Annotated in this window: 52 protein-coding genes (1 of these 52 running past the window's edge); 27 read left to right on the top strand and 25 right to left on the bottom strand. The window is 72.6% G+C overall.

The window, feature by feature from the left end; all coding sequences use genetic code 11:
- The first annotated feature begins 59 nt into the window (after positions 1-59).
- A complete protein-coding gene (gene fabV, locus AB0G35_RS12265) occupies positions 60-1,277 on the top strand; it encodes an enoyl-[acyl-carrier-protein] reductase FabV (RefSeq protein ID WP_360947534.1) in 1,218 nt (405 codons plus the stop codon).
- 37 nt (positions 1,278-1,314) lie between these two features.
- Here the strand turns inward: fabV and AB0G35_RS12260 are convergent, their stop codons facing one another.
- Positions 1,315-2,502, bottom strand: a complete 1,188-nt coding sequence (locus AB0G35_RS12260; RefSeq protein ID WP_360947532.1) for a glutamate--cysteine ligase — start codon at positions 2,500-2,502, stop codon at positions 1,315-1,317.
- A gap of 98 nt (positions 2,503-2,600) precedes the next feature.
- Here AB0G35_RS12260 and AB0G35_RS12255 point away from each other — a divergent pair, with 98 nt between their 5' ends.
- Positions 2,601-3,407 carry a PIG-L family deacetylase gene (locus AB0G35_RS12255; RefSeq protein WP_360947530.1) on the top strand — a complete coding sequence of 269 codons (807 nt, stop codon included), beginning with the start codon at positions 2,601-2,603 and terminating at the stop codon, positions 3,405-3,407.
- Here AB0G35_RS12255 and AB0G35_RS12250 read toward each other — a convergent pair.
- The gene (locus tag AB0G35_RS12250; RefSeq protein ID WP_360947528.1) at positions 3,338-4,831 is read right to left on the bottom strand and encodes an alpha/beta hydrolase; all 1,494 of its coding nucleotides are present in this window, start codon (positions 4,829-4,831) and stop codon (positions 3,338-3,340) included. The two genes, AB0G35_RS12255 and AB0G35_RS12250, sit on opposite strands and share 70 nt — an antisense overlap.
- Positions 4,832-4,995: 164 nt before the next feature.
- Here AB0G35_RS12250 and AB0G35_RS12245 point away from each other — a divergent pair, with 164 nt between their 5' ends.
- From AB0G35_RS12245 to AB0G35_RS12195, 11 genes are all read left to right on the top strand, one after another.
- Positions 4,996-6,252 (top strand): ATP-grasp domain-containing protein, encoded by a 1,257-nt coding sequence (locus AB0G35_RS12245; protein ID WP_360947526.1) that lies wholly within the window; start codon positions 4,996-4,998, stop codon positions 6,250-6,252.
- Positions 6,249-7,085, top strand: a complete 837-nt coding sequence (locus AB0G35_RS12240; RefSeq protein ID WP_360947524.1) for a DUF364 domain-containing protein — start codon at positions 6,249-6,251, stop codon at positions 7,083-7,085. The genes AB0G35_RS12245 and AB0G35_RS12240 overlap by 4 nt, the downstream gene beginning before the upstream one ends.
- Positions 7,082-8,152 (top strand): cysteine synthase family protein, encoded by a 1,071-nt coding sequence (locus AB0G35_RS12235; RefSeq protein WP_360947522.1) that lies wholly within the window; start codon positions 7,082-7,084, stop codon positions 8,150-8,152. Before AB0G35_RS12240 ends, AB0G35_RS12235 begins: the two co-directional genes overlap by 4 nt.
- A gap of 55 nt (positions 8,153-8,207) precedes the next feature.
- Positions 8,208-9,260, top strand: coding sequence for a dipeptide epimerase (locus tag AB0G35_RS12230; RefSeq protein WP_360947520.1), 1,053 nt, complete (start codon positions 8,208-8,210; stop codon positions 9,258-9,260).
- Positions 9,257-10,516, top strand: a complete 1,260-nt coding sequence (locus AB0G35_RS12225; RefSeq protein WP_360947518.1) for an MFS transporter — start codon at positions 9,257-9,259, stop codon at positions 10,514-10,516. The genes AB0G35_RS12230 and AB0G35_RS12225 overlap by 4 nt, the downstream gene beginning before the upstream one ends.
- A 14-nt stretch (positions 10,517-10,530) precedes the next feature.
- On the top strand, positions 10,531-11,322 hold the full coding sequence (locus tag AB0G35_RS12220) for a class I SAM-dependent methyltransferase (protein ID WP_360947516.1): 792 nt from the start codon (positions 10,531-10,533) through the stop codon (positions 11,320-11,322).
- A 98-nt stretch (positions 11,323-11,420) separates the two neighbouring features.
- The gene (locus AB0G35_RS12215) at positions 11,421-13,046 is read left to right on the top strand and encodes an ABC transporter substrate-binding protein (protein ID WP_360947514.1); all 1,626 of its coding nucleotides are present in this window, start codon (positions 11,421-11,423) and stop codon (positions 13,044-13,046) included.
- Positions 13,043-13,996 (top strand): ABC transporter permease, encoded by a 954-nt coding sequence (locus AB0G35_RS12210; RefSeq protein ID WP_360947512.1) that lies wholly within the window; start codon positions 13,043-13,045, stop codon positions 13,994-13,996. The genes AB0G35_RS12215 and AB0G35_RS12210 overlap by 4 nt, the downstream gene beginning before the upstream one ends.
- Entirely contained in the window at positions 13,993-14,796 is an 804-nt protein-coding gene (locus AB0G35_RS12205; protein ID WP_360947510.1) for an ABC transporter permease subunit, read from the top strand. Before AB0G35_RS12210 ends, AB0G35_RS12205 begins: the two co-directional genes overlap by 4 nt.
- A gap of 58 nt (positions 14,797-14,854) precedes the next feature.
- Positions 14,855-16,462, top strand: coding sequence for an ATP-binding cassette domain-containing protein (locus tag AB0G35_RS12200; protein WP_360947508.1), 1,608 nt, complete (start codon positions 14,855-14,857; stop codon positions 16,460-16,462).
- 4 nt (positions 16,463-16,466) lie between these two features.
- On the top strand, positions 16,467-16,823 hold the full coding sequence (locus AB0G35_RS12195) for a hypothetical protein (RefSeq protein WP_360947506.1): 357 nt from the start codon (positions 16,467-16,469) through the stop codon (positions 16,821-16,823).
- Between the two features lie 41 nt (positions 16,824-16,864).
- Here the strand turns inward: AB0G35_RS12195 and AB0G35_RS12190 are convergent, their stop codons facing one another.
- Both AB0G35_RS12190 and AB0G35_RS12185 read right to left on the bottom strand, forming a co-directional pair.
- A complete protein-coding gene (locus AB0G35_RS12190; protein WP_360947504.1) occupies positions 16,865-17,299 on the bottom strand; it encodes a hypothetical protein in 435 nt (144 codons plus the stop codon).
- A gap of 467 nt (positions 17,300-17,766) precedes the next feature.
- Positions 17,767-18,294, bottom strand: coding sequence for a TetR/AcrR family transcriptional regulator (locus AB0G35_RS12185; RefSeq protein ID WP_360947570.1), 528 nt, complete (start codon positions 18,292-18,294; stop codon positions 17,767-17,769).
- A 178-nt stretch (positions 18,295-18,472) separates the two neighbouring features.
- Between AB0G35_RS12185 and AB0G35_RS12180 the strand changes: the two genes are divergently transcribed.
- The gene (locus AB0G35_RS12180) at positions 18,473-19,294 is read left to right on the top strand and encodes an NAD(P)H-binding protein (RefSeq protein WP_360947502.1); all 822 of its coding nucleotides are present in this window, start codon (positions 18,473-18,475) and stop codon (positions 19,292-19,294) included.
- Between the two features lie 171 nt (positions 19,295-19,465).
- Here AB0G35_RS12180 and AB0G35_RS12175 read toward each other — a convergent pair whose 3' ends face one another.
- Positions 19,466-19,903 carry a VOC family protein gene (locus tag AB0G35_RS12175; RefSeq protein ID WP_360947500.1) on the bottom strand — a complete coding sequence of 146 codons (438 nt, stop codon included), beginning with the start codon at positions 19,901-19,903 and terminating at the stop codon, positions 19,466-19,468.
- An 850-nt stretch (positions 19,904-20,753) separates the two neighbouring features.
- Here AB0G35_RS12175 and AB0G35_RS12170 point away from each other — a divergent pair.
- Positions 20,754-21,056 (top strand): hypothetical protein, encoded by a 303-nt coding sequence (locus AB0G35_RS12170; RefSeq protein ID WP_360947498.1) that lies wholly within the window; start codon positions 20,754-20,756, stop codon positions 21,054-21,056.
- A gap of 136 nt (positions 21,057-21,192) precedes the next feature.
- Here AB0G35_RS12170 and AB0G35_RS12165 read toward each other — a convergent pair whose 3' ends face one another.
- The 4 genes from AB0G35_RS12165 to AB0G35_RS12150 all read right to left on the bottom strand — a co-directional run bounded on the left by AB0G35_RS12165 (position 21,193) and on the right by AB0G35_RS12150 (position 24,829).
- Complete coding sequence (locus AB0G35_RS12165; RefSeq protein WP_360947496.1) at positions 21,193-22,014, bottom strand: barstar family protein; 822 nt, start codon at positions 22,012-22,014, stop codon at positions 21,193-21,195.
- 13 nt (positions 22,015-22,027) lie between these two features.
- Positions 22,028-23,089 carry a hypothetical protein gene (locus tag AB0G35_RS12160; protein WP_360947494.1) on the bottom strand — a complete coding sequence of 354 codons (1,062 nt, stop codon included), beginning with the start codon at positions 23,087-23,089 and terminating at the stop codon, positions 22,028-22,030.
- A 180-nt stretch (positions 23,090-23,269) separates the two neighbouring features.
- Positions 23,270-23,740: a DUF5959 family protein gene (locus tag AB0G35_RS12155; protein ID WP_360947492.1), complete on the bottom strand. Its 471-nt coding sequence runs from the start codon at positions 23,738-23,740 to the stop codon at positions 23,270-23,272.
- A 219-nt stretch (positions 23,741-23,959) separates the two neighbouring features.
- On the bottom strand, positions 23,960-24,829 hold the full coding sequence (locus AB0G35_RS12150) for an MBL fold metallo-hydrolase (RefSeq protein WP_360947490.1): 870 nt from the start codon (positions 24,827-24,829) through the stop codon (positions 23,960-23,962).
- A gap of 446 nt (positions 24,830-25,275) precedes the next feature.
- Between AB0G35_RS12150 and AB0G35_RS12145 the strand changes: the two genes are divergently transcribed.
- Together AB0G35_RS12145 and AB0G35_RS12140 are read left to right on the top strand one after the other, a co-directional pair.
- A complete protein-coding gene (locus AB0G35_RS12145) occupies positions 25,276-26,415 on the top strand; it encodes a hypothetical protein (protein WP_360947488.1) in 1,140 nt (379 codons plus the stop codon).
- Between the two features lie 250 nt (positions 26,416-26,665).
- Positions 26,666-27,352, top strand: coding sequence for a CBS domain-containing protein (locus tag AB0G35_RS12140; RefSeq protein ID WP_360947486.1), 687 nt, complete (start codon positions 26,666-26,668; stop codon positions 27,350-27,352).
- Positions 27,353-27,508: 156 nt separating this feature from the next.
- On the opposite strand, the gene ppk2 is transcribed toward AB0G35_RS12140, so the two are convergent.
- Entirely contained in the window at positions 27,509-28,327 is an 819-nt protein-coding gene (ppk2, locus tag AB0G35_RS12135; RefSeq protein WP_360947484.1) for a polyphosphate kinase 2, read from the bottom strand.
- A 228-nt stretch (positions 28,328-28,555) separates the two neighbouring features.
- On the opposite strand from ppk2, the gene AB0G35_RS12130 reads away from it, so the two are divergent.
- Together AB0G35_RS12130 and AB0G35_RS12125 are read left to right on the top strand one after the other, a co-directional pair.
- Positions 28,556-29,239: a CBS domain-containing protein gene (locus tag AB0G35_RS12130; protein ID WP_360947482.1), complete on the top strand. Its 684-nt coding sequence runs from the start codon at positions 28,556-28,558 to the stop codon at positions 29,237-29,239.
- On the top strand, positions 29,236-29,853 hold the full coding sequence (locus tag AB0G35_RS12125) for a CBS domain-containing protein (protein WP_360947480.1): 618 nt from the start codon (positions 29,236-29,238) through the stop codon (positions 29,851-29,853). The genes AB0G35_RS12130 and AB0G35_RS12125 overlap by 4 nt, the downstream gene beginning before the upstream one ends.
- Before the next feature lie 50 nt (positions 29,854-29,903).
- On the opposite strand, the gene AB0G35_RS12120 is transcribed toward AB0G35_RS12125, so the two are convergent.
- Positions 29,904-30,479 (bottom strand): hypothetical protein, encoded by a 576-nt coding sequence (locus tag AB0G35_RS12120; protein WP_360947478.1) that lies wholly within the window; start codon positions 30,477-30,479, stop codon positions 29,904-29,906.
- A 211-nt stretch (positions 30,480-30,690) separates the two neighbouring features.
- Here AB0G35_RS12120 and AB0G35_RS12115 point away from each other — a divergent pair, with 211 nt between their 5' ends.
- On the top strand, positions 30,691-31,398 hold the full coding sequence (locus tag AB0G35_RS12115) for a response regulator transcription factor (protein WP_360947476.1): 708 nt from the start codon (positions 30,691-30,693) through the stop codon (positions 31,396-31,398).
- A 50-nt stretch (positions 31,399-31,448) separates the two neighbouring features.
- Here the strand turns inward: AB0G35_RS12115 and AB0G35_RS12110 are convergent, their stop codons facing one another.
- The gene (locus tag AB0G35_RS12110; RefSeq protein ID WP_360947474.1) at positions 31,449-33,164 is read right to left on the bottom strand and encodes a GAF domain-containing protein; all 1,716 of its coding nucleotides are present in this window, start codon (positions 33,162-33,164) and stop codon (positions 31,449-31,451) included.
- A gap of 247 nt (positions 33,165-33,411) precedes the next feature.
- Here AB0G35_RS12110 and AB0G35_RS12105 point away from each other — a divergent pair, with 247 nt between their 5' ends.
- Positions 33,412-34,293 carry a universal stress protein gene (locus AB0G35_RS12105; protein WP_360947472.1) on the top strand — a complete coding sequence of 294 codons (882 nt, stop codon included), beginning with the start codon at positions 33,412-33,414 and terminating at the stop codon, positions 34,291-34,293.
- Between the two features lie 73 nt (positions 34,294-34,366).
- On the opposite strand, the gene AB0G35_RS12100 is transcribed toward AB0G35_RS12105, so the two are convergent.
- The 3 genes from AB0G35_RS12100 to AB0G35_RS12090 form a co-directional block, all read right to left on the bottom strand.
- Positions 34,367-35,221, bottom strand: a complete 855-nt coding sequence (locus AB0G35_RS12100; protein WP_360947470.1) for a universal stress protein — start codon at positions 35,219-35,221, stop codon at positions 34,367-34,369.
- Positions 35,222-35,414: 193 nt separating this feature from the next.
- Positions 35,415-36,122, bottom strand: a complete 708-nt coding sequence (locus AB0G35_RS12095; protein ID WP_360947468.1) for a pyridoxamine 5'-phosphate oxidase family protein — start codon at positions 36,120-36,122, stop codon at positions 35,415-35,417.
- Between the two features lie 28 nt (positions 36,123-36,150).
- Positions 36,151-36,849 carry a CBS domain-containing protein gene (locus AB0G35_RS12090; protein WP_360947466.1) on the bottom strand — a complete coding sequence of 233 codons (699 nt, stop codon included), beginning with the start codon at positions 36,847-36,849 and terminating at the stop codon, positions 36,151-36,153.
- 321 nt (positions 36,850-37,170) lie between these two features.
- On the opposite strand from AB0G35_RS12090, the gene AB0G35_RS12085 reads away from it, so the two are divergent.
- Positions 37,171-38,094 (top strand): nitroreductase, encoded by a 924-nt coding sequence (locus tag AB0G35_RS12085; protein WP_360947568.1) that lies wholly within the window; start codon positions 37,171-37,173, stop codon positions 38,092-38,094.
- Positions 38,095-38,180: 86 nt separating this feature from the next.
- On the opposite strand, the gene AB0G35_RS12080 is transcribed toward AB0G35_RS12085, so the two are convergent.
- From AB0G35_RS12080 to AB0G35_RS12060, 5 genes are read right to left on the bottom strand one after another with little or no spacing between them, the layout of a single operon-like run.
- Positions 38,181-40,121, bottom strand: coding sequence for an ABC transporter ATP-binding protein (locus AB0G35_RS12080; protein WP_360947464.1), 1,941 nt, complete (start codon positions 40,119-40,121; stop codon positions 38,181-38,183).
- The gene (locus tag AB0G35_RS12075; protein ID WP_360947462.1) at positions 40,118-40,552 is read right to left on the bottom strand and encodes a lasso peptide biosynthesis B2 protein; all 435 of its coding nucleotides are present in this window, start codon (positions 40,550-40,552) and stop codon (positions 40,118-40,120) included. Before AB0G35_RS12075 ends, AB0G35_RS12080 begins: the two co-directional genes overlap by 4 nt.
- A complete protein-coding gene (locus tag AB0G35_RS12070; RefSeq protein ID WP_360947460.1) occupies positions 40,549-40,803 on the bottom strand; it encodes a lasso peptide biosynthesis PqqD family chaperone in 255 nt (84 codons plus the stop codon). The genes AB0G35_RS12075 and AB0G35_RS12070 overlap by 4 nt, the downstream gene beginning before the upstream one ends.
- 38 nt (positions 40,804-40,841) lie before the next feature.
- Entirely contained in the window at positions 40,842-42,719 is a 1,878-nt protein-coding gene (locus AB0G35_RS12065; RefSeq protein WP_360947458.1) for a lasso peptide isopeptide bond-forming cyclase, read from the bottom strand.
- 34 nt (positions 42,720-42,753) lie between these two features.
- Complete coding sequence (locus AB0G35_RS12060) at positions 42,754-42,864, bottom strand: keywimysin-related RiPP (RefSeq protein WP_107420947.1); 111 nt, start codon at positions 42,862-42,864, stop codon at positions 42,754-42,756.
- 550 nt (positions 42,865-43,414) lie between these two features.
- On the opposite strand from AB0G35_RS12060, the gene AB0G35_RS12055 reads away from it, so the two are divergent.
- From AB0G35_RS12055 to AB0G35_RS12035, 5 genes are all read left to right on the top strand, one after another.
- On the top strand, positions 43,415-43,684 hold the full coding sequence (locus AB0G35_RS12055; protein ID WP_360947456.1) for a hypothetical protein: 270 nt from the start codon (positions 43,415-43,417) through the stop codon (positions 43,682-43,684).
- A gap of 107 nt (positions 43,685-43,791) precedes the next feature.
- Positions 43,792-44,022: a hypothetical protein gene (locus AB0G35_RS12050; RefSeq protein ID WP_360947454.1), complete on the top strand. Its 231-nt coding sequence runs from the start codon at positions 43,792-43,794 to the stop codon at positions 44,020-44,022.
- 287 nt (positions 44,023-44,309) lie between these two features.
- Entirely contained in the window at positions 44,310-45,842 is a 1,533-nt protein-coding gene (gene crtI, locus AB0G35_RS12045) for a phytoene desaturase family protein (RefSeq protein WP_360947452.1), read from the top strand.
- Positions 45,839-46,828, top strand: a complete 990-nt coding sequence (locus tag AB0G35_RS12040; protein ID WP_360947450.1) for a phytoene/squalene synthase family protein — start codon at positions 45,839-45,841, stop codon at positions 46,826-46,828. The genes crtI and AB0G35_RS12040 overlap by 4 nt, the downstream gene beginning before the upstream one ends.
- Positions 46,825-47,838 (top strand): DUF5914 domain-containing protein, encoded by a 1,014-nt coding sequence (locus AB0G35_RS12035; protein ID WP_360947448.1) that lies wholly within the window; start codon positions 46,825-46,827, stop codon positions 47,836-47,838. The genes AB0G35_RS12040 and AB0G35_RS12035 overlap by 4 nt, the downstream gene beginning before the upstream one ends.
- A gap of 20 nt (positions 47,839-47,858) precedes the next feature.
- Here AB0G35_RS12035 and AB0G35_RS12030 read toward each other — a convergent pair whose 3' ends face one another.
- The 5 genes from AB0G35_RS12030 to AB0G35_RS12010 all read right to left on the bottom strand — a co-directional run.
- The gene (locus AB0G35_RS12030) at positions 47,859-49,430 is read right to left on the bottom strand and encodes an FAD-dependent oxidoreductase (protein ID WP_360947446.1); all 1,572 of its coding nucleotides are present in this window, start codon (positions 49,428-49,430) and stop codon (positions 47,859-47,861) included.
- Complete coding sequence (locus AB0G35_RS12025; RefSeq protein ID WP_360947444.1) at positions 49,424-50,617, bottom strand: lycopene cyclase family protein; 1,194 nt, start codon at positions 50,615-50,617, stop codon at positions 49,424-49,426. Before AB0G35_RS12025 ends, AB0G35_RS12030 begins: the two co-directional genes overlap by 7 nt.
- Before the next feature lie 129 nt (positions 50,618-50,746).
- Complete coding sequence (locus tag AB0G35_RS12020; protein WP_360947442.1) at positions 50,747-51,745, bottom strand: NUDIX domain-containing protein; 999 nt, start codon at positions 51,743-51,745, stop codon at positions 50,747-50,749.
- Positions 51,742-53,817: an ABC transporter ATP-binding protein gene (locus AB0G35_RS12015; RefSeq protein WP_360947440.1), complete on the bottom strand. Its 2,076-nt coding sequence runs from the start codon at positions 53,815-53,817 to the stop codon at positions 51,742-51,744. Before AB0G35_RS12015 ends, AB0G35_RS12020 begins: the two co-directional genes overlap by 4 nt.
- 402 nt (positions 53,818-54,219) lie before the next feature.
- Positions 54,220-55,804, bottom strand: partial view of a hypothetical protein gene (locus tag AB0G35_RS12010; protein ID WP_360947438.1) — the end only. The gene runs 1,805 nt beyond the window's last position; the window shows 1,585 of its 3,390 coding nt (coding positions 1,806-3,390); its start codon lies beyond the right edge, outside the window; the stop codon is at positions 54,220-54,222.

Below are 55,804 nucleotides of genomic sequence, written 5' to 3'. Positions count from 1 at the left end.
GGAGCTCCCCCGCCCCGGTGCGCACCTTCATGTCCGAATGACCTAAGGACTGACTCATCGTGACCGAACGCGTCCTCACCCCCCGTCACCGTGGTTTCCTCTTCCTTGACTCCCACCCGGCCGGCTGCCGGCGCCTGGTCGAGGAGATGTGGCAGGCCGCCGCGCCCGGCCCCGCGGCGGCGCCGACGGAGGACGGCCCGGTGGCGCTGGTCATCGGTTCGTCCGCCGGATACGGGCTCGCCGCCACCATCGCCGGCCTCCGGCGGGCCGGGATCCGCGGTATCGGCGTCTGCTTCGAGAAGGGCCCCAGCGCCCGGCGTACCGCGACGGCCGGCTGGTACCGCACCGCCGCGACCGCCGAACTCGCCGCCCAGGCGGGGCGGGACATGGTCTTCCTCAACGGCGACGCCTTCGCCGACGAGATGAAGGACCAGGTCGCGGACCTCCTCAAGCAGCGGTTCGGCGGCCGCCTGGACTACCTCATCTACTCCGTCGCCGCGCCCCGCCGCACCGACCCCGACACCGGGGCGCTCTACGCCTCCGTGCTCAAGCCGATCGGCCAGGCCCACCGCACCAAGACGCTGGTCTTCGACGACCAGGGCGCGGGCGAGGTCACGGAGGTCGAGACCCAGCCGGCCACGGGCGACGACACCGAGCAGACCACCGCGGTGATGGGCGGCGCGGACTGGGAGCGGTGGATCGCCCACCTCGCCGACCGCGGCCTGCTCGCGGACGGGTTCACCACCGCGGCCCTGTCCTACATCGGCTCCCCACTGACGGCCGCGATCTACCGCCACGGCACCATCGGCGCAGCCAAGGCCCACCTGGAAGGCACCGCCCGCACCCTGAGCGAGCGCCTGGAAGGGCTCGTCGGCGGTCGCGCGGTGACCTCCGTCAACGGTGCCGCCGTCACCCAGTCCTCCACCGCCGTCCCCGGCATCGCCCTGTACGTCGGGCTGCTGCGCGGCGTCCTCGGCGAGGGCGTGGTGCCGCCGCTCGCCCAGCTGACCGACCTGTGGGACCAGCTCACCGGCGCCCGCCCGCTCGACCTGGACGACGAAGGCCGGGTACGCCTCGACACCTGGGAGCTGGCCCCCGACGTCCAGTCCGCCGTCGCCGAACGCTGGCAGGCCGCCACGACCGACACCATCGCCGAACTCGCCGACCTCGACTGGTTCCACGGTGAGGTCCAGCGCCTCTACGGCTTCGCCGTGCCCGGCGTCGACTACACCGCACCCGTCGCCACCGACGTTCCCTGGCCGCGCCACGGGGTCTGATCCCTCGCGGCCGGCAGGCCGGTGCCCCCGTCCACCTCTAGGCCGGTGCCGGTGCCGGTGGCGGTGTCGCAGCGGCGATCAGGTGGTCGACGACGTCGGGCAGGCTGTGGCGGCGCTCATAGGCGGCGCGTTGGAGGTCGGCGCCATTGCCCACGGCCTGCAGTCGTGACCATCCGAGGCGCACCAACTCCAGGTCGCCGTAGGCCCGCAGCGCGGGCCGGATCCACGCCAGGAGCTGGTCCACCCGGGCCACGGCCGGGACGAGGCGGCTGGTGGGCAGAGCGATGCTCTGCCCGGACAGCCCGTCGCGGGCGGCACGCCAGCAGGCCGCGCGCAGGAGTTCCGGTTCCGGGCGTGGCGCCGGTTCTCCCGCCTCGATGGCCTTCAGGGCGGTCGCGACCATGGCCCTGACGACGGCCGAGAACAGCACGGTCTCGTCAGCGGTGGCAGCGGCGTCGGCCACCCGGATCTCCAGGGTCGGCACATGGGCGGAGGGTCTGATGTCCCAGTACAGGCCGCCCCGGTCCATGACCGCCCCGGTCTCGATGACCCGGCCGACGAGGCCGTCGAAATGGGCCGGCGACTCGAAGTACGGCGGAGGACCGGCGATCGGCCAGCGCGCCAGGGTCAGCACCCGCCAACTGGCATAACCGGTGTCCCTGCCGTTCCAGTAGGGCGAGTTGGCCATCAGGGTGATCAGGGTGGGGATCCAGGGCCGCAGGTGGTTGCTGACCTGGAGGGCCCGGCCCAGGTCCGCGATCCCCACGTGAATGTGGCAGGCGCAGGCGGTCTGTTCGTCGTCCAGGGCGCGGAAGGTCGCCGCGCTCTGCGCGTAGCGAGGCCCTTCCGAGATGGGCGGCGGAACCAGCGGGCCGAGAACGGGCGAACCGCTGGACACCAGGCGCAAACCTTGTCGTTCCGCGGCATCGGCGACGAGGGCACGCATCGACCGGATTTCTTCCCCGAGTTCCCGTACGAGGGTGTGCGGTTCGGTGCGCGCCTCGACCTGATAACACGTCAGTTCGGTGCCGACCCGGGCCCCGAGTCCGGAAGCGGAAGCCTGGGCCACCACCTTCTGCCCCTGCGGGCTGACTTCCCGGGTCACCGGATCGACCAGCAGGTATTCCTCTTCCACCCCCAATGTCAGCGGTGCTTCGGCCGCCGCTGCGGCGGGGGTGGGAAGGTGGCGGTTCGCGTTCGCAGGGCGCTCAGCTTCGCTCTCCACGCGACCATAGTGCACGAGAGGTGACGCAACTCCAGTCACACGGACGGGAGTTCGCCATTTCTGGATGCGTTCTGCTCCCTACGGGAAGGTGGCCGTCGATGTCCGTACCGAGTCTGCTCGGGGTCTTTGCCCATCCTGACGACGAGTCGTTGGTGGCGGGCGGAGTGCTCGCCCGGCACGCGGCGGCGGGAGCGCGTACCGGCGTCGTCACGGCGACCTGGGCCGTGGGCACGCACCGGGCCGGGGAGTTGGCCGAGGCGCTGCGGATCCTCGGTGCCGGTGAGCCGCGGATGCTCGGTTATGCCGATGCCCGGGTACCGCAGTCGGCGCCGGGCAGTGCGCCCTTCGTCGAGGCGCCGCTCGACGACGCCGTGCGGCGGTTGGTGGCGCACCTCCGGGACTTCCGCCCGGAGGTGGTGGTCACCCATGACGCCTACGGAGGGCTGTCCGGCCACCCGGACCATGTGCACGCCCACCGGGTGACCGTGCTCGCGGTCCAGGCGGCCGGACTCGACCAGCTCTACCCGGATGCCGGCGACCCCTGGCAGCCGAGCGCGCTCTATCTGGCCACCCATCCGCGCTCGGTGGTGCCGGCGCTGAGGGGGGCGGTCGGCGTGCGCAGGGCGGCCTACAGCGTTCCGGACGACCAGGTCACCGCGGCCGTCGATGTCGGTCCCTGGCTGGAGCAGAAGGTCGCCGCCGTGCTGGCCCATCGCTCCGAGGTGGAGCGAGGAGCCCTGCCGGGTGTGATCGCCGGGCTTCCGTGGGACGACCGGAAGCGGCTGTTGTCCACCGAGTGGTACCTCCGCCAGAGCACAACGCCTGTGGTGGCGGCTCAGGGTGTGGGCAGCCCGGGTCCCGCGCAGTGGACGTTCTTGGCCGGTACGGTGCCGTCCACGAGGTAGGCGGCCGCCGTGCCGTCCACGCAGGGGTTGCCGCGGCTGGCGAAGACGCCGTGGGAGTAGTCGTGGTGGAGGGTGACGAGCCGGGAGCCGGGGAGGCGCCGGGCCAGTTGCCGGGCACCGGCGAGCGGGGTGACGGGGTCGTGTTCCGAGGCGATCAGCAGCACGGGCGGGGCCTGGGGGCTGCCGAGCAGGGTGCGATGAGCGGGCCGGTGGTGCCAGTAGGCGCAGACGGAGGCCTCCATGCCGGTCAGTAGCGGGGGCGGGTCAAGGCGTCGGGAGCGCCGTAGGTCGGCCCGGACCCGTGCGGGGGCGGGGCCGGGACCGTCCGCGCACTGCACGGTGCGGTTGGCGGCCTCATAGGTGCGGGAAGCGGCGCCGGCGAAGGGCTCGGCGGGGTGGAGCGGGGTGGTGTCGCCGGTCCGCAGAGAGCCGGCGATGCCGTCGGCGAGCGCGGTCCAGCGTTCGGTCCGGCCCAGGGAGCGGTACACGGTCCGGTCGAACTCGGCCGGGCCGAAGCTCTGTTGGGGGTGGACGGTGAGGTGGTGGCGGGCCCGGCTATAGGCCGCGCGTACGGCGGTGGCGTCGGTGCCGAGGCCGAAGCGGTGGTGGTATCGGGCGGCCCAGGCGAAGAACACCTCCCGCTGCCGCAGGAGCGCCCGGCTCTGCCGTAGGTCGAAGTCGTACCAGTCCCACGGGCCGACGACGCTGTCGAGCACCATCCGGTCGATGTGGTGCGGGAATGCGGCGGCATAGGCGGCGCCGAGGTAGCTGCCGTACGAGACGCCGAGGTAGCTGATCCGGTCCTCGCCGAGAGCGGACCGGACGGCGTCCATGTCGTGCGCGGTGGCGGTGGTCGAGAGGTGGGGCAGGGTGTCGGTTCCTGTGTGGGCCGCGCAGTCGTGCGCCATGTTCTTCAGGGACTGGTGGGAGGCCCGTTCGGCGGCCCGATCGGTCGGTGCGGGATCGGGGGCCGGGGCGTCGAAGAGGCCGCCCATCGGGCCGCAGTCGGCCGGTGCGCTCTGCCCGGTGCCGCGTGGGTCGAAGCCGATGACGTCGTACGCGCGGCGCACGCTCGCGGGGAGTTTGGCGCGCTTGGTGACGGCGTAGGGGAGCCCCGAGCCGCCCGGGCCACCGGGATTGACCAGCAGGATGCCGCGCCGCTCCTCGGGGGTGCCGGAGGCCGGCACGCGGGAGACGGCGATGCGTATGTGCCTGCCGTCGGGCTTCCGCCGGTCCAGTGGGACGTCGAGATGGCCGCATTCGACCCGGTCGGGGGCGGGCGGCGCCGGTACGGAGCTCGGGCAGGCGCCGAAGCGGAGTGCGGCGTCGTCGTGTGCCTGGGCGGGAGCGGTGGAGGCGGGGACGGCGGCCAGGGCGAGCAGGGCGCACAGGACAGCGCTTCGTTTGGGTGGGGCGGGAGGCACGGGGCTCACCTTCGGAGGGCGGGGGAGGAGGTGAGGTGTCGCCTCCTCAGATGACAATGAAAACGATTATCGATAAGGTTTCTTCTCGGTCAAGCCGGAGCGCCCTCCCACGGGCGCCGCCGGCGTGCCGGACAACCGCAACCGCGCTGTGAGAAGGGGAAGCCGTGGCACATCTGCTGATGGTCGAGAGCTGGGTCGGATCAATGAGCAGACTGCTGCCACGGGCGATCCGCGAGGGCGGGCACAGCTTCACGTTCCTCACCCGCGACCTGCACCACTACCTGCGCTCCGCCCCCGAGGGCACCGCCCACCCGCTGCTCGCCGCCCGTCACGTGCTCACGGCCGAGACCAACGACACCGCGGCGCTGCTGCCCTTCGCCGAGCGCGCCCACGAGGCACTGCGCTTCGACGGCGTGCTCACCTCCTGCGACTACTACTTGCCGACGGCGGCGCGGATCGCCGGGCGCCTGGGGCTGCCCGGTCCCGCGCCCGAGGCCGTCGAACGGGCCTGCCGCAAGGACGCCACCCGCCGGGCGCTGGCCGGGGCCGGTCTGCCGGGACCGCGCTACGCGGTGTGTGCGGACCGGGCCGAGGCCGCTGCCGCCGCCCGGGAGATCGGCTACCCGCTGGTGCTGAAGCCCGTGGACCTGTGCGCCGGGATGTTCGTGCGCCGCGTCGACGACGAGTCCGAGCTGACGCAGGCCCATCGGGCGCTCGCCGGCTTCCCCGTCAACGCCCGCGGACAGCGCCGCGATCCGGTCGTCCTGCTGGAGGAACTGCTCGACGGACCGGAGGTCAGCGTCGAGACCGTGTCGTACGGCGGAACGACACAGGTGGTCGGCATCACCGACAAGAGCGTCGGCGGAGCTCCCGCCTTCGTCGAGACCGGCCACATGTTCCCCGCCGCGCTCCCGCCGGCGGACCGCGAGGCCGCCGAACGGACCGCGCGGCAGGCGCTCGAAGCCCTCGGGCTGGACGACGTCGTGGCCCACACGGAGATCAAGCTGACCGCCGACGGCCCCCGCGTGGTCGAGGTCAACCCGAGGCCCGCCGGCAACCGGATCACCGAGCTCATACGCCATGTGACCGGGATCGACCTCGCGGCCGCCGGCGTGGACGTCGCCCTCGGCCGGGAGCCGGACCTCCGCCACCGGCACACCGGGCTGGGCAGTGCCGCCATCGGTTTCCTGGTGCCGGACGGGGAGGGCGTGCTGGCGGCCGTCGACGGCGGCGATGCGGTGCGAGCCGCGGACGGCCTGCTGGAACTCCAACTCGCCGACCCCGGCCGGGCGGTCGAGGCCGCGGGCAGCAACAACGCCTACCTCGGTCACGTCATGGCAGGTGACACCACGGACACCGGTGCCCGCGCCCGTGTCGAAACCCTGCTCGGTCAGCTCCGCCCGCGGGTGGTGACCCGGTGACCGCCACCACCACAGGCACCCCGCCCACGGCGGCCTCGTACGACGAACTGGTCGCCCGCGTCCTCGCCGGCGACTTCGGCCCGCAACCGCGTACCGAGCGGATCGCGGTGGCGTTCACCACCCGCCAGGCCGTACGCCACGAGGGGCGCAGCGGCGGCTACCGCAACGAAGTGCTGAGCCTGCGGCTGGCCGCAGCGGTGGGCTCCTGCGCGGTCGAGCCGGGCGAACTGCCCGACGGCGCCGTCGAGGACTGCGTCGGTGCCGACGTCGCCCGCCTCCTTCGGCACGAGCTGCTGCCGGTGCGGGTCGCCGCGCTCGACGCGTACCTGATGCACGCCCTGCCGCACCGGGCCCAGAACGGCGCACGACCCTGCCCGCTGCCCGCCGGTACCTCGCTCACCAAGTCCCGGGCGCGGGCCCGGGCCGTCGTCGGGCTGATCGACGCCGCTCCCGGCGCGACCGTGCTCGTGGTGGGGGTGGTCAACTCGCTGCTGGAGGCGCTGCGGGCGCGCGGGTTGCACTACGTACCCTGCGACCTCAAGGGCGGCACGACCGAATGGGGCGAGCCGGTGCGCACCGACGCCCTGGCGGAACTGCCGCGCTGTGACGCCGTCCTGGCATCCGGTATGACCCTCGGCAACGGCAGCTTCGAGCCGCTACGGCAGCAGGCGCTGCGCCACGGCATCCCGCTGGTGATGTTCGCGCAGACCGGCAGCGCGGTGCTGCCCCGGCTGCTCGGCGCCGGCGTCGACGCGGTGTGCGCCGAGCCGTACCCGTTCTTCTGGCTGGACGGCGGTCCGGGCACGATCCACCGCTACGGAGTCACCCGGTGACCACGGCCGTCCTCAGCCCGGCGGGCAACCGGGAACTGCTCGGCCTGCTCGGCCGTACCCCGCTCGCTCCCATCACCGTCGACCTGCCGTGCGCCCACCCCGGCTTCTGGGCCAAGCTCGAAGGGCACGGCGTCGGCGGGATGAAGGCCCGGGCCGCCGTCGCCATGCTGCTCGGTGCCAAGGAACGCGGTGAACTCCGGCCCGGCGCACCGGTGGTGGAATCCACCTCCGGCACCCTCGGCATCGGACTGGCCTTCGCCGGACAGGCACTGGGCCACCCCGTCGTGCTGGTCGGCGACATCGAACTGGAACCCTCGATGCGGCAGCTGCTGCGTGCGCACGGCGTCCGCCTGGAACTCGTCGACCGCCCGGCGCCCGAGGGGGGCTGGCAGGCCGCGCGGCTGAACAGACTGCGCGAACTGCGGTCGCTGCTCCCGGACGCGTACTGGCCCGACCAGTACAACAACCCCGACAACAAAGCCGGTTACGCCTCCCTGGCCGCCGAACTCGCCACCCAGCTCGACCACCTCGACGTGCTGGTGTGCAGCGTCGGAACCGGCGGCCACAGCGCGGGCGTCATCGGCCCGCTGCGGCGGCACTGGCCCGGCCTGCGGCTCATCGGCGTGGACGCCACCGGATCGACGATCTTCGGCCAGCCCGCCCGGCCCCGGCTCATGCGCGGCCTGGGCAGCAGCATCCACCCGCGCAATGTCGCCTACGACGCCTTCGACGAGGTGCACTGGGTCGGCCCCGCCGAGGCCGCCGACGCCTGCCGCCGGCTGGCGGCCGGCAACTTCGTCAGCGGGGGCTGGAGCACCGGCGCCGCGGCCCTGGTTGCCGCCTGGGCCGCCCGCGTCCATCCGGGCGCAGTGGTCGCCACGGTCTTCCCCGACGGGCCGCACCGCTACCTCGGCAGCGTCTACGACGACGACTTCGCCACCGCCCACGGGCTCACCCCGGCCACCCCGGCAGCCCGCCCCGTGGAGATCCCCCACCCCGGCGCCGTGGAGGCCACCGGATGGACCCGGTGCCGCACGGTCACCGACCCCCTCGACACCACCCCGTAAGAGCACCGGCACCCGCGAGAACCCGTCGGCTCGCCATGACTTCGAAAGAGCACCCGTGAGAACCAGTCAGCGCACCGTACGTCTCGTACTCACCGAGCCGCTGCGCATATCCCGCTCCACGATGACGGCCCGCGAGGCCGTCTGGCTGACCCTTGAGCACGACGGGCAGCACGGCCACGGGGAGGCCGTGACCAGCACGTACTACGGCCTCGACGCCGAGGCCCTCGGGCGGCTGCTGCACGCCGAGTCGCGGTGGCTGGCCCGTTTCGCCGAACCGGAGACCGCGCTGGAGGCCCTCCGCCACGACGGCCGGGAGGGCACCCCGGCCGGCGTGACCGCGGCCGTGGAATCCGCGCTGCTCGATCTCGTGGGCAAGCGCGCCGGCGTCCCCGTCCACCGGCTCCTGGGCACCTTCGCCGCGCCGTGCGCCGCGACCGCCCGCACCATCGGCATCACCCCGCCGGTCCGGGCCGAGGCCCGCGCCGCCCGTCTCGTCCGGGACGGGTTCTCGGTCCTCAAGATCAAGGCCGGCTCCCCGGACCCCGCCGAGGACCTGGACCGGGTACGCGCCGTACGCGCCGCGGCCCCCCACGCCCGGCTGCTGCTGGACCCCAACGGCGCCTGGGATCCCGGCACCGCGGAGCGACTGCTTCCGCAATTCGCCGCCCTCGGTGTCGAGGCCGTCGAGCAGCCCCTGGCCCCCGGCACCCCCGAGGCACTGGCCCGGCTCGCGGAACGCTCACCGCTGCCGGTCATCGCCGACGAGGACGCGGTCGGCCCCGAGGACGCCCGCCGCCTCGCAGGACGCGTCCACGGCATCAACGTCAAACTCGCCAAATGCGGCGGGGTGACCGCGGCCCTCCGGATCGCCCGACTGATCGCCGGCACCGGCACCGAGCTGATGCTCGGCTGCCTGACCGCCAGCACCCTCGGCCTCGCCCCCGCCGTCCATGTCGCCGACCGCGCCCGGTGGATCGACCTCGACGGGCATCTGCTCCTCGCCCACGACCCGTGGACCGGGATCGGCGGCACCGACGGCACCGTACGGGCGAGCCGGCACCCGGGCCTCGGCGTGCGTCCGCGCGGCAGCGAGGAGGCAGCGGCATGAAGACGTGGCACGCCATGCGCGGCTTCCCGCCCGCCGTCCGGCTCCTGCTGGTCAACCAACTCGGCGTCAACACCGGCTTCTACCTGTTCGTCCCCTACCTCGCACTGCACCTCGGTGCGGACCTCGGACTCTCCGCGGCCGTCGTCGGCATCGTGCTCGGCGTGCGCAACCTCAGCCAGCAGGGCCTCTTCCTCATCGGCGGCTCGGCCTCCGACCGGCTGGGCGCCCGCGGCGTCATCATCGCCGGCTGTGCGCTGCGCACCCTCGGCTTCGCCCTGTTCGCCCTCGGCGACGGCCTCCCCGTCCTCCTCGCCGCTTCCGTGCTCAGCGGACTGGCCGGAGCGCTGTTCAACCCGGCGGTACGGGCGTACCTCGCGCTGGCGGCGGGGGAGCGCAAGGCCGAGGCGTTCGCCCTGTTCAACGTGTTCGCCACGACCGGGGCGCTGATCGGGCCGCTGCTCGGCAGCGCCCTGCTGCTCGTCGACTTCCGCGTCTCGGCGCTCACCGCGGCCGGGATCTTCGCGGTGCTCACCGTCGCCCAGGCCGCGGTGCTGCCCGCCCGCGAGGTCGCACCGGCCCAAAACGGCCTGCTCACCGACTGGCGCGAGGCCATCGGCAACCGCGGATTCATGGCCTTCTCGCTGGCCATGGTCGGCATGTTCACCATGGAGAACCAGCTCTACCTGCTGCTGCCGGACGGCGCCCGGCACGCCACCGGCTGGGACGGCGCGGCCGGCCTGGTCTTCCTCGTCGGCACCCTCGCCCAGTTCGGACTCCAACTGCGCCTCACCCGCGCACTGAAGGAGCGGGGCAGCCGGGCACGCTGGATCAGCGTCGGCCTCGCACTGATGGGACTGGCCTTCGTCCCTCCCATGGTGGTGGCGGGGTACGGCGCGGCTCCCGAGAGCCCCGCCGGCGCGACGCTGCGCGCCCTGCCGGTACTGGCCGGTGCCCTGCTGCTCTACGTGGGCGTGATGGTCGCCCAGCCGTTCGTGATGGAGCTGATCCCCGGCTTCGGCCGCGCGGAACTCACCGGTACCTACTTCGGCCTGTTCTACGTCGTCTCGGGCCTGGCTGCCGCCGTGGGCAACACCGTCGTCGGCTGGGCCATGGACGCCGGCGGCCACTCCGGCGCGCCCTGGCTGCCCTGGCTGTGCTGCCTGGCCTTCGGCCTCGCCTCGGCCGCCGGCGTCGCCCGGCTGCACCGCCGCCGGGCCCTCCCCGCCCCGCCCGCTCCCGTACCGGCCACGAGCTGAGGAGGGCAGTACCGATGACGACCGGAAACCTCCTCACCGACCACCCCGCGCTGTACGAGGCCCGCTTCCCCGACCCCGAACGGCTCGCCGGCCGCTGGACCGAGGACCTGCTGCGGCGGTACGGGGCCGGCGAGCACGTCCTGGACCTCGGCTGCGGCACCGGCCGGGACGCCGCGTACCTGCACCGCGCCGGCCGCACGGTCACCGGCGCCGACCTCTCCGGCGCGATGCTGGAGCACGCCCGGGCCCACCACCCCGGCCCCGCCTACGTCCGGGCCGACCTGCGCGGCTTCGCCCTCCCGGGCCGGCCCTTCGACGCCGTGGTCTGCCTGGACAGTGCTTTGCTCTACTGCCACACCAACGACGAACTCGACGGCTTCCTGGCCTCCTGCCGCAACTGTCTGGCCCCCGGTGGCCTGCTCGTCGCGGAGATGCGCAACGGCGCCTTCTTCCTGGGCCGTACGGAACTGCTCGACGCCCCCACCCTCAGCGGCCTCACCCGTCAGGGGACCGCCTACCGCTCGACCACCACACTGACCGTCGACCGGACCGCGCAACTGCTGCGCCGCACGCGGGTGTGGACCGCCGACGACGGCTCCCCACCGGTCACCCAGCGCTCCGCCTGGCGACTGCTCTTCCCCCAAGAACTGCGCCACTTCCTGACCGCCCACGGCTTCGAGGTGCTCGCGCTCCACGACGGCCCGGGCCCACGCACCGATCCGCCGTGGTCCGAGGGCGCCCTTCCGGCGCGGACCGTTGACGGCGACCGGCTGCACGTCGTCGCCCGGCTGGTGCCTCCCGTCTGACGCGCTCTGTCCGAGGCGTTCCGTCCGACGGCCCCCGCGTGGCGCCACCTACCCCACATGCCCCACCTCTCCCACCGTTCGCTCCCAAGGACCCCGCCATGAACGACGCTTCCTCACACCCCGACTCCCGCCTCCCCGAACCCCGCTTCCCCGACTCCCGCCTCCCCGGCCTGCGCAGACGCGGTTTCCTCGCCGCGGCCGGCGGCGCCGCCGGTCTCGGGGCGCTCGCCCTCGCCGGCTGCTCAGGTGCCGAAGCCCCCGGCGACTCCGCAGCGGGCGGCGGCACGCCCCGACGCGGCGGCCGGCTGCGCGCCGCCTTCGCCGGGGGCGGCGCGAGCGAAACCCTCGACCCGCACCTGAGCAACCTGTTCGTCGACGTCGCCCGCGCCAAGGCGCTCTTCGACAAGCTCGCCGATTACGGCCCCGACCTCGCCGCCAAGCCCCGCCTGGCCGCCTCCTGGGAGCCGAACGCGCGCCTGGACCGCTGGAAGGTCACCCTGCGCAAAGCGACGTTCCACAACGGCAGGCCGGTCACCGCCCGGGACGTGCTCTACAGCTACCGCCGCATCACCGACCCGAAGAAGGCGTTCCGCGCCAAGGCGTCCCTGGAACCGATCGACCTGAAGGCCAGCCGGGCGCCGGACGACCGGACCGTCGAGTTCGTCCTCAAGCGGCCCACCGCGGAATTCCCCAACGTGCTCGCCGCGTTCGGCGCCTACATCGTCCCCGACGGCGCCGAGGACTTCGACCGCGCACCGGTCGGCAGCGGCCCGTTCCGCTTCGTCTCCTTCCGTCCCGGCACGTCGGCCGTCTTCGCCCGCAACCCGCACTACTGGGACGGCGCCCCCTACCTCGACGAACTGGAACTCACCGTCGCCAACGAGGAATCCGCACGGACCAACGCCCTGCTCGGCGGACAGATCGAGTACGCGCACGAACTCAACCCCACCACCGCGCGCGCCCACGAGGGGAACGGCCGGATCGAGATCGTCCGGCTGCGCAACAGCACCATGCAGTCGTTCGCGATGAAGACCGACCGCAAGCCCTTCGACGACAAGCGGGTGCGGGAGGCGTTCTTCCTGATCGCCGACCGCCAGGAACTGGTCGACGGCGCCCTGTCCGGCGCCGGCGAGATCGGCAACGACCTGTTCGGCAAGGGCTACCAGTACTACGCCCCCGGGCTGCCCCAGCGCGAACAGGACCTCGGCCGGGCCAAGGCGCTGCTGAAGCAGGCAGGCGCCGACGGCCTGCGGGTCACCCTCGACACCTCGCCCGTCGCCGCCGGATTCACCGAGGCCGCCGCGGTCTTCCGGGACCAGGCGGCCAAGGCCGGCGTCACCGTACGGATCAGGACCGGCAGCAAGGACAGCTATTGGGCCGACATCCTCGACTCCGGCACCCTCTGCTCCTACCGCTCCGGCGCCATGCCCATCGAAGCCCATATGTCCCAGCGCCTGCTCACCGCTTCCCCCACCAACGCCACCCACTGGCGGCACAAGGACTTCGACGCTCTCTACCGGCAGGCGCAGTCCACCAAGGACACCGAGGAGCGGGCGGCGGTCTACGCACGGATGCAGCGCCGTCTGCACGCCGAAGGCGGATTCCTGATCTGGGGCTTCGCCGACTGGATCATCGGCACCGCCCGCACCGTACGGGGCGTGGCCACGAAGGCGCCCGCCAACACCCTCGACTGGGCACGGTTCGACAAGGTCTGGCTCGCATGAGCGGACCGCGCTCGTGGCTCGTCCGGCGGCTGCTGCTCGGGGTGGCGCAGACGGCGGCCGTCGTCCTGCTCGTCTTCGCGCTGACCGAGGCACTGCCCGGCGACGCCGCGGTGGCGCTCGCCGGCGACCAGCCCGATCCGGACCGGGTCGCGGCCCTGCGCACGGCGATGCACCTCGACCGCCCGGCGCCCGAACGCCTGGCGGACTGGGCGACCGGGTTGCTGCACGGCGATTTCGGCGTGTCCCTGGTGTCCGGACGCCCGGTCAGCGGGTACCTGGCGGACGGCTTCGGACCGACCGTGCTGCTGGCCGCCCTCACGGTCGCCCTGCTCGTGCCCACCGGAGTCGGACTCGGGGTGCTGGCCGCCCGTCATGAGGGAAGGCTCGTGGACCGGCTGGTGAGTTCGGTGACGCTGGGTGTGTACGCGGTGCCGGAATTCGCCTTCGGGGTGCTGCTGATCACCGTGTTCGCCCTGCGCCTGGGCTGGCTGCCGCCGACCGCCGTCGGCTACGGCACCGAGCTGCTCGACCATCCCGCCGCCCTGGTACTGCCCGTCCTGGTCCTGCTGTCCCGCCCGGTGTGCTCCCTGGCCCGCCTCGTCCGCGCCGGCATGGTCGACGCACTGGCCGCGCCCTACGCCCGACAGGCCCGCCGCTACGGCATCCCGGCCGCCCGCATCCGGTACGGACACGCCCTGCCCAACGCCCTGGCACCCGCCGCCCAGCAACTCGCCCGCACCATCGACTGGTTGCTGTGCGGGGTCATCGTCGTGGAGGCCCTGTTCGTGATCCCCGGCCTCGGCACCGTCCTGATGAACGCCGTCGCCGAGCGCGATGTGCCCGTCGTACAGGGCCTCGCCGTCGTCTTCGGCCTGACCACCGTCGTCCTCAACCTCGGCGCCGACCTCGTCGCCCGCCGCCTCACACCACGGACGGAGGCGGCCGCATGAGGTCCCGTCCCGCCCTGGGCACGGTCCTCGTCGCCGTACCCCTCGCCCTCGCCCTCCTCGGCCCACTGTTCACGGGCGATCCCGGACCGCGTAGTACGTCCTTCACCCTGGGGGGCGGGCACTGGCTGGGCACCGACTTCGTCGGCCGGGACGTCTGGCGGCAGACCCTGCTCGGCGGCCGGTCCGTGGTGCTGCTGGCGCTCACGGCGACCGCCCTCGCCTATCTGGCCGCGCTGCCCCTCGGCCTGTTCAGCGCGCTGACCCACCGCACCTGGCTGGAAGAGCTGCTGATGCGGCCCCTCGACGTGTTGCTCGCGGTGCCGTCACTGCTGATGATCCTGCTGGTGGCGGCCGCCTTTTCGCCGGGCCCGGTGGGGCTCGCGCTGGTGGTGGCGTTCGTCAACGTCCCGGACGCCGCCCGTATGGTCCGGGCCGCCGCCGCGGAGGCCGCCTCCCGCCCGGCGGTCGAGGCGCTGCGCATGCAGGGGGAGACCTGGTGGCACACGGCCGTCGGATACGTCGGCAGAACGGCCGCCCGGACCCTCGCCGCCGACGCGGGCGTACGGCTCACCGGGGCGCTGTACCTCGTCGCCACCGCGGCGTTCCTCGGCGTCGGCGTCGCACCGGACGCCGCCGACTGGGCGGTGATGGTGGACCGCAACCGCACCGGCCTGTTCATCCAGCCGTGGGCCGTAGTGGTGCCGGCACTGCTCATCGTCGGCCTCACGATGGGCGCGAATCTGCTGGTCGACGGCGCACTGGAGAAGACAAGACCCGCCTGGAGAGCACAGCAGGGCTGACTGCGGGCGAAGAGGAAGCACACAGGAGGAGTGGAGTGCGCAGGAAGAGGGAGCACCCGTGAACGCCGTCGCGGACATCACCGACCTGCGGGTCGAGGTCGACGGCCGGGCGCTCGTCGACGGAGTGCGGCTGCGGGTCCGCCCCGGCACGGTCACCGCGCTGGTCGGCGCGTCCGGAAGCGGGAAGACGACCACGGGTCTCGCCCTGCTCGGCGAGTACCCGCCGGGCGCCCGCGTCACCGGCGCCGTACGCGCCCCCGACGGCCTGGTCGGCTACGTCCCCCAGCACCCGGCCGCCGTACTGAACCCGGCGCGCCGGGTCGGTGCCCTGGTGGCGGACCTCGCCCGGACGCAGGTACGCCATCTGCCCCGGGCCGAGCGCCGGACCGCCGCCCGCGCACGCGTCCTGCGGGCTCTCTCCCAGGCCCAACTCACCGACCCCGAAGCCGTGTTGCGGCGCTACCCCCATCAGCTGTCGGGCGGCCAGCAGCAGCGGGCCGTCCTGGCCCAGGCGCTGCTGCTCGGTGCCAGGGTGGTGGTCGCCGACGAGCCGACCACCGGGCAGGACGCACTGACCAAGCGGCGCATCATCGACCAGCTGGCCGCCGTTTCCCGGGAGGGCATAGCCGTCCTCCTGCTCAGCCACGATCTGGACGTCGTTCGCGCGCTCGCCGATGAGGTGCTGGTCCTGCGCGACGGACGGGTGGTGGAGTCCGGCCCGCCGGAACGCCTGTGGCTCGCCCCGCGGCACCCCTGGACGGCGGCACTCCTGGCCGCCGAGCACCCCACCACGGACGCCACCCGCCAGGCGGGCGAGGGCGACGCGGGTGAGGTGGTGCTCCGCACCTCCCCCCTCACCGCCCGGCACCGCCACCACGGTCGCGGCACCACAGTCCTCCGCACCCCCGAACTCACCCTCCGTACCGGAGAATGCCTGGCCGTCGTCGGCCGCTCGGGCAGCGGCAAGACCACCCTGGCCCGCTGCCTGGCGGGCCTCCACCGCGACCACGACGGTGAGGTCCTGCTCGACGGCAGCCCGCTCCCGCGCAGTGTGCGGCACCGTACCCGCGACCAACTGGCCGCCGTGCAGTACGTCTTCCAGGACGCGAGGGCCGCCTTCGACGAACACCGCCCGGTCCTCGGTCAAGTCGCCCGCACGGCCGTACGCCTCCGCGGACTGACCCGCACCGACGCCCGGGCCGAAGCCCTGACCACCCTCACCCGACTCGGCCTGCCCGGAGACATCGCCCGCCGCCGTCCGGCCCACCTGTCCGGCGGCGAACTCCAACGCGCCGCCCTCGCCCGCGCCCTGCTGGCCCGGCCGCGCGTCCTGATCTGCGACGAGATCACCTCCGGCCTCGACACGGTCACCCGCCGAGCGATCCTCGACACCCTCGCAGCCCTCCTACGGGACCGCCGGGACCTGTCGCTGGTCCTGATCACCCATGACCTGAACACCGCGGCCCTGGCCACCCGTATCGCCGTCCTCGACGCCGGCCACCTCGTCGAACAGGGGCCGGCGGACCGGATCCGCACGGCCCCGCACCACCCCTTCACCCGCTCGCTGATGGAGACGACTCGACGAGCCGGAAAAGCAGGTGAATCGACCAGCGGCGCCTGGATACCGTGCGATTCCCGGCCCGGAGAGACAAGAGAGAAGGCGTAGGACGATGAGGACCCGCACCTTGAGGTTCGGCTTGTACGCGGACGAGCAAGGGCTGGCATGGGTCAGGGGACTCATCGACGAGGCGGTGGCTTCCCGGAGCGCCCGGATCGCCGGGGAGGCCGTTCTGCACACCCTTCCCGGAAGTGGTCTGACGACCGCCGAGATGTACGACCTTCTGGCCGATCAGTGGGCCTGGGAAAATCCCGGCGAGAACAGCGGCACCCGGGAAGCGGTCGAACTCCGCGTCCAGTTGGCGTGCTCGCTGCGGACCTGGCGGGCAATCCGCAAAACCGTGCTCCAGACCATGTGCCCGGAGGGCATGGCACCGCACGCCTGCCGTGTTCCGTGGTTCGCCGCCTGAGCCGGCCGGCTGCGGAATTCACCCTTCGTCCGGAAAGGCCGTCAGCCTTCCGGGATTTCTTCCACCCAAGCCACCGGCTCGGCTGCCTCGGGACGGTCGATATCACCGAAGCGGACCTCCACGCGAGGTGCCGAACGCGGCATGGTGAACAGCACCGCACGCCAGTCGGAGGGCACCTCCGGGCCGTTGTGGGGGATGCTCTGGACGGCCGCGGTCGCCGGTACGTAGAGGAAGTAACTGCCGTTCCCCGTACGTGCTGCCGCCGGCGCCAGGCGGAACAGCGCACGCCCGTCCCACGTGTCGGAGAAATTGCGCTCGACGTTGCACAGCAGGTAGGGGCCCGCCGTCGACGGTGCGCAGGAGAGGGGCTGACGAGCCGGGTCGGCGGCCACGGCGGGTTCGGCAGCTGCCGACACGGTCAGCAGGACGGCAAACCCAGCCGCTACCAGGGACGTGCTACGGCGAAATGCACTCATGGACGTCTCCTCCATCGGAATGCCGGACATCAGAATGCCGGACGCCGGACATCAGCATGCCGGCCACAAGCATGCGTGCCGTACGCATGCGGAACTCAGCCTAGGGGCGCCCCATGAGGCGTCGGTCGATTCGGGCCAGTGTTCCTCAGTGTGCCGGCGCGAGAATGGCCGACGCGTTGTCACGGCTCCGTCGCACCGTTGATGTCTCGTTGATTTTTCCAGCACGGAACGCCGGGCGCCGGCCAGGCGGGCACCGCTATCCGGCATGCCGAAAGCGATTGCGGTACTCCGTCGGTGTCGTATCGAGCTTGCGGCGGATGCTCTGATGAGGGTGTCGGTCGTGCCGACGTATCCGCCGAGCAGCTTCACCACGGCGCCCTCGCGACCATCGCCGACCTGTACGGCCTCGTCGTCCCGTCCGGCTCGTCGTTGAGCTGAGGCGACAGCGCTCACAGGGTCTCCAGCGCTCAGAGGGCGTCCAGCCACGCGATCAAGCGGTCGCCCTCCTTCACCATGATCTGCGGGTCCCGCAGGGCGTTGGTCAGCAGGGACATCCCTTGGTACGCGCCCACCAGGGTCACCGCGAGCCCGTCGGGGTCGGGCAGGCCCATCTCGCGGAACTGGCCCGCCACCCAGTCCAGCAGCAGGCGGATGACCTTGCCCGCCTCCGTGTCCAGCCCGCCCTCCGCGCGCTTGTCCAGCTCGATGGCGAGTGTCCCGGTGGGGCAGCCATAGCGTGCGGCGAGGTCACGCTGCCCCACCCAGCCCCGTACGAGAGCCTTGAGCCGCTCGCGTGGTTCGGGCAGCCGGTCCAGTTTGCCGGTGAGGGTCTCCAGCTGGCGTGCGTGTTCGGTGAGCGCGGCGGCGACCAGTTCGTCCTTGGTCTTGAAGTAGTAGTAGACGTTGCCCACTTGGACGTCGGCCGCGCGCGCGATGTCGGCGATGGTGGTGCGTTCGACGCCCTGCTGATGCACCACCTGGGCGGCAGCGGCCATCAAGCGCTGCCGCTTGGCACCGGCGTTCTTCGCTCTCGCACTTAGTGAGTTGGTCACCCGACTCACTATAAGCCGACGGATGTGCTACCTTCCCCACCAGTGAGTCAGTCAACTAACTAACTGACTGACTCACTCACTGGCTACTCGCTTACTTACTTACTCACTCATGGGGGTCGTCGTGATCGTCGTTACGGGCGCCACGGGCAATGTGGGACGGACGCTGGTGCGGATGCTGGTCGGGGCGGGGGAGCGGGTAACCGCCGTGGCCCGCCGCATCACCGAGGCCGATGTGCCTCCGGGCGTGCGCGTGGTCGCCGCCGACCTGGCAGACGCCGAGAGTCTGCGGCCCGCCCTGGAAGGGGCGGAGGCGGTCTTCCTCCTGGTGGCGGGGGAGGATCCGCAGGGGATCGTGGAGGCGGCCAAGGCTGCGGGGGTCCGCAGGCTCGTCCTGCTGTCCAGCCAGGGTGCGGGGACCCGGCCGCAGGTCTACGCGCAGGCCGGCAGGTTCGAGGCGGCGGTGCGCGGATCGGGGGTGGAATGGACCGTCCTGCGCTCCGGCGGTCTGGCGTCGAACGCCCTTGCCTGGGCGGAACCGGTCCGCCTCCATCGCACCGCCGCCGCTCCGTTCGGCGATGTCGGCCTGCCCTTCGTCGACCCGGACGACGTCGCCGCGGTCGGTGCCACCGTTCTGCGCGAGCAGGGGCATGACGGCGCGACGTACACCCTCACCGGGCCGGCACCGGTGACCCCGCGCGAGCGCGCGGCGGCACTCGCCGAGGCACTGGGGGAACCGGTCAGCTTCGTGGCGCAGACCCGCGAGGAGGCCCACGCCCAGATGGCGCACGTCATGCCACTGCCGGTCGTCGAAGGCACCCTGGAGATCCTGGGACACCCGACCCAGGAGGAGCGGAGTGTCAGCCCCGATGTCGAACGGGTCCTGGGGCGTCCCCCGCACGGCTTCGCCGAGTGGGCCACGCGGCATGTCGCCGCCTTCCGGTGAAAGCGACCCGCACCGCACCTGGCGCGAGGGTCAAGTCGCCGGCGCCTCCCGCCGCAGAACGGTGTGCCTCGCGGCGGCCTGCGCAGCTTGTCCGTACGGGACCTTTCGTTCCTTCCGGAACCGCCGCCCGAACTCCCCGGACTTTCCGGGCGGGCGGCCAGGTTCGGAACGTCATGGCGCCACGCTTCCTTCTCCGTCGGCGTCGCGGGCCGGACCACTGCCGGAGCCCGTGCGGCCGCGGTCACCCAAGACCTTCAGGTAGTGCGGATTGTGCATCACACCGAGGATGTTGCCGAACGGATCGAGTACCGCGCCGGCCCGGAAGTCGCCGTAGTCGCGCAATGCCTCATGTTCCTTCGCGCCGAGCTTCAGCAGTCGCGCCATCGTCGCGTCGATGTCGTCCACGTGCCAGTACGCGACCACGCCGGCCGGGGCCGAGGGGGTACGCGAGATGCCGAACTCCTGCAGGTGGTCACCCAGCCGGAACTCGATGTAATCCTCGTGTGCGAAGTACGGTGCCACGCCCAGGACTTCGGCGTACCAGGCACGGGCGGCGGCCAGATCGTCGGCGTGGTAACGAATGGTGGCGAGGCCACGGAAGGTCGTCATGGGGCCAGTCTGGCGTTCCTCTAGGACAGGAGTTGTCCTAGAGGAACGGAGACGTGCTTGAGTGCTTGCTCCCGATGCTCTTGCATGGGAGCTGTCCGCGAGGCCGTTGGAACGAGGGACAGCGCCGAGCGCCCGGCCCGGAAGCGCTTAGGGTGAGCGGATGTTCGAACGTGAGGTGAGGAAGACGGAGGCAGCGCTGCCTGCTCATGCGATCGAGATCGGGACCGAGCCGCTGGACCGGCCGACGCGGAACTCGGTGGGTGGCTGGCCCTTCCTCGACGACGGCCAGGAATGGCCCGAGTGCTTTTGCGGGGAGCGGATGGCCCTGTTCTTCCAGCTCGACCTCCCTCCCGAGGCAGAGCCTTTCGGCGGAGACCATCTGCTGGTCTTCCACTGCCGTGCGCACAACGACGCGTCCGGCCCCCCGCTGGCCGACGGCCGCCTCGTACCCGGGTACTGGGACGCTCCGCAGCCGCCCTACCCGCGTCCGTTCTGGCGCGTGCTGCTCCAGAGCGTGCAGTTCGTGGGAGTGCACTTCGCCGCGCCCCAGGTCCGCGCCATGGCGGTCACGACGGTCGTCAACGCGGCGGTGGCCGAGACCTTCCGTGGATCCCCGTCGGCCGCGGCCCCCGGCCCAAGTCGGGCACGACGAAGACACGTTCGGCAAGGTGGACGACAGACGAGTCGTGAACGAAGACGGCCACCGCGGTCCGCCCGGGCGGTGCTCCCGAGTGCACGCATTCCTGTGCTGCTCTGCCAGTCGTGCTGCTCTGCCAGTCGCCGATCCTCCATGGCTGGATCCGGCGGGGGCGCTCTGGCGCATCTGCGGCCGGCCCGGGATCGTTGTGACATGAACGATGAATGCCCCGATACGGACGAGCTGCGGGACGCGGTCCGCGAACTCGCCGAGGCACTGGAGACGATGCTGAACCTCCTCAAGGCCGACGCGGTGCCCAGGACGCCCGAGGCGCAGCGTCTGATCAGGCAGGCCCTCCCCACGCTCGAATCGGACGACCTGCTCACGAATCCGCTCCCGGCCGGTGAGCTTCTCGCCCAGGCCATCGCCATCAAAAAGATGACCGCTGCTGCGCGGGAGCAGATCCTTGACGACGAGGTCGCTGCCTCTCCCGTACCGGACCACCCGCCGCTCTGAGGGAGGCGGCGCCCGTCGAGTGCGGCCGTACGCGGCGGGCCCTGCCACGTACCACCGCCACCGCTCGGTGCGCGCAGAGGGGTGGGGGGTGAGGGTGGGGTGAGGGTGAGGGAGGAAGCGGCGAGCTCCTCGCTGCTCACTTCAGAATGACCTCGATGCCGCGCTCTTCGAAGATTTCCAGGAGAAGCCCGAAAAGGGTGACCGCTTCCTCCTGAACCTCGGGACGGTCGCCCAGAAAGGCCCGGGAGACAGCCGAGTGTTGCCATTCCATGGTGAACGGAGGAGCGGCGCCCCAACGCCCCCTCAGGCAGTCGTCCAGGGCACTGAGATTCCATCCGAAATACCCACCGGGGCCGTTGATCGCCTCCCCGAGCGCACAGTAGAAGCTGTCCTCGTCCACGATGCGCCGGCCGTCCAGAGTGAATACCTTCCCCGCCGGCGCATCCGGCCTCCCGCGGCGTTGATAGCGGTGCGACCAGAGAGCAACGGCCAGCCATGCGCGTCGATCGGCCGCTTCGAGTTCCCGCCACAGGCCCGTACGGTTGAGCCGACCCGCACGGATCAACTCCCAGACGTACCCCGAACCGGGCATGGCCTCCCCGCACCACATGCGCACGGTGAGGTCGACCAGATCCGCCCCCGATGAGGAAGGCCGGACGGCGATCACGGTGACGTCGTTCACGAAGTAGGACCCCATACTGACGCCTTCGGCGTCGAGCACATCCAGATAGGCGTTTCCCGCCACCGCGCGACGCCCACCGATATGAGCCAGGCAGGCCAAGAGCCCACCCTCCGGAGCGCTCCCCACGAATTCGACCCGGCGCCACCCCTCCTCCTCCGCCTTCTCCCCCTCCTCCTCCAAGGGAGAGATCTCCAGAGGAGAGAACAAGCCCCTGGCCTCCTGCGCAAAGCCCCAGAAGTCGTTCTCGTCATCCTCGCTCGTGAGGGCGTAATGCATTCCTTGCGGCACGTTACGCACCCTCCGCAGGCGCGGCGTGTGCGGCGGGCACCGTGGCCAGCGCGCCGAGGACGAGAGCGGCGTCACGCCGGGCGGTGGCGATCAGGACGGTTCGGTCACCGTCCCGGCCTTCAATGACGACCGCGTCGTACTTGAAGGTCTGCTTCCAGAACGGGGGGTCGTCGACCTGAAGAGCTCGGACCTGCCGCACGACCAGCGTCTCCGGAAGCGGCCTCCGGGCGACGCACCCGTCGGGGTCCGGTGTGGTCGCCGGCCGCCCGTCGCCCACCACCAGGTGGCCGAAGCCGTCCACGCTGTAGGGAACGTCGCCGTGGACCGCCGTGCGCACGCACTGCTTGTCCGTCGGCGGAAGCGGAACGATGCTGCTGACCGTTGCGGCGGCGTGCTGCGTACGTCGCCGCTGCCACCAGGCGCACAGCCCGCCCAGACCCGCGGCCGGTAGCACACCGGCCGCCGTGATGAGGAGCGCGTCCGGTACGCCGCGGCCGACCATGCTCGCGAGGAAGCCGAGGCAACTCACGACGGCCCCGGTCACCGCAGCGAAAGTGACCTGCCAGAGGCTGTTGTGCGTCGCGGACGGGTAGCGGTAGCGCTGCCACCAGACGAACCACAACGTCATGAGCCCGAAGAACAGCAGGAAGAGACCGGAGCCCAGCCGGAAGCGCCAGTTGTCATCCGGAGACTCCCAGGTCTCCTGAGCGGCGGCACCCCACCGCACGGTGCGGATCTCACCCCGCCAGTACGTCAGCTTCACCTCGTCACCGGCGCGCACGGTGTCGTAGACCGGCTCCGACCCGGCCATCCGCACACGCCGTGCGGTGTCCCTGCCCCGTTCCGTAACGAGGAGCCAGTAGCGGACGCTCTTGCCGCTGGGCTCGTCCTCCTTGCCCTTGACTGTCGCGGGAACCGTCGTCGTGCACGCATCCGATCGCGCGCCGGCAGGGCAGGCGGGTGCCGCGGCGTACGCGTCCCGCTCCGCCAACTCGCCCGGCACGGTGGCGAACAGCCCCGCCGACAACAGCAGGAGCACCACCCCGAGGCCGAGGGCGGGCATGAACCGCCACCCGCGCCGAGCCCCTGATCTCCCTGATCTCCCTGGTTCCCGTGTGCCCCCTGGATCCCCTGACCCCCGTGATTCCCGGGATACCCGGTCCGTCATCCCCCACTGCCCCTTCTCGCCGCCCCCGCGCGCCCTCAACCGGGCGCCTTCGTGGACATTTTGCTCCGGCGGCCTTCAACTCCTGCGGCTGGGGCTCCACTCGTAGGAGGAGGGGGCCGTCTCGATGACCTCGCTCGGCCAGACCTGGCGAAGGCGTGCCAGCCGGGCCCGGTGGTCCTCGATCCAGTCGTCCTGGGGCCGGAGCCAGAGGAACGTGGAGAGCCGGTCGGGGTCGTGGACCGTCACGCACACGGACTGATCCTCGTTGAGTCGAATGCCGAGCTCCAGGCCGCGGCCGTTGCCCACTCCCGCGTTGCCGCCCGGGACGAGTCCTTCGAGCTCCTTTTCCCAGACGCAGAGATCGCGCTGGGAAAGGAAGAGCTCAAGGCGTGCGTCGAGGAAGTCGGTGGATACCAGGACATCGGCGCGCAGGGTGTCATGACCGGTCAGAACGCCGGGCTGATGACGTCCGGTGACACGAACGATGCAGCGGTCGCCGCCCGCGTCTGCCAGGTGGATCAGCTCGACTGGTTCCGGCTCTCCCACGGTGCGCCTCCGCATGGCCCTAGCTGGTGTGAGTCGCGTGCATCCTCTCCTATGGGGCGGGAAGGGAATCGGGCGACCCCCGACGACCGTTCCCTGTGCATTGCGATCCGATCCCGGTAATGGCGCCGATTTCCTGGATCCCGGCGAGAGAATCCACCTCGATCGAGCACAGCGCGGCATCGGCCGTCCCTGAGAAGACGAGCTCGCCCGGGCGTGCCGTTACCAGCGGACCGCCGTGAAGTCGATCGGCTGGGGGCGGAGCAGGCGGGTGCGTTCCGTCAGTGCTGTCAGGCGCCGGGACATCTCGTCGGCGGGTAGCTGGTGGCGGTCGCCGTGGCCGGGGAGGACCCATTCGAATCGTAGCCGGGGGGCCGTTCTGGCAAGGGAGTTGGCCAATTCTTCGATGGAGTACCAGGTCACGCTTTCGGCGACCTCCAGATCGCCGGTGGTGCGGGACCAGTAGAAGCTGTCTCCGGTGAAGCAGTAGCGGTCGTCGGCGAGGTAGAGCACGCTGCCTCGGGTGTGGCCGGGCAGGGGGTGGGCGGTGACTCCCTCGCCGATGTCGACGGGGTCGAGGCCGCGGATCACCTGGTCCGCGTCCGGCACCGCGTCGAGGTCGCCCTCGTGGATCCACAGCCGGGCGCTGAAGTGGTCCGCGTAGCGGCGGCCGTGCGCGACGTGGTCGCGATGGGTGAGCAGCACATCGGTGACGGGGCCCAATTCCCCGTAGCGAGCGGCGAGTTGAGGGCTCCAGCGGGGAGTGTCGATCATCATGACCGAGCCGGAGGGGCGTTGCAGGAGGTAGGAGTTGGCGCCGGCGGTGTGCCGGGAGTTGTGCCCGCAGATCAGGACGCCGTCGTCCAGGGCCATCGGGAACGGGTCGAGGGACTGGTCGGGCTGCCCGGACGCCGGGCGGATCGAGCGGGTGGGACAGGCGAAGACGGCGGCGTGTAAGCGCCGGGTCTCCGCCTCATCGCGCGGCTGGCGCACGATCTGCGACGTGCCGCCGGCTTCGGTGATCAGGTCGGGTGCGAACTGTCGGGCGACGTCGCAGTTGGTGCAGCGATCGTCGACGTACCAGCCGTCCATGGCGGGACTCCTTCCAAGGGAACGGGCCCGAAACGGGCCGCCCTTCAGGGATACCCCTCTTGCGGCCGGCATGGGTAGACCCTGCGGATCTTGTACTTACGGGGTTGTGCCTCTCTCACGGTCATCAATTGGGGGGTGGTTTGGGCTATTTGTGGCACACTGTGTCTTTTGGTGCGTAGGCGTAGGCGTAGGCGTAGGCGTAGGCGTCGGCGTGGGCGTGGGTGTTCTGTGGTCAGGGCCCGGGGTGTTGAGCCGGGCGTGACGAGATCTGGCCGATCGGTACCCATGTCAGTGAATTTCCGGGGTTTGCCAGGGTTTGCGGGAACCCGGCACTGCCGAGGCGACTCCTTTCCCCCAGAGGCGCATAGGTGATGCGTCCGCGTTCGATGTGGGGGCGAGACATGACACGTACAGCGCAACGGTCCGTAGGAGCGCGGCGGGCGGCAGTGGGCACGACGGTGGCGGCTGCGGCCGGACTGGCCCTGGTGGTCGGGGTGGCGGCCCCCGGGCAGGCCGCGCCCGTTCAGGCGGCTGCCGGAGCACGGTCCACGTCTGCGGCGAGCTGCGGCGCCGCGGCCACGGCATCCAAGACGAACGAGGCGACCGCGACCAAGACGAACGAGGCGACCGCGCCCAAGGCCGACGCGGTGACGGGACCCCGGGCCGCCGCGGTGACGGGACCCCGGGCCGACGCGGCGCGGATGACGCCCGCTGGGCGGGCGGAGGCGGCTGCTCCGGTCGCCGGTTTCACCGGTAGCGCGGCGGACAAGATCTCCTACCGCCTCGCCCCGGAGGCCCCGGTCGGCCTGTGGACGTCCTCCGGCGTGACCCTGCGCACGCCGGTGTCCAAGGGCACGGTCCGGCTGGACGTCACCACACACGGCTTCAGTGCCGCTTCGCTCATGATCCAGCGCTATGTGCCCAAGACCCATCGCTGGGTCGACCTGGACCAACGGCCGGTCGGTAGCGAACATCCGGAGAAGGGGACGTTCACCTTCCCGGTCTCGGTGGCGGCGAGCGCCGGCCACCCCGCCACGGTGGCCCTGCGCCTGCAGGACATCGACCGTCCCGGCCGTATGACCGTGGCCGCCTCGGTCAACGACGGGCACGGCCACACCTACCGCGCGCCGGCCAGGAGCGCCGTCGTCGACCGGCCGACGACCACGGTCACGGGCTGGCCACGCGGCACCGCCCTGGTCCGCGGGGGCGCGGCGAAGGAGTTCACGCTCACGGTGAAGAACACCACCCGGCGGAACTACCCGGCTCTGAACGCCGGTTACTTCGCCTACGGCCAGGGCAGCGGGCGCGCCGTGGAGCCGAAGGACCTGGTGCTCCAGCAGTACGTGCCCGGGCACGGCTGGCAGCGCGTCCCGTTGGTGCCCGGTGGCTGCGACCCCGGCATGGGGGCCCAGCTCGTCCCGACCGCCAAGTCGCCGCTGGCGCCGGGCGCCACCGCCGTCTACCGCCTGCGTCTGGCGGTCGCCGGGTCGGCTCCCGTGGTCAGCGTCGATGCGGGGGTCGCGGTGGGCACCGGCGACACGTCGTTCTTCTACCGGACGCTGCCGTTCGCGATCCGCGCACGCTGACCGACGCCGCCGGTTGACGTTTCGCAGGTGCTTCGACGGCGGCTGTGACGGTCGCCATGGCGGCGGCAAGGACGGCTGCGCGGGAGACACGGTCCCCGTGGCTCCCGCCGCCTTCCCGGCCGAACGGCAGCGGAAAGGGCCGGACGGCCCCTGCCAGGGAGGCACGGTGGTGGGAAGGCTGGTGGTGCCACGGGGGTCGTGGGTCGTCGGGGGGCGTGGGTCGTCGGTCCGGTTACCGAGGAGGCGCATCATGCTGAACGCTCCGCACATCGTCCGTGACGTGATGACCGAGACCGTGGCCGCGGTCGACCGCCAGGCGCGGTTCAAGGAGATCGTGGAGACCATGGAAGGGCGGAAGGTCAGCGCGCTTCCCGTCCTCACGGGAGAGGGGCGGGTGGTGGGGGTGGTCTCCGAGGCCGATCTGCTGCCCAAGGAGGAGTTCCGGGAGTCGGATCCGGAGCGCCTGGCGCAGCTGCGACGGGTCGACGACGTCCGGCGGGCGGAGGCGGTGACGGCCGAGGAGCTGATGAGCAGCCCCGCGCTGACCGTTTCGGCCGACGCCACGCTGTCCCAGGCCGCCCGGATCATGGCGCGTGGGTCCGTCAAGCGGCTTCCGGTGGTGGACGGGCACGGCGTGCTGCGCGGCATCGTCAGCCGTGCCGACCTGCTGAAGGTCTTTCTGCGTACGGACGAAGACCTGGCGGAGGAGGTCCGCCGGAACGTTCTGAGCCAGCTGTTCGCCCCGCCGGCCCATGACCTGCAGATCCAGGTCGCCGACGGGGTCGTCACCCTCAGCGGGCAGGTCCGGGACACCTCTCTCATCCCCGTGATCGCACGTCTGGTGCGGTCGGTCGAAGGGGTGGTGGACGTGGCCTTCGACGTGACCGGGCCGGCGTCCGTACGGCCCGATGCGCCGGCGGGGGGACGACGGACCTGACCACCGCGCAGGGCACGGGTAGCCGTCCGCCCCCCCCGTGCGTGCGCAGCCGTCCGAGCAGGGGTCCCTAGCCGTCCGCGCCGTGCATGGGCAGAGGTCACTCCAGCCCGGCCGCCATACGTAGCCGTCACCCCAGCCCGGCCGCATACCTACCCGTCACTCCAGCCCGGCCGCGTGATCGGGGACGTAATTCTGCAGGTCACGGGGTGGCCGTTGGTAGCCGGTGCTCGGCGGACGGGGCGGAAGGTCGAGCTTCGGCAGGGAGACGTAGTGGTAGGGCACGGTGGACAGCAGGTGGGCGATCATGTTCAGCCGGGCCCGGTGCTTGTCGTCGCTCTCGACGACGTGCCACGGCGCCTCGGCGATGTCCGTGTGCACGAACATCTCGTCCTTGGCCCGTGAGTAGTCCTCCCAGCGGGTCAGCGATTCGAGGTCCATGGCCGACAGCTTCCAGCGCCGCGCGGGGTCTTTGAGCCGCCGCCGGAACCGTTGCTCCTGGACCTCGTCGCTGACCGAGAACCAGTACTTCCGCAGCAGGATTCCGTCCTCCACCAGCATGCGCTCGAAGACCGGGCACTGCCGGAGGAACCGCTGGTGCTCGGCGGGCGTGCAGAATCCCATGACCCGCTCGACGCCGGCCCGGTTGTACCAGCTACGGTCGAACAGCACGATCTCACCGGCTGCGGGCAGGTGCTCCGTATAACGCTGGAAGTACCACTGGGTGCGTTCGCGTTCGGTGGGCCGGGGCAGGGCCACGATCCGCGCGACCCGCGGATTGAGGTACTGCGTGACCCGTTTGATGGCGCTTCCCTTGCCGGCCGCATCGCGCCCCTCGAAGACCACGACGAGGCGGGCACCCTCGTGACGCACCCACTCCTGCAGCGCCACCAGCTCGGTCTGCAGGCGGTACAGCTCCCGCTCGTAGACCGACCGCGACAGTTTGGTGCGGCCGTCGTCACCTCGCTGATTCGCCATGGGACGACGGTACGGGGAAACGCCGGTTCCCGGCTCGGCCGAGTGGCCTGAACGGAGCCGGAGTCTCCGGTCGGGTGCGCGGCACGGGGCGAGGTGGCGCAGGGCATCAGGGACCTGCCGTCCGGCCCGATGAGGGGCCGGACGGCCCCTGCCCGGCGAGGGCGGACGGCAGCAGGCTGGAGGTTGTCACTCCGGTCGTGCCTCTGCGGTCCGTATCGAGGAGGCGTCATGGAGCACTCTCCGCACACCGTCAGCGATGTCATGACCCGGGCCGTGGTGGCCGTCGGACAGGAAGCACGGTTCAAGGAGATCGTCGAGACCATGGAGCGGTGGAAGGTCAGCGCGCTGCCCGTGCTGGCCGGTGAAGGGCGGGTGATCGGCGTCGTCTCCGAAGCCGACCTGTTGCCGAAGGAAGAGTTCCGGGGCAGTGAGCCCAGCCGTCTCGAACAGGCGGGGCGGTTGGACGACGTGCGGAAGGCCGGCGGTGTGACGGCCCGGGACCTGATGAGTGCGCCGGCCCTGACGGTGCACCCCGGCGACACCCTCGCCCAGGCGGCGCGGACGATGGCGCACATGTCGGTGAAGCGGCTTCCGGTGGTCGATGGTGAGGGGCTGCTGCAGGGGATCGTGAGCCGTTCCGACCTGCTGAAGGTCTTTCTGCGCTCGGACGAGGAGCTGGCGGCGGAAGTGCGTTCCGACGTCATCGACCGGCTGTTCGCGGGCTCCGCCGAAGACGTGGAAGCCGTGGTCACCGACGGTGTGGTCACGCTCAGGGGCAGTTTCCCCACGGCCTCGCTGCTGCCCGTCGCGGCCCGTCTGGTGCGGGCGGTGGAGGGCGTCGTGGACGTGCGGCTCGACGTCACGGGCGCCTCGCCGGCCCCGACGGAACCGCCCGAGGCGAGGCCGAGATGAAGCGCCGACGGGTCGGCAGCGTGATGACGGACGAGGTCGTCAGTGCACGGTGTGACACCTCGACCGAGGACATCGCGCGGTGGCTGGCGGAGTACGACATCAACGGGCTGCCCGTGGTGGACGCCGAGGACCGGGTGATCGGCGTCATCTCCGTGACGGACCTCCAGCGCGGGCGGGGCGCGGCTGCCGGCTCCGGCATGCGCACCGCCGGCGCGGTGATGTCGGCTCCCGCCCGTACGGTCCGCGCCGACGACTCCGTCGTCCGTGCCGCCCGCCTGATGTGCGTGAGCGGCATCGAACGGCTGCCCGTGGTGGACGAGGAGGCCCGTCTGGTCGGCATGGTCACCCGGCGGGACCTCCTGCAGATCTTCGCCCGGCAGGATGCGGACATCCGCCAGGAGGTGATCGACCAGATCGTGGTGCGGGCGCTGTGGCTGGGGCCGCAGAGCGTGGACGTCGCGGTCCACGACGGGGTGGTGACCCTCAGCGGGCATCTGGAGAGCAGCGGTGCGGTGGCCGTTGCGGTGCAGATGACGCGGCAGGTCGACGGTGTCACAGCGGTGGTCAGTCGCCTGACCTCGGCGCGGGACGAACCGTACCGTCAGCCCACCTAGCGGCGCCGGGGCCGGGGGCCGGGGGCCGCCGTGGTTCGAGCCTCCGTGGTTCAGGACTGCCGGTGCCGCCCCTGGGCGTCGGTTTCCGCCCAGTCCTTCTCCCACTGGGCGTAACGCCGATGGTTCAGCAGGACGACTCCGGCCTTGTCCGCACCGATCAGCAGCAGGCCCGTCGTGGAGGCGGCCACGATGCCGACCGCGACGCTCTGGACGACGGCGTCTCCGGGAGTGACCGGGTCCCTCAGCAGGGAGCCGTGCCGGTCGACCCGTGCCGTGGTCCGGTCGCCGGCCTGCAGGCCGGGTTTCACGGCCGTCACTCCGGTCCGCACCGTGCCGTCCCCGGCCGTCCACCGCACCGTGGCATGGACCCGGCCGGCGGTGCCGCCCGGGGAATCCACCCCGATGACGGTGGGGGCGTCCTCCGTGAGGACCGCGGACACCGGCACCGACGCGCGGCTCTGCTGCTCGGCCGCGTGGCTCACGACACCGGCGGCCGTCACCCCGGCGGCCGGGCACAGCACCGCGATCAGCGCTCCCGTGAGCAGGAGCAGCCAGGACTCGGCCACGTCCGTGCCGCGCTTGAGCGGGTTACGCAGCCACAACCACCGGATCTTCGTCAGAGGCACGGCAGACCTCTTTCGCCTTGCCTTCCGAGAGTGGCACACCCGGGGAGCGCGGGCGAGAGCCGAACGGCCTCATCAGGAGACGAGGGCCTCCCCCAAGGCACGCGGGGTCGTCCGTGGCCGGGAGAGGCCGTCCGGATCTGGCGCGCCCCTCGGGGGTGATCCACGATGGGGGTAGGCGGCGTCGGCCCGTACCACCAGCCCGGAGGACGCCATGAGCGAGGCAGACGGTTTCTCACCGCAGCGGCCGATCCGCGTGTTCCTCGTGGATGATCATGAGGTGGTCCGTCGCGGGGTGGAGGACCTGCTGGATGCCGAACCGGACATCGAGGTGGTGGGCGAGGCGGGGACGGCGAGCCATGCGCTGACCCGTGGACCTGCCCTGCGGCCGGACGTCGCGGTGCTCGACGTACGGCTGCCGGACGGTGACGGGGTGTCCGTCTGCCGGGAGTTGCGCTCACGCATGCCGGGTCTGGCCTGTCTGATGCTCACCTCGTTCGACGACGACGAGGCGCTGCTGGACGCAATCATGGCCGGGGCGGCCGGCTACGTCCTGAAGGAGATCAAAGGGGCGGATCTCGTCGCCGCGGTGCGCACGATCGCCTCCGGACGCTCGATGCTCGACCCGGCGACGACCACGCGGCTGATGCACACGCTGCGGGGCGGGGACGCCGATGAGGAGTCCGAAGCCAGTGCGCTGTCGAGCCTCTCGCCACGGGAGACGGAGATCCTCGGCCTGATCGGCGCAGGGCTGACGAACCGTCAAATAGGCAAACGGCTCTACCTTTCGGAGAAGACCGTCAAGAACCACATCTCCCGCATGCTGGCCAAGCTGGGGGTGGAGCGGCGCATCCAGGCGGCCGTCCTCGCCACCCAGGCCCCGCCCGCCACGGACGCGGTGACCGGCCGGCAGCACGATTGAGGCGGTACGTCTGAGGCGTGCGACGCGCGGCCGAGACAGCCGGACGCGCGCTACTCCGCGGGCATCGGCACCCGCCACACCAGCCGGGTGCCGCCCTCCGCCGGTGCCTCGACGGCCATCGCGCCACCCAGGCCCTCGGCCCGCTCGGCCAGGTTGCGCAAACCGCTGCGCCGGCCGTCCGCCGGGATGCCGACCCCGTCGTCCTGGACGGTCAGGCTCAGCGTCCGGTCGCGGAGGACCAGGGACACGGTCGCGGTACGGGCGTGAGCATGCCGCGCGGTATTGCTCAGCGCCTCGTCGAGCACGGCCAGTACCTGCTCGGAGATCTCCGCAGGCACCCGGGTGTCCAGGAGCCCTTCCATGCGGAGCGCGGGTGCGAAGCCCAGAGTGTCGGCGGCCCGTTCCACGGCACCGACGGCGCGGGCCCGCAGGCCGTGGGAGACACGGGCGGACTCGTGCGCGCGGAGCCCGAAGATGGTGGAACGAATGATCTTGATCGTCTCGTCCAGATCGTCCACCGCCCGCAACAGCCGTTCACGGGCCTCCGGATGATCGACGAAACGCAAGGAGCTCTGCAGCGTCATGCCCGTGGCGAAGAGGCGCTGAATGGCCAGATCGTGCAGGTCGCGCGCGATGCGTTCATGGTCCTTCAGCAGCGCCAGCTGTTCGGCGGCCCGGCGCTGGTCGGCCATCTCCATGGCGAGGGCCGCCTGGCCCGCGAACGTCACCAGCGGCCTGGTCTCCGGCTCGGTGAACGGATCGCGGCCGCGGAGCCGGGCCAGCAGCAGCGCGCCCAACACCCGGTCGCCGGTGATCATCGGGACGGCGATCGCCGGCCCCAGACCGCTCCAGCGGGGCGGACCAGCGGTGATCCTCGGGTCATGCTCGACATCGAGGCTGGTCAGCGGCTGCCCGGTGCGGAGCGCCGTACCGACGAAGGAGCCGTTGAGCGGGAGGACCAGGCCGCGATGGGCGTCGGCCTGCACGCCGACGGCGAGCGCGACACCCACGTGGGCGTCATCGACCGGCAGCGCCAGTGCGCCGAGATCCGCCGCCAGAATGCGCACCGCGTGGTCGAGGATCATTTCGATCACGTCGTTCTCGTCCGGGCCGGGCAGCAGACCGGCGACGATCTCACCGTTGGCCTCCATCCACCGCCCCCGGTAGCGGACCTCGTCGTACAGACGGGCGTGCTCGATGGCGACACCGGCTGCCACGGCCAGCGTCGCGAGCACCGTCTCGTCCGCGGCGTCGAAGGGACGGCCGCCGCGCTTCTCGGTGAGGTAGAGATTGCCGAACACCTCGTCACCGACCCGGATCGGCACCCCGAGGAAGGAGTGCATCGGCGGGTGGCCCGGCGGGAATCCGTACGATGCGGGATGATCGCCGATCTCCGTCAGGCGCAGCGGCGCGGGGTGGCGGATCAGCTCGCCCAGAATTCCGTGCCCCTCCGGAAAATGGCCGATGGCCTCGGCCTGCGCGTCGGGGATTCCGACGGTCAGGAACTGGGAGATCCGGGTGTCCTCGCCGATCACACCGAGCGCCCCGTACTCGGCGTCCACGAGGACCACCGCGACCTCGACGAGGCGCCGCAGCACCTGCGACAGCTCCAGCCCGCCGCCCACGGACATGACCGCTTCGAGCAGCAGATGCGGCGACCTGGCCGTGCTGGGTTCGACGGCGCGCAGCCGCTTTTGCAGATCGTCCGGCAGCGCGCCCAGGCTCGGGTGCGTCCCGTCGGCTCGGTCGGGCCTCTCGCCGCCCACGATGTCCTCCGCAGTGGTCGTTCCGGCGTCCGCGGCCACCTTCTACGGTAGTGACCGCGGCGGGCCGGGCACGTTCGCGCCGAGCCTGCGCGGCGCCGGCCCCGCGGACACCGCGGAGGTGGGCCGTTCGGCCCCCTGACGGCACCCTTCGGCTCATAGTCGGCCGGGCGGGCATACCGCAGGCTCGTCACGTGGAACGGGTGTGTTGCGACCCGTACCCCCTCTCCGCCGTGGAAGAAGGACAGCCATGGAGCCGGAAGTGATCACCGTGGGGCTCGACGGCTCTACGGAGAGTCTGGCAGCGGCACGATGGGCAGCCGACGAGGCGGACCGACGGGATTGTGTGCTGCGGCTTCTGCACGCCTGGATCCTGCTGGCCGCCGAGGCCCCCGACACACCCCCCGAGCGCGACCAGAACGCCCGCGCCCGGCAGCTCGTGGGCCGGGCACGCGAAGAGGTGCACGACCGCCATCCCCAGGTACAGGTCATCGAGGACCTGGTCGGTTCGGAGGCGCTGCCGGCGCTGTTGTACGCGGCGAACGATTCGCGGATGGTCGTGCTCGGGACCCGTGCGCTGACGGCATGGGAGAGCTATGTGCTGGGCGATGTCAGCCTGGACGTGGTGGGCCAGGCCGATCGGCCGGTCGTGCTCGTCCGCGGCGGCTGGTCCGCGGAGGCACCGCGATCCGGGTCCGAGGTCGCGGAGCCGCGCATCGTCGTCGGGATGAGCCTGCATGGGCCCTGCGACCCCCTCCTGGACTTCGCCTTCGACATCGCGGCGAGCCGTGGCCTGCCGCTGCAGGCCGTGCACGGACGCGCCCTGCCGGCTGCCGCCTATGTGCCGTGGGGGATCGAACCGGACGTCGCGGAGGAAGTCACCAAGGAGGCGGACGGTGAGCTGAGGGAGGCGATCCGCCCGTGGCGGGAGCGCTTCCCCGACGTACCGGTGCGCCTGACCGTGCTGCCGGAGAGCCCGACCCGGGCCATGGTGCAGACGGTGCCGGGCGCCGAGCTCCTGGTCGTCGGCCGGAGGAGGCACCATCCGTTCCTCGCACCCCGGGTCGGGCCGGTCGCGCACGCCGCGATGCACCATGCCACGTGCCCGGTGGCCGTGGTGCCCCACGACTGAGATGGCCCCGGGCGACTGAGACTGCCCCGGGACCCGCCCGTGCGGCGTGTCCCGCGGTGTGTCCCGCGGCCGTTCAGATCCGCGGCACGACCGCCACGGGGCAGCGGGAATGGTGCAGCACGGCGAACACGACGGGGCCGAGCAGCATCGGCGTCCGCTGCAAACGCCGCCCCACGACCAGCAGACTCGCCCGGGAGCAGGACTGCAGCAGGACCGGGGCGATCCGGCCCCGTTGGAGGTCCGCGACCACGTCGACGCCGGGGAACTTCGCCCGCCAGGGCGCCAGAACGCCGGCGAGCTTCCGCTCCTCCTCGGCCGCGAGCTCCGCTTCGTCCGGCGGGGCCACGGTGGTGGGCACGCACTCCACCACGGGTGGCTCCCACGCCCGCACGGCCCGCAGGCGCGTGTGATGGGCCTCGGCGGCGGTGAACGCGAACTCCAGCACCGCCTCGCCCCGCGAGCCGGCTTCCTGGACGCCGACCACGACTTCGGGCCGCCCGTAGGCCGCGGTCTCCTCCTCGCGTACGGTCACCACCGGGCACTCCGCGCGCCCGAGCACGTGCAGGCTGACCGAGCCGAGCAGGAAGCCGGCGATGGCGCCGTGGCTGCGCGAGCCGAGCACCATCATCGTGGCCAGAGGACTGCGGTCCACCAACGCGTCGACCGCTTGCTCCGCGACCTGCTCGGTCGTCACCGGGACGTCCGGATGCAGCTCGTGCGCCATGGCTTCGGCCGCGCCGAGCACCTCGTCCCCGTAGTGCTTGCGGTCCGTGGCTCCCCGGGCACCGGGGAGGACCGGCGGCTGCGAGACCCAGGAATGGAGGAGGTGCAGCGGAAGGCCGCGGGCCGCCGCCTCGGCGGCCCCCCAGCGCACCGCCGGCACGCTGTTCCCGGTGCCGTCCAGACCTACGACAACAGACCCGCCCATGACGTACCTCCGCGGCCAGGGCTCGGATACCGGCTTCCTGATTCCAGCATCGCTGCGGACCGGGACGGAGCCCATGGGCCGAGTGGGCCCCGGCGGGGGCCGGATGGCGGGGCGGGCGTCGCCGCCCCGGACACGCACGCCGAAGGACGACCGGACGCCCTGCCCGTTCTGCCGCAAGCGGACGGCGCGATGATCACGACGTGGTCGTCGAGGGCGCACGAGCCCCCATGACGCGGATGCGCCGTCCGGTGATCCGGATCGGATGGAGCGAGATCCAGAGGTGGCGCCCGTCGCCGATCCAGGGGCCGGTGTGCGCGTGCTCGTCCAGCCGGCGGCACTCGGCGACGTTGGTGACCGCATGGGCGGGCCCGACGACCAGGACGCTCCACCCCTGGCTGAAGGCCTCGTCGAGGTGGTCGACCTCCAGCGCGACCTCCCGGCCGGCCGCGGCAGCCGGGCCGGATTCCGGCGCGGTGCGGTAGGCGATCACCTCGTCGGCGACGGTGTAGTTCACGGGGAATATCGCGGGCGTGCCGTCGACGGTCACCGCCACCCTGCCGACCCCATGGGTGGAGAGCAGACGACGGCACTCGCTAGAGCTGAGGACCAGCACCTCTGGATGGTCCGCCGCCGTGCCGAAGCCGGCCGGAAGATCCACCGTCCCCCCGGCGAGCTCGGCCGCCGTCGTGTCCAGCGCACCGGCGAGGCGCAGCAGGAATCCGATACCCGGCTCGGCAGCGCTCTCCTCCACGTACCGGAGGTACTCCGGCGAGGCGGCGGTCCGCGCCGCGACCTCCTCCCGGGTCAGCCCCAACTGCTGCCGGCGCAGCGCCGCGCGCCGGCCGAGGTCACTGCTTGTCCGAACCGGCTCCGACGGGGGATCGGGCTGCTTGTGCGTCATCGTGCACACCTCCCTTCGGCAAGGCTCGTCACGCGTGGGCCGGTCTCCGCCCGGGGGATCCGGCGGGTCCGGCCGCATCGGCGGCCACGGCCGGCCGCAGCTCCTCGGAGACCGAGACGACGCCGTCGACGCCGGCGCACATCCGCACGAGGACGGGGATCAGCAGCGGATCGTCCACCGAACCGTGCAGCGTGACCTGGCCGCCCGCCACATCGGCGGTCACGCCCGCCGCACCGAGGCGCGCGGTGCGTCCGATGACCTCCCGGGCGATCTCATCCTCGATGGCCTTGTCCTTGCGCAGGAAGACGCGCAGGAGGTCGCTCCGGCTGACGATGCCCAGCAGCACGTCCGCCTCGTCGACCACGGGCAGCCGCTTGACGTTCTGGACCTCCATCAGCCGCGCCGCCTCCACCACCGTCCACTCCGGGTGCGCACACACTGCCGGCGCGGACATCAGCTCGGCGGCGGTGCGCCCCTCGGCCCGGGCCCGCTCCCACGCCTCCAGGTGGGGCATGGGCGTCCTGCCGGAGAGGTCGGACCGGTCGGCCGCCTTCCGCAGCAGGTCGGCCTCCGAAACGATGCCGGCGGGCCGGCCGAGGGCATCGAGGACCGGTACCGCGCTCACCGCGTTGTCGGCCAGTACCTGCGCGATGTCCTTGAACGGCGTATCGAGCTGCACGCTGACGACCTTCCTGGTCATGAGCTCGCTGATCGTGCGGTGTTCCATCTCCGGCTCCTTCCGCCCGGGCGGACCTGGGCGCGGTGCTCACCCGCCGGCTGCGTGCCCGGGTGCTTCTCCAGCCTGGCCGCGGGGGACCGGGCGGGGGATGAGCCGATCGGCCCCCGCGCGGTGGCCGGCAGGCCCGAAAGGCCCGGGTGGCCCATGGACAGGGCCCTACGGCCCCTGATGCCAGCCCGGCACGACCACGATGCTGGAGAGGTTCAGCGATCCCCTGCCCGCCGCTCCGGGAGGCACCCGGTGTTCACCAAGATCCTCGACGACACCCTGGTCACGAGCCTGGTCGCCGATGCGGTCAGCGCGCCGTCCATGCACAACGCCCAGCCGTGGCGCTTCGGCTACGCCCGCCACAGCCGCACCTTCACCCTCACCGCCGACCTGGACCGCGCGATGCCCCAGGCCGATCCGACCACCCGCGGCATGCACCTGGGCTGCGGAGCGGCGCTGCTGAACCTACGGGTGGCCGCGGCCCATGCCGGCCACCGCACCTGGACCACGCTCCTGCCCGACCCGCACACCCCGGCACTGCTGGCGACCGTGCGCCTGGACGATCCGCACGGCCGCGCCGACGAAGCCCTCCCCGACCTCCACCCCGCGATCCGCGAGCGCCACACCAGCCGCTACCCCTTCACCGAGCGGCAGATCCCGGAGGCCGTCCGCACCGCGCTGACCGACGCCGCGGCCCGGGAAGGCGCCCAGCTGAGCTTCCTCACCGCCGCGCACCGCGACACCGTACTGGACCTGATCAAGCACGCCGAGGGCTACAACCGCATGGACGACGCCCGGGACGCCGAACAAGCCAGCTGGACCCGCGACGCCGACACCGGACCGTCCACCGAGGACGGCATCCCGGCCTACGCCTTCGGCCCCCGCAAGCGTGCCGGCTCCACTCCCGTCAGGGACTTCGCCGGCCGGCACGCCACGCCCGACCGCGGCTACGCAGACTTCGAGAAGCACCCCCAACTGGCGTCGCTCAGCACCGCCGGGGACGGCCCCGCCGACTGGCTGCGCGCCGGCCAGGCACTCGAACGCGTCCTGCTCGTGGCCACCGCCGAGGGAGTCGCCGGTTCGTTCGCGACCCAGCCCGTCGAATGGCCGGACCTGCGATGGATCCTCCGCGACCCCGTCACGGGATCCGGTCACGTGCACATGCTCCTCCGCCTGGGGTACGGCCCGCAGGGACCCCGCACACCACGACGTCCGGTGGACGAGGTACTGACGATCACGGCGTGAACGGCCGTCCCAGCGAACCAAGTTGAGGGGCCGTCAGGTTGAGCCCAGTTGACGGGGCGTCAGGCTCGCACCAAAGGCCCACGCCGTCACTCCGGGCCGGGCGGGGCAGGGGGTACGGCCGGGGCGGGCGGCGTCGCGCCGGTCGCGCGCAGCATCTGGCCGGCGGCCAGGCGGCGGTAGACGGGGCTGGTGGTGAGCAGTTCCTCGTGGTGCCCGGAGGCAGCGGTACGGCCGTCTTCGAGCACCACGATCCGGTCGGCGTGCTGCACCGTGGAGAGCCGGTGCGCGATCACCAGCACGGCGCACTCCTGGGCGACGTCCTTCATCACCCGGGTCAGCGCCGCCTCGTTGAGGGCGTCCAGATGCGCGGTCGGCTCGTCGAGCAGGAGCAGTGACGGCCGCGCGAGCAGGGCACGGGCGAGGGCGACCCGTTGCCGTTCACCGCCCGACAGGGTGCCGCCGCGTTCACCGAGCACGCCGGACAGTCCTCCGGGCAGCCGTGCCACCACTTCTTCCAGCTGGGTGAGTTCGATGACGCGCCGGACCTCGTCGTCGTCGGCACCGGGGACGGCGTAGGTGAGGTTGTCCCGCAGCGTCCCGTGCACGACGTGGGTGTTCTGGTCGACGACGGCGATACGGGCCCGGCACTTCGCGCGGCCGAGGGCGGGCGCGGGCCGGCCGTCGAACAGCAGGGTCCCGGCGTCCGGTTCGTAGAACCTGGCCACCAGCGCGAAGAGCGTGCTCTTGCCCGCCCCCGACCGGCCGACCAGGGCGACCTGCCGGCGGTGCGGGACGTCGAAGGAGACACCGCGCAGCACCGGGCGGCGCGGGTCGTAGCCGAAATGGACGTCACGCAGGACGAGTGCCGGTACCGCGTCCCTCCCGGGCGGCCCCGCCCGCCGGGACGGACGGGCACCGACGGCCGCCTTCTCCCGCTCGGCGGGCTCTGCGGGCTCCCTGGACTCCCCGGGTTCCGCGGGCTCCCCGGGTTCCGCGGGCTCCCCGGGTTCCGCGGGCAGGGTCAGCACCTGCTCGATCCGCTGGTACGCCCCCATGCCGCGCTGGATCAGGCCGACCGCCCGGAACGCCGAGGACAGCGGCAGGACCAGATAGGACGCGTACAGGAGAAAGGCGACCAGATCGCCGAGCGAGTTGGCCCGGCCGTTCACCCGCAGACCGCCGATGACCAGGACGAGCAGGAACGAACCCTGGACGGCGAGTTCGACCGCCGGACTCATCATCGACGCCAGTTTCGCGGTCCGCACGCCCGCGCGGTACGCCGATTCGACCCGCTCCCCGATGCGCCGCGCCTCGCGGTCCTCGGCACGGTGCACCCGCACCATCGGCAGGGCGCCGAGTGCGCGCTCCAGGTCGGCACAGATCGCGCCGACCGAGTCCTGCATGCGCTCCGAGGCGGCCCGGATGCCCTTCAACAGCGAGGCCACGACACCCGACGCGGCGGCGATGGTCACGGCGATCAGGAGCAGCAACAGCGGGTCGAGCCACACCATGAGCACCAGCGCGCCCGCCCCGACCAGCGCACCGGACACCAGGTCCGACAGCGCCTGCGCCACCACCTCGCGCAGGAGGGTGGTGTCGGCGGTGACCCGCGAGATCAGATCGCCGCTGCGGTGCCGGTCGTACTCCCTCATCTCCAGACGCAGCAGCCGCGCCACCAGCCCGTGGCGCAGCCCGCGCACCACGCCCTCGCCCGTGCGCTCCAGCAGGAAGCGCCCCACCGCGCCGGTCGCGGCCTCGGCCCCGAAGAGCGCGGTGAGCAGCAGCAACAGGGGCCATGGGACGGGCCCTCGGCCGCTCCCGTCCACGATGTGCTTCGCGACGAGCGGCTGGGCCAGCCCGAGGCCGGAGCCGACCATGGTGAGCGCGGTCGCGACGGCGATCGAGGACCGGTGGCCCGCGGTCAGCCGGAACAAGGTGACCACCGCGGCCCGGGTGGACCGGCTCCCGCCGGATGCGGACTGCTGTGAGCCGGGCGAGGCCGGCACCTTGCCGCTGGCGGCGGTCATGTGTCCGTCCGGCTCACCGGCGCGACGGCCATGAGGCGGGTGAAGTAGCCGTCCGGCACCCCTTCGGCCACCGGGCGGCCCTCCGCCTCGATCCAGGCGTGCGCGGTGAACGGGGGCACCACCCGCACCCCCGTGCACCAGGTGGGCCACGTGCCGCGCAGCCGGCAGAGCAGGGCGGCGCCCAGGGAGCGCGGCAGACAGCCGCGGGGGCCGGCGCAGCGCAGGCTCGCCGCACACATCGCGTCGCGCGCCGCCGCGGCCTGGGCGGTGGAGGCGGGTGTGGCACCGCGGCGGACGAGGGAGAGGACCGCCCGGAGCCGGCGCGGTGGCAGGAGGGCCAGGGCGAGGGCGGGCAGCAGGACGATGCGGGCGGCGAGCCGTCGGGTGAAGGGGACCCCGGCCGGCCGGTCCAGTGCGCTCGGGGTCGTCATACGGCCAGCCCGGACGCCCGCAGTTCCTGGACCAGCGTGGCGACGTCCTGTGCCGCCTGCGCCCGGTCGATGTCGAACCGCGCGACCAGTGCGTCGACGGCGTCCCCTTCCTCGCCGCCGTCCAGCAGGGTCCTGACCACCAGCGTTCCGGTGGGGTTGAGCTCCCAGTAGTCCCCGCTGCGCTCGTCGAGAAGTACTGTGCCGTAGTCGGTCTCCGCCGTGGAGACATCGGCGCCGAACCGCAGTGCCATGGTGAGAGCCTTTCTGTCGTGGCCCGCTGAGGACGTGCCTAAGAGGCGGGCGAGACCGTGTGGTGGGTGGTGCCGGGCTCGGTGGCGCGGGCGAGGCCGCGCAGCCACACTTCGCAGGCGATGGTCGAGTACAGGATCGCGTCACGCAGTCCGGGCGCGGAGGGGCGCCGGGCCAGCCGGCGCAGGGCGTCGCCGTCCACCAGCCCGAGCTGTTCCAGCCGGGAGTCCTCCCAGAGCGCCATCAGGTCGCCGCGGTGTTCCCGCAGCCCGTTCGAGGCGTCCATCGAGGCCTCGGCCTTGTTGCCGCGCCGCAGGCACACATCCGGTACGACGCCCTGCATGGCGGTGGCCAGCAGGGGTTTGTAGCGCCAGGGCGTGACGCGCTCACCGGGGCGGACCGTGAGACATGCCTCGATCACCCGGTCGTCGAAGAACGGCGACGCCATGGGCACCCCGGCTCGTGCGGCCATCCGGTCCCACTGCCGGATGATGCGGGTGCAGGAACGGATCTGTTCCAGGTCGGTGTGCAGCCCGCGGTCCCGGTGCAGGGGAGTGGCCCGCCCGGCCGCCGCGCGCAGCGCCTCCCCGGCCAGCCGTTCCGCGTCCGGGCTGACCCAGTCGAACAGCCGGGGGGTCATTCCCCAGCCGAGACTGCCGGCAACGGACGGCGGCTGCGGACCGCGCAGCCGCTGGCCGGCGTCGGCCAGCCACTTCCCGTACGGCCGGGAATCGGCCAGCGCCCGTACGGTGCCGCCGAGCGGCCACTCCCACAGGGCCCGGAACCCGCGCAGCTGGCGCACGGCGAAGAGCGGACGGGTCCGCAGCAACCGGTGGTAGTAGGCCTCGGAGCACCACGCCACGTGGTCGCCGCCGATACCGGTCAGGTGCAGCCGGCTGCCCCGTTCGGCCAGCCCCGGCAGGTGGTGCAGTACCCGGGAGCGGTCCATCACGCCGATGGTCGGTTCGTCCAGCAGGTCGTCGATGTCGAGCAGGTCGGTGTAGACCAGCGGCGAGTCATCGGCGTCCCAGACGACGTGTTCGACGTCCGGGAGGAAGCCGGCGGCCTGTTCCGCCCAGTGCAGGTCGGTGTCGGCGGGATCGCGTCCGGGCCAGGTGCTGGCCACCACCCGGGCCGACGACCGCGCGGCCAGGAAGCAGATCGAGGTGGAGTCCAGCCCGCCGGAAAGGTCACAACTGACCACGCCGCCCTGTTCGGTGCGGGCATCGACGGCCGCGGCCAGCGCCTCCCGCACGGCGGGCGCACCGTCGGCGAGTGAGCGTGTGGGTTCGGGCGGTGTCCACCAGCGGGACCGCCGCACGGTCCGCCCGTCCGCCGCGACGATCAGCGCATCGTGCGGAGCTACGGCCGTGACCCCCGGAAACATCGGCGCCTCGGACAACGGATGGGGCACCGGCCACAACAGCCGAACGGCCAGCTGTGCCACGTCCGGACCGGCGCCGAGCGCGTCCGCGAGGACGTCCGCGCTGGTGGCGGCGACCTGGATCCCGTCGACGGCGGCATGGAACACCAGCCGGAGGCCGGACGCCGTGCCCTGCACCCTGAGCCGCCCGTCGAGCGCGCCGACGAGATGGAAGCTCCCGGGCAGTGTGCGCGCCAGTTCGTCGAGCTCGACGAGGTCCCTCAACTTGCCGGCGTACCACTGGAGTTGGGCCGGGTCGGTCGGACAGCACCCGATGACGGCGAGCGCCGCCCGGCCGGCGCGTGCGGTGACGATTTCGCCGTCATCCCAGTGACCGACCAGCCACGGCCGGCCCGATTCATGGGTCAGGGTGCGGGTTCCTGGGCGTGAGAAGGAGCAGGAGCGGGCCACGGCGGCCGCATCCGCGCGGTCGGAAAAGACCGCGAAGTGCGCGTCGCCGGGGCCCGGTCCCTTGCTCTGGTGCGAATCAGCCATGGATTCGATTCAACGATCCGTCAGCCGTCCGCGGTCAGTTCTTGCTCAGGACGAGACGGTCGTTGCCGGAGCTGTTCAGGAGTCCGGTCTTCTTCCGGAACGTCCCGAGGCGGACGAGGGTCGGTGCTTCGTAAGCCTTCTTCATGGCGTCTCCTCCATCGTTGGTCGCGTCCGCCTCCCTGGTCAGGCCGTGCAGCCGGGCATGCCGGCCCACGGCCGTACCGGTGCCCGGGCCCATCGGGAGCCCGGAACGGTGAGGCGGGGCGTTCGCAGACGAAGCTAGTGGCGGGTCCTCGCCCCTCTGCAACCCCCAAAAGGAAAGTACGATTTTCCGCTTAGCCGTAAGATGGCCAATGCATCGATCTGCCAGGTAAATGGCTTCGTAAAAAGTGAATCGAATTCAGCGAGTAAATTCCGCGGCAACGAAACGTTTTGAACTGCGCTTCCGGAACCCGACCCTCGATCCGGTTAGGGGGAGGGCGCACGACAGTCGAAAACGCGCCGCCGGGTACGCCTGCCACAATCGGCGCGGCGAAAAAAGTGGCCCACGGGTGCCGGTAGCCAAGGGCGCGGGCGTCGATCAATGGGCCGCCTCGGCGAAGGCCAACCCCCGCAAAGCGAGTTGCGCACTGTCGTAGCGGCCCTCGGTCGTGGCTTCGAGATCGAACCCATGGGCGACCACGGGAGGGTGGCCGATGACGTCGAGCGCCCGGCTGGGCAGCACCTGGCGTGTCGCTTCCGAGCCCCTCGCCCGGCACGCCACCAAGCCCGAGGCGGCCGAAGTCGGCGAGCGGGAGGTGCGTACCTGGTTCCGCGAGCGCGACCTGCTGCCCGGCGGCCTGGAGACCGTCATCGACGCCGACAGCACCCTTGAGCAGAGGGTCGACCGGATCATGCGCGAAACCGGGCTGGCCGGCCTTCCTCCGCGCGAGACCGACCGTACCCACCCGCCACCAGGGGCCTGAGCGGCAGACGCCGCCGCATTGCAGACGTCTGTCCCCGGGGTAGCAGTCGGATAACTTCTGCGTCCAGCGGTGTACCGGGGCAGCGGGCCCGGGTAGGTTCAGCGCCCATGACAGAGGACGTCGTGGGCATCGACCGGCAGCAGCTGATGGTGCGGGCGCTCCAGGAATTCGCGGCACGCACCGACGAGCAGCTGGACTGGACCCTGGGGCTCGTCCGGCACCGGATCGGGAACGCCCGCCGCTTGGGCATTCCGGTGCCCGAAGACCTCGCCGACAGGGTGGCACGGCTGTGCGAGAAGCGGAACTGGCCGCTCGATGAGCAGGAGCAGCGGGACTGAGGCCGGTGTCCACCGGACGTCGCGGCGACCGGGGGTTTTGCCGGTGTGTCCGGGGCGGTTACGGGGATTTCGCCGCGGGGCGTGGTCAAGTGAAGGCCGGCCCCGGCCGCGCCCCCGTGGCGCGTCCAGGGACGCAGGCGGGGCGGTGACGTGCCGGATCGCGGTGCGCCTGCCCCTTGGCCGGCGAGACCGTGAGGAGCTGCGATGCGCCGTCGAGGCGGGACCGCACCCTGCGCCCCAGCCCGTGCTGCCCGGGCGGACAGGAATGAAGCGGGAGGCGGGGCCCGGTGAGGGGCCTGCGAGGGCCCACCGATCACGTCGTGGTGGTCGGAGCCGGACTCTCCGGATTGTCCGCCACCCTGCATCTGCTCGGTGCGGGCCGCCGGGTGACCGTCGTCGAGCGGGCCGAGCTGCCGGGCGGGCGGGCCGGCCGGGCCGACCGCGGCGGCTATCGCATCGACACCGGACCGACCGTGCTGACTATGCCGGACCTGATCGAGGAGGCCTTCGCCGCCGTCGGTGAGCGGCTCTCGGACCGGCTCGTGTTGCAGGAGCTGCACCCGGCGTACCGGGCCCGGTTCGCCGACGGCAGTGAGCTGGACGTGCACACCGAGCCGCAGGCCATGGAAGCCGAGGTGGAGCGGTTCGCCGGCCCCCGTGCCGCCCACGGCTACCGGCGCCTGCGGCGGTGGCTCACGCAGGTGTACCAGGCACAGCACCGCCGCTTCATCGACAGCAACTTCGACTCGCCGTTGCAGCTGCTGCACCCGGACCTGGTGCGGCTGGCCGCGCTCGGCGGGTTCGGCCGGCTCGACCGCCGCATCGGTCGCTTCCTGGCCGACCCGCGGCTGCGCAGGGTCTTCTCGTTCCAGGCGCTGTACGCGGGGGTGCCGCCCGCCCGGGCCCTGGCCGCCTACGCCGTCATCGCCTACATGGACACGGTCGCCGGGGTGTACTTCCCGCGCGGCGGCATGCATGCGCTGCCGCGGGCGATGGCCGACGCCGCCGCGGCCGCCGGTGCCGCCTTCCGCTACGGCACGCCCGTCACCCGGCTCGAACGCGCCGGCGGCCGGATCACCGCCGTGGTCACCGAGCACGAGCGGATCGCCTGCGACGCGGTGGTGCTCACCCCGGACCTCCCGGTCACCTACCGCCTGCTCGGCCGGCGGCCCCGGCGGCCGGTCCGGCTGCGCCACGCGCCGTCCGCGGTGGTCCTGCACGCGGGCGGCGCACGGACCTGGCCGGGCACCGCCCACCACACGCTCTCCTTCGGCGCGGCCTGGGAGCGCACCTTCGACGAACTCACCCGCCACGGGCGGCTGATGAGCGATCCCTCGCTGCTGGTGTCCCGCCCCACCGCCTCCGACCCGACCCTCGCACCGCCGGGCCGCCATCTGCACTACGTCCTCGCGCCCTGCCCCAACACCGAGACCGGACCGGGCGCGGAGGCCTGGCCCGCGCTCGCCCCCCGCTACCGGGACGGTCTGCTGTCGCTGCTGGAGCGCCGGGGGTTCACCGGGCTCGCCACCGCCGAAGACCTGGGCACGGTCACTCCGGCCGATTGGGCGGTGCAGGGGCTGGCCGCCGGTACGCCGTTCTCCGCCGCGCACACCTTCGCGCAGACCGGCCCGTTCCGCCCGCGCAACCTCGTCGGCGGCACCGAGAACGCCGTGCTGGCGGGATGCGGCACCACCCCAGGCGTCGGCGTCCCCACCGTGCTGATCTCGGGCAAGCTGGCCGCTGCCCGGGTGACCGGGCTGCCTCCGCACCGTTCCCGCACCGGCGCGCCACGGCCGGCCGACCGGACCGTACCGGCATGACCGCGCGCGAACTGACCGCGGCGGGCATCACCGATCCCCACCTGCGCGCCGACTACGCCCACTGCCGCCGGCTCAACGCCCGGCACGGCAGAACGTACTTCCTGGCCACCAGGCTGCTGCCCGCGGACCGCCGGCCGGCCGTGCACGCCCTCTACGGCTTCGCCCGCTGGGCCGACGACCTCGTCGACGACCCGCCGACCGGCAGCAGCACCGCCGACCGCGCGCGAGCGCTCTCCGCACTGCACCGGAGCCTGCAGGACGCTCTGCGCGGCGACCCGAGCGCGGAGCCGGTCGTCCGGGCGGTGGCGCACACCGCAGCCAGGTACGACATCGACCACGGCCACTTCGCCGACTTCCTGACGTCGATGCGGATGGACCTGGTCGTCACGGACTATCCGACCTACGCGGACCTGCGGTCCTACATGCACGGTTCGGCGGCGGTGATCGGCCTGCAGATACTGCCCGTGCTGGGCACCGTCGTCCCCCGCCACGAAGCCGCCCCGCACGCCGCCGCGCTCGGCGTCGCCTTCCAGCTGACCAACTTCCTGCGGGACGTCGGCGAGGACCTCGACCGGGGCCGCGTCTACCTGCCCGCCGACCTGCTGGCGGCGCACGGCGTCGACCGCACGCTGCTGCGGTGGAGCCGGGACACCGGCCGCCCGGACCCCCGTATCCGCAACGCCCTGGCGGCCGCCGCCGAACTCACCCGCGGCGTCTACCGGGAGGCGGCCCCCGGCCTGGCCATGCTCGACCCGTTGTCGCGTCCGTGCATGCGCACCGCCTTCGTGCTCTACGGCGCCATCCTCGACGCGGTGCGCGAGGACGGATACGCCGTGCTGCACCGGCGTGCGGTGGTCTCCCGCCGGCGCCGCGCGGCCACCGCACTGGGCGGACTGGCCCGATCCGTCGCGGCCCGTCTGACCACCCCGCCGCCCGCCGCCCCGCGGGAACGGACGCCGCAGCCGGCGCAGAAGGAGAGCGCATGAGCCCGCACCCCCGTCACCGCCCACGCCTCCCGCTGCGGCTCCGGCGCAGGCCCGAGCGGTGGGAGCGGCAGCGCCCCACCTGGCGCGACGCCCGGCCCACCGTCATCGAGGGGGCGCTGAAACGGGCGCTCGCCCGCCGGTCGGGCAACTGGTTCGTGCTCGGCGCGGCCCGCGACATCGGGCACCGGAAGCCGTTCGGACGCACGGTGGCGGGCGTCGAGGTGGTCGCCTGGCGCGACGCCACCGGGCGCCTGGTGGCCGGACCGGGGGCCTGCCCGCACCTGGGGGCGCCGCTGGCGGAGGGCGCGGTGCACTGCGGGACGCTGCGCTGCCACTGGCACGGACTCGCCCTGGACGGTGCCGCGTTCGCCGGCTGGGAACCGTTCCCCGCCCACGACGACGGAGTGCTGGCCTGGGTCCGGCTGGACGCGGCCGGCGGCGAACAGCCCCTGCCGGGGCCGGTGCTCCCGGACCGGCCCGGACCAGCCGGCACGCTCGTCGCCGTGCACACGGCCGTGGGGGCGTGCGAGCCGGAGGACGTCGTGGCCAACCGGCTGGACCCCTGGCACGGGGCGTGGTTCCACCCCTACTCGTTCGTGGACCTCGACGTGGTCGGCGCACCGACGGAGGCCGGCACCGAGGGCCCGGACGCGTTCCTCGTCGAGGTCTCCTTCAAGGTCGCCGGGCGCGCGGTGGTTCCGGTGACGGCACGCTTCACCGCCCCGGAGCCGCGCACGGTGGTGATGCACCTCGTCGACGGCGAGGGGGAGGGGTCGGTGGTCGAGACCCATGCCACGCCACTGGCTCCCGACGACCGCGGCCGGCCGCGCACCGCGGTGGTCGAAGCGGTCCTGGCCACCTCCGACCGCCCCGGGTTCGCGCTGGCCCGCGCGGCGGCTCCGCTCGTGCGCCCGCTGATGCGGGCGGCCGCCGGCCGGCTGTGGCGCGATGATCTCGCGTACGCCGAGCGCCGTTGGCAGCTGCGCCACAGCGGCCGCTGTCCGGGCTGACGGCCCCCGGCATTCACTGGTCAGCGTCCGGTGCGTCCGGCCGCCCACCGCAGCGCCGCCACCCGCCCCCTGTCCGGCACGGTCCACAGGGTCTGCCCGCGCACACCCCAGCGGGCCAACAGGGCGTTGGCCGCCAGGAAACCGGTGGTCGCCGCGCGCTCCATGAGGGCCACGGGCAGCGCCGTGCGCACCAGGTCGCCGGCGACCACGACCCGGGGGTCGGGAGTGCGGACGGTGGGCCGGTCGTCGTAGCCGCCCACCGCGAACAGCGGGCAGTCCGCCCGCCACTCGTGGCGCTGGTCGACGATCCGCACGCCGCGGGTCTCCGGGTACACGGTGTGCAACTGCTCGACCAGACGGCGCTGTTCGTGCTCCCGGTCGGCGTCCGGCCGCACCGCGTAGGCGTGCAGTTCGAGGACGGAACCGCCGGTGCGGCCGGACCAGCGGGCGGCCTCCCCCTCCCAGCGTTCCAACACGCTGATGTTGTCCAGCGAACCGAAGCCGCTGGTCCCCAGGAAGCCCGGTCGGCCGGGGGACACCCGCCGCTCCAGCCACAGCCGGGACACCAGGAAGGGCGGTGCGGTGCGCAGCCGTCCGATGCGTGCCCGCCACGCGGCGTCCCCCAGCCCCTCGGAAGCGGCCACGATCCGCCGCAGACCGGCGGTGTCGACCGCGAGCACCACGGCGTCGTACGGGCGCGCTCCGTCGGCCGTGGTCACGCGCACCCCGCCGTTCACCTCCGGCTCGACGCGGTCCACCGGAGTGCCCGTGCGCAGCCGTACGCCGTGCCCCTCCAGGTACCGGCCGAGCGGATCCCACAGCGCCTGCGGATACGGCTCCGCCGGCACGTCGAACAGCAGCCCCTCGCTCGACCCGAGGAAGTAGATGTGGAACATCAACGCCATTTCGGCCGCGGACAGTTGGCCCGGATCGGCGAAGAAGCTCCGGGAGAACACCTCGAACGCGAGGTGGCGCGCGGCCTCCGGGAAGCGGATGCGGGCCAGCAGGTCCCAGGCGCTGGTCCGGTCGAGCTGCCGGTAGATCTCGGGCACCCGTACGTCGAGCAGCGGCAGCGCCGCGCCGGGGCGCATCCGGGCCAGGTCCCGCCAGGCGAACGTCGGGCTGAGGGCCATGAAGCCCAGGGCGCTCCACGGCGGTGTGCGCGGTACGCGGGCGAAGCCGTCGCGGGTGCCCGAGCGGTGTTGCAGCGGATAGTCCGGGAGCCGTCGCAGCCCTCGGAGTCCCGGGTCGGTGCGCCGCAGCAACCCCCGCAGGTTGTAGTACTGGGGGAAGAAGGCGTGGAACCCCCGGCTCATGGTCGCCGCCGAGCCGTCGGCGAGCCGCACCGGCCAGCCCGCCAGCCGGCCCCCGAGGACGCCTTCGCGCTCGTGCAGTGTCACCCGCACCCCGCGCTCGGCCAGCGCGGTCGCGGCCGCCAGACCGGCGATGCCGCCGCCGATGACCGCCACCGCCGGCCGGCCGTCGGCCGCCACCCGCTCGTCCCCCGGCGGTCCCGGCACCACCCGCGCGCGGCGGTCCCGGCCGCGCCGGGCGCTCGCGGCTCCTCCGGGGCGGGCCGTCCCGGTCACCATGCGGCAGTCCTCCGGGGCAGCAGGGGGAGTTCGGCGACGGTACGGAGCATGGGGAGCACGGGGGTGCGCAACCCGATGGTCAGGTCCTCCCAGAGCCGGGAACGGCCGTCCAGGAACCGCAGCAGACGCTCGGTGGGCACCGCGCCGAACAGGTCGGTGAAGACCGCGGCGCCGTCCACCCGTCCACTGTCCAGCCCGCGCAGCAGCACCGCGTCCAGCGCCCGGGCCCAACGGCCGTGCACCGGCGGCGGCAAGGGTGCGCCGGCCCGCCAGAGCGCGGCCGCGAGGCCCGCGGTCTGCCGCTGGACCGCGGCGAAGGTGTATCCGGTCGACGGACGGGTGGCGCCGCCGGCGGTCCCGATGCGGAACACCGAGCGCCCCACCCGATGCGGAAACCGACCGTCGGTCATCGGGATGACGCCCTGCTCCACGCCCGTGACCTCGAACGGACCGAGCTTCCGCACGTCGTCGGCGTAGTGCCGCAACGCCCTTTCGTACTCGGCGACATCCAACGGCCGCCGGGAGAACTCGGTGTACTCCACCAGCGCCGTGTGCGGGCCCAGCGGCAGGACGTAACCGAAGGCCAGGCCGTGCGCCGGCTGCGGAACGCGGAAGTCCATCCAGTCCGCCACGGCCGGGTCGAACACCGCTCTCCGGGTACGGACGAACCAGCCCCGGAAATGCTGCCGCAGCGTGGTGCGGGCGGGTGGGAGCAGGGCGCCCGGGCGGGAGTCGCAGACCCAGCGGGCCCGCAGCGTCACCGGGCGCCCCGCAGCATCACACCCGCGCACCTCGGCGCCGTCGGTGGTGTCGCGCACCGCCGCCACCGTGGCCTCGACGCGCCGCACGGCGGGGTTGCCGGCCAGCCGGGCCTCGACGACGGAGGTGAAATCGCCCGACCGCAGCATCTTGTACCGCAGCGGCGCCGGCCGCCCCACTCTCTCCGTACCGTCGGGCCCGTACACCCGCAGGGCGTCCCACGCGGCGGTCAGCGCCCGGTCGAACTCGCCGCCCGGCGCCTCCCAGAAGCACCAGGTGCGTTCCGGCGGTGTACGCGGCCCTCGCGGCGCGTCGACCAGCACCACGGTGGGCCGACATGCCCCGGCCGCCGGTGCGTCGCTCAGCCGGTGGGCCAGCGACAGCCCCGCCGCTCCCGCCCCGACGATGACCACGTCCGCGTCCCGCACATCCGTCCTTCCTGCCCGGCACCAGCGCGCGGTGCCGGCACTCGCCGACGACCGCTGACGCTCGCGACGATCCTTCCGCAGCCGGGACCGGGACGGCGGCCGCCACGCGCGGCGAGGCGGGCAAATGGCTCACCACCCCAGCTCGCCGTAGAGCCGGCCCGCCCGGATCCCTTCGATCGCGGTACGGGTAGAGGGCACGATCGGCTCCGGAAGCCCCTCGGGCCGCCACCACCCCCAGCCGAGGTACCTGTCGGGCTCGCGGACCTCCGGCGTACCGGTCCACCGCCGTGCGCGAAAGACCAACTGCAGCCGCGGCCGGGTCCCGGGGGCATCGACGAGATGCACGGCGTGCACGTACTCGACGTCACCCGGCTCGATCAGCAGCCCGGCCTCCTCCCGGGCTTCCCGCACGAGACGGGCAACGGCGGACTCCCGCTCGCAGTGGCCCGCCAGGAAGTGCCATGTGGCCCCCGCACAGGCCGAGTCCGGGTGCCGCAGCCCGAGCAGAACCTCGCCCTCGGCGTTCTCCAGGTAGAGATGCACGCCGATGAGGTGGAGGGCGGCCTTTCCGGCGGCGCCCGATGACGAGGGCGCGCGCGGGCGCGGAGGCCGGTGAGTGGTGCCGACACTGCCGGCACCCGTCGTGCCAAGAGCGGAGGCGTCATGACCGGCGGCCGCGCTCAGCGCGGCGTGGCGGCGGATCAGGGCGAGGGTCGAGGGGGCCATCCTCAGACGCGGCATGATCTCCGGCCGGAACCAGTGCAGCATGACGCCCTCGGTCAGCTCCAATTCCGCGGGGTCACCGACCCAGCGACCGGTGAAGATCTGGACGCGGACGGTGGTGCCCTCGCTCCCCCTGGCCCCCTCCACCGCGAAGGGGAGGAGGTCAGGGATGTCGAGGCCGGCCTCCTCCCGCAGTTCCCGCCTGATGGTCTCCTCCAGAGACCGGTCGCCGGGTTCGCGGCCGCCGCCGAGCAAGGACCACGACCCCGGCTCCCAGATGCCGGGAATCTGGTCCCGGAGGTGCAGCAGGTAGGCGCCGTGCCCGTCGTGGATGAGGGCTGACGCGTTCGTCGGAAGCCGGTCGTGCGGCGGGGTGGGGCCGAGCGGTGAGGTCTCCTCGGTCACGGGTGCACCGTCCTGGGGCGGGAGTCGGGGACGGATTCGGAGGCGGAGTCGGGAGCGGGAGCGGGGGCGGGGGCCGTGGAGGTGACCTGGTAGCCGGCTGCCTGGAGGGCGAACATCTCCGCGTAGTTTCCGCCGAGGTCCATCAGTTGCCGGTGCGATCCTGCCTCGGTGATCCGGCCGTCGTCGAAGACGTAGATGCGGTCGCATTCGACGACGCTGGCCAGGCGGTGCGAGATCAGGACGGTGATGCGGTCGGGCCGGCTCTGGTCGCGCAACACCGCCTGGTAGACGGCGTGTTCGGCCCGGGGGTCCATGCTCGCGGTCGGCTCGTCGAGGAGCAGTACGGGGGCGTTCTTGTACAGGCCGCGGGCGACGGCGATCTTGGCCCATTGGCCGGCGGACAGCTCCTGGCCGTCCCGGAACCGCTTGGACAGCACCGCGTTCCAGGTGTGCGGCAGTCCGGCGATGACCTGGTCCGCGCCGGACGCCACGGCGGCGTCCAGGGCGCGTTGGGGGTCCGCCTCGGTGAGGGTGCCGCGGGAGACCGTGAGGTTCGCGAGCGCGCTGAAGGGGAAGTGCAGCGGGTCCTGGAGCACGGTGGCCACGCGGGCCTGCAGCGACTCGGTGTCCATGCCCCGTACGTCCACCCCGTCCCAGCACACCGCGCCCTCGTCCGCCTCGTACAGCCCGGCGATCAGGCGTGAACAGGTGCTCTTGCCGGAGCCGTTGACGCCGACGAACGCCACGGTTTCGCCGGCCCGCAGTTCCATGGAGATGCCGCGCAGCGCCGGTGTCTCCTTGCCGGGGTAGGTGAAGGTGACGTCCTTGAGGGTGAGGGCGGTGACGGTCGCGGGGGCCGTGAGTTCGCGGCGACGGGGTTGCAGTCCGCGGCACCGTTCCTGGAACCTCAGCAGGTCGTCGACCCACAGGGCGTGCTCGTAGACCAGGTGCGCGACATCCACGAAGCGGGTCAACACGGTCTGTCCCGCCTGGATGGCCAGGACCGCGCCCGCGCCTGCCGCGAGGGGGAGCCAGCCGGCGATGAGCATGGCGCCCAGCGCCACGTACGTGACGCCGGTCCCGGCTCCGCCCAGGGCCCGGCCGGCCAGCGTGAGCACGGCCGAACTGATCCCGAGACGGGTGTCCTCCTCGGCGATGCGCTCGGTGAGCCGGTGGTGTTCGTCCAGCAGGGCGTTCTGGGCGGTGTCGGACCGGAGTTCGGCCGCGGCGTCCCGGTCGAGCAGCAGCCAGGAGAAGACCCGCACCCGCCGCTGGAGGGCGTTCCACCGCCGGAAGCTGTGGAAGCGGGCCCGTGCCGTCCACACCGCCGCCGCGCCGACCGGCAGGACGGAGAGCAGGAGCAGGGGGAGCAGGACCGGGTGCAGGCCGGTGAGCACCCCGGCCGTGCCGATCAGGCCGAGCAGCGCGGACGCCAGCGCGACGACCTGGCCGACGATCTGCCGGGCGTAGAACAGCCCCCGGTCGGAGGCGCGGTAGGCGTCGTCGTGCCAGTCGGCATCGTCGACGACCTCAAGACGTACGTGGGCGGTCAGCCGCAGGAAGCTGCGCTCCAGCGCGGTACGGATCTTCGGGGTGACCCGGGCCTGCGCCAGGGCGACCCCGGCCTCAAGGAGCGCCCGGGCGGACAGGAAGCCCACCACGAGCAGGATCTGCGGTACCGCGTGCCGCACCTTGTCCGGCGTCGGCCCGTGACCGAACAACTCCCGCAGCACGGCCACCGACGCCACCAGTCCGAAGGCCGACATCGCCGCCGCGACCAACTGCAGCACCACGACCGCCGAGGTGGCCCACCGGTCGGCCCGCCAGGCCAGCCGGCCGATCGTCCACACGATCCGCGGCAGCCGCACCAGGACCTCGCCGACCGTCGAGCGGGCCGCGGCGCCGTCGTAGACCGACCAGTACGCCTCCTTCAGCTCGTCGGTGATGTCGCCGTCACCCGGTCCCCGGGGCACCGCCGCCGGCGGAAGACCCAACGGCGCGCGGCGGGGCCGGGGCAGGTCGGTCTGCCCGGTCGTGGGTGAGGGGGCTGCGTCGCCGTTCGACGCCGTCATGCCCACCACCTCGCATCCGGTCGGTATGCCCTTCGGACACGGTGGATCGGCGCGTCAAGCGGCTGCCCGGGGCAGGCCGTCGGCGTGGCGCCGGGTTGCCGCTGTTCGAGCCGAACGGGGCCACGGGGGAGCACGAGTACGGGATGCACGGTCTCTCCAGAAGGGGCGATCGTGGGTACAGGTGCTCTAAAGAACGGCCCTTTACGCTCCCCGTAACGGGTGACCGGGAAGCACTTCGTGGACGCATGTTCTGTCGGGAGCGGGAAGGCGTGCGGGGACTCGGATCCAGGGCCCGACGGGTACTCGAACGCCTCGCGTCACTCCTTCGTGGTATTGCCCCGCCCTCGGCTTCCCGGGCCTTGGCCGGTGGTGTCACTCATGACGACGACCGCCCCCACCGTGTCATTCCGACTCCGTCACTGCCTGGTACGCGTGGTGGCGTACGTCAGGGTGCGAGTGCCGGCGCAGCAGGCGCAGCAGCGACCGCCATTCCTCGGGCCAGCCGAGCCTCGGGCCCGCCCCGGCGGCCAGTTCGACCGCCAGCAGGCCGGTGACGGTGCCGCCGTCGCGGGCCAGCGCGTCGGCCGCGGCGCGCAGGGCGCCGGTCTGCTCCGGGTGTGCGCCGGGCGCCCAGGAGATGCGCAGCCGACCGGCCGTTTGCCGCGCGACGGTCACTCCGGCGCCCTGGAGGGCGTCCGCCAGGTCTCGCAGCCGGCCGAGCAGCGCGACGGGATCCGCGGTGCGGTCGACCAGTCTGCGCAGCAGATCGGCGCGTTCGGCCAGCAGCAGTGGTTCCGGCGCCAGTTGCCCGGCGAGCGCCTTGAGCAACTCGGGACGCTCGGGGTGGTCCGAGCTCGGGCACACCACGGTGCGCAGCCGCTGCAGGGCCGGCAGGTCGCGGTCCGGCAGGGCGTCACAGCCGCCGTCGGACGTGTGCATCGCGGCGAGCAGCTCCGCCACCGCACCGTGCAGCACACTGCCCGGCTCTGCACCGCCCACGGGGTACGGGAGTTCCGAGGCGGCCAGATCGCGCAGGACCCAGGCCGCGTACTGCCAGTGGGTGCGGTGGCCGAGATCGCAGACCGTTCGGGAGAGCCGGCCGGCGATCTCGGGCGCATAGCGGCACCACGTACCCATGGCGTGCAGCGTGCGGTAGCCCGCGAAGCCGTCGAGGGACGCCAGACACGCGTCGTAGGCGGCGTCGACCACGGCGGCGTACCCGGGGCGGTGGGCGTGGGCCAGCTCCCAAGGGGTGACCCGCACGAGGGCGTCGAGCACCGGCGGCGCATCGTCGCGTGCCGCGTCTTCGAGGAGGCGCCAGGCTTCCGGGACGTCGAGCAGGGACGGCAGGGCGCGGACGACGGCGGCGCGGACGTCCGGGTGGCGGTCGGGCGCGTCGAAGGCCTGCGCCAGCAGGGACACCGCTCCGTGCGGTGGCAGGAAACGGGCCGCGAGCCGTACCGCCTCCTTGCGGGAGGTCACCTTCGCCACCCGCTCACCGGTCAGCAACTCACCGAGGGCCAGGGCGAGTTGGGAGGGCGAGGTGAAGCGGGCGGCGCGGGTCGCCGCGTACACCGCGACCCGGGCACGGTCACTGCCGGCCTGTTCCAGCAGCACCGGCAAGGCCTCATGGGGCCGGTCGGTCCAGGGCAGCGCACCGAGCGCCGCCTCGGCGACGACCACGTCCCCGTCGTCGGCATGCCTCATCACCAACGCGCGTCCCAGCTCGGGGATCCGGGCGGCGGTACGGACCGCGGCGGCGCGTTCGTCGAGCGGCAGGGACCGGTCCGCGGCCGCCTGCCCGGCGAGCCGTGCCGCGGCCCGTTGCTGGCGGGGCAGCCAGCGGTCGCTGTCACCGAGATCAGGCAGCGGGCGCCGGGCGCCGGGCACCAGGAAGCGGCCGTGGGGCGGGGTGTCGCCGAGCAGCGCGTCGAGCAGATCCGTGCGCCGGCGGGCCAGGACGCGTCGTACGGGTGGGAGGACGACC

It is taken from the genome of Streptomyces sp. NPDC021749, from assembly GCF_040640655.1.
GTDB lineage: Bacteria > Actinomycetota > Actinomycetes > Streptomycetales > Streptomycetaceae > Streptomyces.
The sequence above is the reverse complement of the archived record's forward strand: the minus strand, read 5'-3'. Positions and strand labels throughout refer to the sequence as shown.

What these genes read in the sequence shown, in the direction of transcription:
- AB0G35_RS12255 (WP_360947530.1), top strand. Translation starts at nt 2,601, where the DNA reads ATGTCCGTACCGAGTCTGCTCGGGGTCTTTGCCCATCCTGACGACGAG.
- AB0G35_RS12225 (WP_360947518.1), top strand. Translation starts at nt 9,257, where the DNA reads ATGAAGACGTGGCACGCCATGCGCGGCTTCCCGCCCGCCGTCCGGCTC.
- AB0G35_RS12220 (WP_360947516.1), top strand. Translation starts at nt 10,531, where the DNA reads ATGACGACCGGAAACCTCCTCACCGACCACCCCGCGCTGTACGAGGCC.
- AB0G35_RS12215 (WP_360947514.1), top strand. Translation starts at nt 11,421, where the DNA reads ATGAACGACGCTTCCTCACACCCCGACTCCCGCCTCCCCGAACCCCGC.
- AB0G35_RS12210 (WP_360947512.1), top strand. Translation starts at nt 13,043, where the DNA reads ATGAGCGGACCGCGCTCGTGGCTCGTCCGGCGGCTGCTGCTCGGGGTG.
- AB0G35_RS12205 (WP_360947510.1), top strand. Translation starts at nt 13,993, where the DNA reads ATGAGGTCCCGTCCCGCCCTGGGCACGGTCCTCGTCGCCGTACCCCTC.
- AB0G35_RS12195 (WP_360947506.1), top strand. Translation starts at nt 16,467, where the DNA reads ATGAGGACCCGCACCTTGAGGTTCGGCTTGTACGCGGACGAGCAAGGG.
- AB0G35_RS12190 (WP_360947504.1), bottom strand. Translation starts at nt 17,299, where the DNA reads ATGAGTGCATTTCGCCGTAGCACGTCCCTGGTAGCGGCTGGGTTTGCC.
- AB0G35_RS12185 (WP_360947570.1), bottom strand. Translation starts at nt 18,294, where the DNA reads ATGGCCGCTGCCGCCCAGGTGGTGCATCAGCAGGGCGTCGAACGCACC.
- AB0G35_RS12175 (WP_360947500.1), bottom strand. Translation starts at nt 19,903, where the DNA reads ATGACGACCTTCCGTGGCCTCGCCACCATTCGTTACCACGCCGACGAT.
- AB0G35_RS12170 (WP_360947498.1), top strand. Translation starts at nt 20,754, where the DNA reads ATGAACGATGAATGCCCCGATACGGACGAGCTGCGGGACGCGGTCCGC.
- AB0G35_RS12165 (WP_360947496.1), bottom strand. Translation starts at nt 22,014, where the DNA reads ATGCATTACGCCCTCACGAGCGAGGATGACGAGAACGACTTCTGGGGC.
- AB0G35_RS12160 (WP_360947494.1), bottom strand. Translation starts at nt 23,089, where the DNA reads ATGCCCGCCCTCGGCCTCGGGGTGGTGCTCCTGCTGTTGTCGGCGGGG.
- AB0G35_RS12150 (WP_360947490.1), bottom strand. Translation starts at nt 24,829, where the DNA reads ATGGACGGCTGGTACGTCGACGATCGCTGCACCAACTGCGACGTCGCC.
- AB0G35_RS12140 (WP_360947486.1), top strand. Translation starts at nt 26,666, where the DNA reads ATGCTGAACGCTCCGCACATCGTCCGTGACGTGATGACCGAGACCGTG.
- ppk2 (WP_360947484.1), bottom strand. Translation starts at nt 28,327, where the DNA reads ATGGCGAATCAGCGAGGTGACGACGGCCGCACCAAACTGTCGCGGTCG.
- AB0G35_RS12130 (WP_360947482.1), top strand. Translation starts at nt 28,556, where the DNA reads ATGGAGCACTCTCCGCACACCGTCAGCGATGTCATGACCCGGGCCGTG.
- AB0G35_RS12125 (WP_360947480.1), top strand. Translation starts at nt 29,236, where the DNA reads ATGAAGCGCCGACGGGTCGGCAGCGTGATGACGGACGAGGTCGTCAGT.
- AB0G35_RS12115 (WP_360947476.1), top strand. Translation starts at nt 30,691, where the DNA reads ATGAGCGAGGCAGACGGTTTCTCACCGCAGCGGCCGATCCGCGTGTTC.
- AB0G35_RS12105 (WP_360947472.1), top strand. Translation starts at nt 33,412, where the DNA reads ATGGAGCCGGAAGTGATCACCGTGGGGCTCGACGGCTCTACGGAGAGT.
- AB0G35_RS12100 (WP_360947470.1), bottom strand. Translation starts at nt 35,221, where the DNA reads ATGGGCGGGTCTGTTGTCGTAGGTCTGGACGGCACCGGGAACAGCGTG.
- AB0G35_RS12095 (WP_360947468.1), bottom strand. Translation starts at nt 36,122, where the DNA reads ATGACGCACAAGCAGCCCGATCCCCCGTCGGAGCCGGTTCGGACAAGC.
- AB0G35_RS12090 (WP_360947466.1), bottom strand. Translation starts at nt 36,849, where the DNA reads ATGGAACACCGCACGATCAGCGAGCTCATGACCAGGAAGGTCGTCAGC.
- AB0G35_RS12085 (WP_360947568.1), top strand. Translation starts at nt 37,171, where the DNA reads ATGCACAACGCCCAGCCGTGGCGCTTCGGCTACGCCCGCCACAGCCGC.
- AB0G35_RS12080 (WP_360947464.1), bottom strand. Translation starts at nt 40,121, where the DNA reads ATGACCGCCGCCAGCGGCAAGGTGCCGGCCTCGCCCGGCTCACAGCAG.
- AB0G35_RS12075 (WP_360947462.1), bottom strand. Translation starts at nt 40,552, where the DNA reads ATGACGACCCCGAGCGCACTGGACCGGCCGGCCGGGGTCCCCTTCACC.
- AB0G35_RS12070 (WP_360947460.1), bottom strand. Translation starts at nt 40,803, where the DNA reads ATGGCACTGCGGTTCGGCGCCGATGTCTCCACGGCGGAGACCGACTAC.
- AB0G35_RS12065 (WP_360947458.1), bottom strand. Translation starts at nt 42,719, where the DNA reads ATGGCTGATTCGCACCAGAGCAAGGGACCGGGCCCCGGCGACGCGCAC.
- AB0G35_RS12060 (WP_107420947.1), bottom strand. Translation starts at nt 42,864, where the DNA reads ATGAAGAAGGCTTACGAAGCACCGACCCTCGTCCGCCTCGGGACGTTC.
- AB0G35_RS12055 (WP_360947456.1), top strand. Translation starts at nt 43,415, where the DNA reads ATGACGTCGAGCGCCCGGCTGGGCAGCACCTGGCGTGTCGCTTCCGAG.
- AB0G35_RS12050 (WP_360947454.1), top strand. Translation starts at nt 43,792, where the DNA reads ATGACAGAGGACGTCGTGGGCATCGACCGGCAGCAGCTGATGGTGCGG.
- AB0G35_RS12040 (WP_360947450.1), top strand. Translation starts at nt 45,839, where the DNA reads ATGACCGCGCGCGAACTGACCGCGGCGGGCATCACCGATCCCCACCTG.
- AB0G35_RS12035 (WP_360947448.1), top strand. Translation starts at nt 46,825, where the DNA reads ATGAGCCCGCACCCCCGTCACCGCCCACGCCTCCCGCTGCGGCTCCGG.
- AB0G35_RS12030 (WP_360947446.1), bottom strand. Translation starts at nt 49,430, where the DNA reads ATGGTGACCGGGACGGCCCGCCCCGGAGGAGCCGCGAGCGCCCGGCGC.
- AB0G35_RS12015 (WP_360947440.1), bottom strand. Translation starts at nt 53,817, where the DNA reads ATGACGGCGTCGAACGGCGACGCAGCCCCCTCACCCACGACCGGGCAG.